Source organism: Glycomyces algeriensis, from assembly GCF_027622855.1.
Lineage (GTDB): Bacteria > Actinomycetota > Actinomycetes > Mycobacteriales > Micromonosporaceae > Glycomyces > Glycomyces algeriensis.
In genome coordinates this window covers 1-52,567 of sequence record NZ_JAPZVR010000015.1, presented here as the reverse complement: position 1 = coordinate 52,567, position 52,567 = coordinate 1, and the positions used below count along the sequence as shown (strand labels likewise).

57 protein-coding genes are annotated in these 52,567 nt (G+C 70.3%); 23 read left to right on the top strand and 34 right to left on the bottom strand.

Annotated elements, in window-relative coordinates; genetic code table 11:
- Positions 1-164: 164 nt before the first annotated feature.
- Complete coding sequence (locus O2L52_RS20770; RefSeq protein ID WP_270117931.1) at positions 165-491, bottom strand: rhodanese-like domain-containing protein; 327 nt, start codon at positions 489-491, stop codon at positions 165-167.
- A gap of 36 nt (positions 492-527) precedes the next feature.
- Here O2L52_RS20770 and O2L52_RS20765 point away from each other — a divergent pair, with 36 nt between their 5' ends.
- A complete protein-coding gene (locus O2L52_RS20765; protein WP_270117930.1) occupies positions 528-1,148 on the top strand; it encodes a TetR/AcrR family transcriptional regulator in 621 nt (206 codons plus the stop codon).
- On the opposite strand, the gene O2L52_RS20760 is transcribed toward O2L52_RS20765, so the two are convergent.
- On the bottom strand, positions 1,102-1,488 hold the full coding sequence (locus tag O2L52_RS20760) for a MerR family transcriptional regulator (RefSeq protein ID WP_270117929.1): 387 nt from the start codon (positions 1,486-1,488) through the stop codon (positions 1,102-1,104). The genes O2L52_RS20765 and O2L52_RS20760 overlap by 47 nt on opposite strands.
- 91 nt (positions 1,489-1,579) lie before the next feature.
- Between O2L52_RS20760 and O2L52_RS20755 the strand changes: the two genes are divergently transcribed.
- Entirely contained in the window at positions 1,580-2,023 is a 444-nt protein-coding gene (locus tag O2L52_RS20755) for a hypothetical protein (protein WP_270117928.1), read from the top strand.
- Here O2L52_RS20755 and O2L52_RS20750 read toward each other — a convergent pair.
- Positions 2,020-2,484, bottom strand: a complete 465-nt coding sequence (locus tag O2L52_RS20750) for an Lrp/AsnC family transcriptional regulator (RefSeq protein ID WP_270117927.1) — start codon at positions 2,482-2,484, stop codon at positions 2,020-2,022. The two genes, O2L52_RS20755 and O2L52_RS20750, sit on opposite strands and share 4 nt — an antisense overlap.
- Before the next feature lie 80 nt (positions 2,485-2,564).
- On the opposite strand from O2L52_RS20750, the gene O2L52_RS20745 reads away from it, so the two are divergent.
- Complete coding sequence (locus O2L52_RS20745) at positions 2,565-3,851, top strand: APC family permease (RefSeq protein ID WP_270117926.1); 1,287 nt, start codon at positions 2,565-2,567, stop codon at positions 3,849-3,851.
- Between the two features lie 16 nt (positions 3,852-3,867).
- On the opposite strand, the gene O2L52_RS20740 is transcribed toward O2L52_RS20745, so the two are convergent.
- The 3 genes from O2L52_RS20740 to O2L52_RS20730 all read right to left on the bottom strand — a co-directional run bounded on the left by O2L52_RS20740 (position 3,868) and on the right by O2L52_RS20730 (position 6,035).
- The gene (locus tag O2L52_RS20740) at positions 3,868-4,665 is read right to left on the bottom strand and encodes an NAD(P)H-binding protein (RefSeq protein WP_270117925.1); all 798 of its coding nucleotides are present in this window, start codon (positions 4,663-4,665) and stop codon (positions 3,868-3,870) included.
- Positions 4,662-5,309: a TetR/AcrR family transcriptional regulator gene (locus O2L52_RS20735; RefSeq protein ID WP_270117924.1), complete on the bottom strand. Its 648-nt coding sequence runs from the start codon at positions 5,307-5,309 to the stop codon at positions 4,662-4,664. The genes O2L52_RS20740 and O2L52_RS20735 overlap by 4 nt, the downstream gene beginning before the upstream one ends.
- A gap of 63 nt (positions 5,310-5,372) precedes the next feature.
- Positions 5,373-6,035, bottom strand: coding sequence for a class I SAM-dependent DNA methyltransferase (locus O2L52_RS20730; RefSeq protein ID WP_270117922.1), 663 nt, complete (start codon positions 6,033-6,035; stop codon positions 5,373-5,375).
- A gap of 73 nt (positions 6,036-6,108) precedes the next feature.
- On the opposite strand from O2L52_RS20730, the gene O2L52_RS20725 reads away from it, so the two are divergent.
- The gene (locus O2L52_RS20725; RefSeq protein WP_270117921.1) at positions 6,109-6,906 is read left to right on the top strand and encodes a class I SAM-dependent methyltransferase; all 798 of its coding nucleotides are present in this window, start codon (positions 6,109-6,111) and stop codon (positions 6,904-6,906) included.
- A gap of 3 nt (positions 6,907-6,909) precedes the next feature.
- On the opposite strand, the gene O2L52_RS20720 is transcribed toward O2L52_RS20725, so the two are convergent.
- From O2L52_RS20720 to O2L52_RS20705, 4 genes are all read right to left on the bottom strand, one after another.
- Complete coding sequence (locus tag O2L52_RS20720) at positions 6,910-7,455, bottom strand: hypothetical protein (RefSeq protein WP_270117919.1); 546 nt, start codon at positions 7,453-7,455, stop codon at positions 6,910-6,912.
- Between the two features lie 113 nt (positions 7,456-7,568).
- Positions 7,569-8,015 carry an SRPBCC family protein gene (locus O2L52_RS20715; protein WP_270117917.1) on the bottom strand — a complete coding sequence of 149 codons (447 nt, stop codon included), beginning with the start codon at positions 8,013-8,015 and terminating at the stop codon, positions 7,569-7,571.
- A 13-nt stretch (positions 8,016-8,028) separates the two neighbouring features.
- Positions 8,029-8,379 carry an ArsR/SmtB family transcription factor gene (locus O2L52_RS20710; RefSeq protein ID WP_270117915.1) on the bottom strand — a complete coding sequence of 117 codons (351 nt, stop codon included), beginning with the start codon at positions 8,377-8,379 and terminating at the stop codon, positions 8,029-8,031.
- Entirely contained in the window at positions 8,376-8,831 is a 456-nt protein-coding gene (locus O2L52_RS20705; protein WP_270117913.1) for an SRPBCC domain-containing protein, read from the bottom strand. Before O2L52_RS20705 ends, O2L52_RS20710 begins: the two co-directional genes overlap by 4 nt.
- Before the next feature lie 224 nt (positions 8,832-9,055).
- Here O2L52_RS20705 and O2L52_RS20700 point away from each other — a divergent pair, with 224 nt between their 5' ends.
- Positions 9,056-10,000 (top strand): aldo/keto reductase, encoded by a 945-nt coding sequence (locus O2L52_RS20700; RefSeq protein WP_270117911.1) that lies wholly within the window; start codon positions 9,056-9,058, stop codon positions 9,998-10,000.
- Positions 10,001-10,047: 47 nt separating this feature from the next.
- Here the strand turns inward: O2L52_RS20700 and O2L52_RS20695 are convergent, their stop codons facing one another.
- Entirely contained in the window at positions 10,048-10,179 is a 132-nt protein-coding gene (locus tag O2L52_RS20695; RefSeq protein ID WP_270117909.1) for a hypothetical protein, read from the bottom strand.
- A gap of 81 nt (positions 10,180-10,260) precedes the next feature.
- Here O2L52_RS20695 and O2L52_RS20690 point away from each other — a divergent pair, with 81 nt between their 5' ends.
- Complete coding sequence (locus tag O2L52_RS20690; protein ID WP_270117908.1) at positions 10,261-12,816, top strand: ATP-binding protein; 2,556 nt, start codon at positions 10,261-10,263, stop codon at positions 12,814-12,816.
- Here the strand turns inward: O2L52_RS20690 and O2L52_RS20685 are convergent.
- Positions 12,797-13,918 (bottom strand): hypothetical protein, encoded by a 1,122-nt coding sequence (locus O2L52_RS20685; protein ID WP_270117907.1) that lies wholly within the window; start codon positions 13,916-13,918, stop codon positions 12,797-12,799. The genes O2L52_RS20690 and O2L52_RS20685 overlap by 20 nt on opposite strands.
- Positions 13,919-14,112: 194 nt before the next feature.
- Here O2L52_RS20685 and O2L52_RS20680 point away from each other — a divergent pair, with 194 nt between their 5' ends.
- Positions 14,113-14,616: an RDD family protein gene (locus O2L52_RS20680; protein WP_270117906.1), complete on the top strand. Its 504-nt coding sequence runs from the start codon at positions 14,113-14,115 to the stop codon at positions 14,614-14,616.
- A gap of 6 nt (positions 14,617-14,622) precedes the next feature.
- Here the strand turns inward: O2L52_RS20680 and O2L52_RS20675 are convergent, their stop codons facing one another.
- From O2L52_RS20675 to O2L52_RS20660, 4 genes are all read right to left on the bottom strand, one after another.
- Positions 14,623-15,216, bottom strand: a complete 594-nt coding sequence (locus O2L52_RS20675; RefSeq protein ID WP_270117905.1) for a 3'-5' exonuclease — start codon at positions 15,214-15,216, stop codon at positions 14,623-14,625.
- Between the two features lie 391 nt (positions 15,217-15,607).
- A complete protein-coding gene (locus tag O2L52_RS20670; RefSeq protein ID WP_270117904.1) occupies positions 15,608-18,556 on the bottom strand; it encodes an RICIN domain-containing protein in 2,949 nt (982 codons plus the stop codon).
- Positions 18,557-18,885: 329 nt separating this feature from the next.
- The gene (locus O2L52_RS20665; protein WP_270117902.1) at positions 18,886-20,004 is read right to left on the bottom strand and encodes a PP2C family protein-serine/threonine phosphatase; all 1,119 of its coding nucleotides are present in this window, start codon (positions 20,002-20,004) and stop codon (positions 18,886-18,888) included.
- Between the two features lie 61 nt (positions 20,005-20,065).
- Complete coding sequence (locus O2L52_RS20660) at positions 20,066-20,458, bottom strand: winged helix-turn-helix transcriptional regulator (RefSeq protein ID WP_270117900.1); 393 nt, start codon at positions 20,456-20,458, stop codon at positions 20,066-20,068.
- 97 nt (positions 20,459-20,555) lie between these two features.
- Between O2L52_RS20660 and O2L52_RS20655 the strand changes: the two genes are divergently transcribed.
- Positions 20,556-21,422: an SDR family oxidoreductase gene (locus tag O2L52_RS20655; RefSeq protein ID WP_270117899.1), complete on the top strand. Its 867-nt coding sequence runs from the start codon at positions 20,556-20,558 to the stop codon at positions 21,420-21,422.
- 48 nt (positions 21,423-21,470) lie between these two features.
- Here the strand turns inward: O2L52_RS20655 and O2L52_RS20650 are convergent, their stop codons facing one another.
- Both O2L52_RS20650 and O2L52_RS20645 read right to left on the bottom strand, forming a co-directional pair.
- The gene (locus O2L52_RS20650; RefSeq protein ID WP_270117898.1) at positions 21,471-23,417 is read right to left on the bottom strand and encodes a potassium transporter Kup; all 1,947 of its coding nucleotides are present in this window, start codon (positions 23,415-23,417) and stop codon (positions 21,471-21,473) included.
- Between the two features lie 146 nt (positions 23,418-23,563).
- Positions 23,564-24,382 (bottom strand): NmrA family NAD(P)-binding protein, encoded by an 819-nt coding sequence (locus O2L52_RS20645; RefSeq protein ID WP_270117896.1) that lies wholly within the window; start codon positions 24,380-24,382, stop codon positions 23,564-23,566.
- Positions 24,383-24,638: 256 nt separating this feature from the next.
- On the opposite strand from O2L52_RS20645, the gene O2L52_RS20640 reads away from it, so the two are divergent.
- Genes O2L52_RS20640 through O2L52_RS20625 form a run of 4 tightly spaced genes read left to right on the top strand, consistent with a single transcriptional unit; the run spans position 24,639 to position 27,731 of the window.
- The gene (locus O2L52_RS20640) at positions 24,639-25,451 is read left to right on the top strand and encodes an ABC transporter ATP-binding protein (protein ID WP_270117894.1); all 813 of its coding nucleotides are present in this window, start codon (positions 24,639-24,641) and stop codon (positions 25,449-25,451) included.
- A complete protein-coding gene (locus O2L52_RS20635; protein ID WP_270117893.1) occupies positions 25,448-26,116 on the top strand; it encodes an ABC transporter permease in 669 nt (222 codons plus the stop codon). The genes O2L52_RS20640 and O2L52_RS20635 overlap by 4 nt, the downstream gene beginning before the upstream one ends.
- The gene (locus O2L52_RS20630; RefSeq protein WP_270117892.1) at positions 26,113-26,832 is read left to right on the top strand and encodes an ABC transporter permease; all 720 of its coding nucleotides are present in this window, start codon (positions 26,113-26,115) and stop codon (positions 26,830-26,832) included. Before O2L52_RS20635 ends, O2L52_RS20630 begins: the two co-directional genes overlap by 4 nt.
- Positions 26,829-27,731, top strand: coding sequence for an ABC transporter substrate-binding protein (locus O2L52_RS20625; RefSeq protein WP_270117891.1), 903 nt, complete (start codon positions 26,829-26,831; stop codon positions 27,729-27,731). Before O2L52_RS20630 ends, O2L52_RS20625 begins: the two co-directional genes overlap by 4 nt.
- Before the next feature lie 212 nt (positions 27,732-27,943).
- Here the strand turns inward: O2L52_RS20625 and O2L52_RS20620 are convergent, their stop codons facing one another.
- Positions 27,944-28,783 carry an alpha/beta fold hydrolase gene (locus tag O2L52_RS20620; RefSeq protein ID WP_270117889.1) on the bottom strand — a complete coding sequence of 280 codons (840 nt, stop codon included), beginning with the start codon at positions 28,781-28,783 and terminating at the stop codon, positions 27,944-27,946.
- A 119-nt stretch (positions 28,784-28,902) separates the two neighbouring features.
- Positions 28,903-29,649: an SAM-dependent methyltransferase gene (locus O2L52_RS20615; protein WP_270117888.1), complete on the bottom strand. Its 747-nt coding sequence runs from the start codon at positions 29,647-29,649 to the stop codon at positions 28,903-28,905.
- Positions 29,650-29,915: 266 nt separating this feature from the next.
- On the opposite strand from O2L52_RS20615, the gene O2L52_RS20610 reads away from it, so the two are divergent.
- The gene (locus O2L52_RS20610; RefSeq protein WP_270117886.1) at positions 29,916-30,209 is read left to right on the top strand and encodes a hypothetical protein; all 294 of its coding nucleotides are present in this window, start codon (positions 29,916-29,918) and stop codon (positions 30,207-30,209) included.
- A 70-nt stretch (positions 30,210-30,279) separates the two neighbouring features.
- Here the strand turns inward: O2L52_RS20610 and O2L52_RS20605 are convergent, their stop codons facing one another.
- Positions 30,280-31,485, bottom strand: coding sequence for a sulfotransferase family protein (locus tag O2L52_RS20605; protein ID WP_270117885.1), 1,206 nt, complete (start codon positions 31,483-31,485; stop codon positions 30,280-30,282).
- A gap of 107 nt (positions 31,486-31,592) precedes the next feature.
- Positions 31,593-32,372, bottom strand: a complete 780-nt coding sequence (locus tag O2L52_RS20600; protein WP_270117884.1) for an SDR family NAD(P)-dependent oxidoreductase — start codon at positions 32,370-32,372, stop codon at positions 31,593-31,595.
- A gap of 97 nt (positions 32,373-32,469) precedes the next feature.
- On the opposite strand from O2L52_RS20600, the gene O2L52_RS20595 reads away from it, so the two are divergent.
- Positions 32,470-33,039 carry a permease-like cell division protein FtsX gene (locus O2L52_RS20595; protein ID WP_270117883.1) on the top strand — a complete coding sequence of 190 codons (570 nt, stop codon included), beginning with the start codon at positions 32,470-32,472 and terminating at the stop codon, positions 33,037-33,039.
- Positions 33,040-33,153: 114 nt separating this feature from the next.
- Here the strand turns inward: O2L52_RS20595 and O2L52_RS20590 are convergent, their stop codons facing one another.
- Entirely contained in the window at positions 33,154-33,459 is a 306-nt protein-coding gene (locus O2L52_RS20590) for a hypothetical protein (protein ID WP_270117882.1), read from the bottom strand.
- 360 nt (positions 33,460-33,819) lie between these two features.
- Between O2L52_RS20590 and O2L52_RS20585 the strand changes: the two genes are divergently transcribed.
- On the top strand, positions 33,820-34,683 hold the full coding sequence (locus O2L52_RS20585) for a Scr1 family TA system antitoxin-like transcriptional regulator (protein WP_270117881.1): 864 nt from the start codon (positions 33,820-33,822) through the stop codon (positions 34,681-34,683).
- A complete protein-coding gene (locus O2L52_RS20580) occupies positions 34,565-34,894 on the top strand; it encodes a DUF397 domain-containing protein (RefSeq protein ID WP_309299876.1) in 330 nt (109 codons plus the stop codon). Before O2L52_RS20585 ends, O2L52_RS20580 begins: the two co-directional genes overlap by 119 nt.
- Before the next feature lie 91 nt (positions 34,895-34,985).
- Here O2L52_RS20580 and O2L52_RS20575 read toward each other — a convergent pair whose 3' ends face one another.
- Positions 34,986-35,630: a TetR/AcrR family transcriptional regulator gene (locus O2L52_RS20575; RefSeq protein ID WP_270117879.1), complete on the bottom strand. Its 645-nt coding sequence runs from the start codon at positions 35,628-35,630 to the stop codon at positions 34,986-34,988.
- Positions 35,631-35,728: 98 nt separating this feature from the next.
- Between O2L52_RS20575 and O2L52_RS20570 the strand changes: the two genes are divergently transcribed.
- The 3 genes from O2L52_RS20570 to O2L52_RS20560 are packed head-to-tail and all read left to right on the top strand — an operon-like array spanning position 35,729 to position 38,903.
- Positions 35,729-37,201, top strand: a complete 1,473-nt coding sequence (locus O2L52_RS20570) for a serine hydrolase domain-containing protein (RefSeq protein WP_270117878.1) — start codon at positions 35,729-35,731, stop codon at positions 37,199-37,201.
- Between the two features lie 57 nt (positions 37,202-37,258).
- Positions 37,259-38,239: an EamA family transporter gene (locus tag O2L52_RS20565; RefSeq protein ID WP_270117877.1), complete on the top strand. Its 981-nt coding sequence runs from the start codon at positions 37,259-37,261 to the stop codon at positions 38,237-38,239.
- On the top strand, positions 38,232-38,903 hold the full coding sequence (locus O2L52_RS20560; RefSeq protein ID WP_270117876.1) for an alpha/beta fold hydrolase: 672 nt from the start codon (positions 38,232-38,234) through the stop codon (positions 38,901-38,903). Before O2L52_RS20565 ends, O2L52_RS20560 begins: the two co-directional genes overlap by 8 nt.
- Positions 38,904-38,965: 62 nt before the next feature.
- On the opposite strand, the gene O2L52_RS20555 is transcribed toward O2L52_RS20560, so the two are convergent.
- From O2L52_RS20555 to O2L52_RS20535, 5 genes are all read right to left on the bottom strand, one after another.
- Entirely contained in the window at positions 38,966-39,802 is an 837-nt protein-coding gene (locus O2L52_RS20555; RefSeq protein ID WP_270117875.1) for a CPBP family intramembrane glutamic endopeptidase, read from the bottom strand.
- A 227-nt stretch (positions 39,803-40,029) separates the two neighbouring features.
- Positions 40,030-40,965 carry a sigma-70 family RNA polymerase sigma factor gene (locus tag O2L52_RS20550; RefSeq protein ID WP_270117874.1) on the bottom strand — a complete coding sequence of 312 codons (936 nt, stop codon included), beginning with the start codon at positions 40,963-40,965 and terminating at the stop codon, positions 40,030-40,032.
- Positions 40,966-40,975: 10 nt separating this feature from the next.
- On the bottom strand, positions 40,976-42,154 hold the full coding sequence (locus O2L52_RS20545; RefSeq protein ID WP_270117873.1) for an NAD(P)/FAD-dependent oxidoreductase: 1,179 nt from the start codon (positions 42,152-42,154) through the stop codon (positions 40,976-40,978).
- Positions 42,155-42,448: 294 nt separating this feature from the next.
- Positions 42,449-43,267: an SDR family oxidoreductase gene (locus O2L52_RS20540; protein ID WP_270117872.1), complete on the bottom strand. Its 819-nt coding sequence runs from the start codon at positions 43,265-43,267 to the stop codon at positions 42,449-42,451.
- Between the two features lie 28 nt (positions 43,268-43,295).
- Entirely contained in the window at positions 43,296-44,111 is an 816-nt protein-coding gene (locus O2L52_RS20535) for an SDR family oxidoreductase (protein WP_270117871.1), read from the bottom strand.
- A gap of 89 nt (positions 44,112-44,200) precedes the next feature.
- Between O2L52_RS20535 and O2L52_RS20530 the strand changes: the two genes are divergently transcribed.
- Complete coding sequence (locus O2L52_RS20530; RefSeq protein ID WP_270117870.1) at positions 44,201-44,596, top strand: winged helix-turn-helix transcriptional regulator; 396 nt, start codon at positions 44,201-44,203, stop codon at positions 44,594-44,596.
- 23 nt (positions 44,597-44,619) lie between these two features.
- On the opposite strand, the gene O2L52_RS20525 is transcribed toward O2L52_RS20530, so the two are convergent.
- On the bottom strand, positions 44,620-45,351 hold the full coding sequence (locus O2L52_RS20525) for a carbon-nitrogen hydrolase family protein (RefSeq protein WP_270117869.1): 732 nt from the start codon (positions 45,349-45,351) through the stop codon (positions 44,620-44,622).
- A gap of 97 nt (positions 45,352-45,448) precedes the next feature.
- On the opposite strand from O2L52_RS20525, the gene O2L52_RS20520 reads away from it, so the two are divergent.
- Positions 45,449-45,934, top strand: a complete 486-nt coding sequence (locus O2L52_RS20520) for a cupin domain-containing protein (RefSeq protein WP_270117868.1) — start codon at positions 45,449-45,451, stop codon at positions 45,932-45,934.
- Between the two features lie 43 nt (positions 45,935-45,977).
- Here O2L52_RS20520 and O2L52_RS20515 read toward each other — a convergent pair whose 3' ends face one another.
- From O2L52_RS20515 to O2L52_RS20500, 4 genes are read right to left on the bottom strand one after another with little or no spacing between them, the layout of a single operon-like run.
- Complete coding sequence (locus tag O2L52_RS20515) at positions 45,978-46,628, bottom strand: response regulator (RefSeq protein WP_270117867.1); 651 nt, start codon at positions 46,626-46,628, stop codon at positions 45,978-45,980.
- Positions 46,618-47,883, bottom strand: a complete 1,266-nt coding sequence (locus O2L52_RS20510) for a sensor histidine kinase (protein WP_270117866.1) — start codon at positions 47,881-47,883, stop codon at positions 46,618-46,620. Before O2L52_RS20510 ends, O2L52_RS20515 begins: the two co-directional genes overlap by 11 nt.
- Positions 47,884-47,888: 5 nt before the next feature.
- Complete coding sequence (locus O2L52_RS20505; protein ID WP_270117865.1) at positions 47,889-48,623, bottom strand: ABC transporter permease; 735 nt, start codon at positions 48,621-48,623, stop codon at positions 47,889-47,891.
- Positions 48,624-48,643: 20 nt separating this feature from the next.
- Positions 48,644-49,552 carry an ABC transporter ATP-binding protein gene (locus O2L52_RS20500; RefSeq protein WP_270117864.1) on the bottom strand — a complete coding sequence of 303 codons (909 nt, stop codon included), beginning with the start codon at positions 49,550-49,552 and terminating at the stop codon, positions 48,644-48,646.
- Between the two features lie 440 nt (positions 49,553-49,992).
- On the opposite strand from O2L52_RS20500, the gene O2L52_RS20495 reads away from it, so the two are divergent.
- Together O2L52_RS20495 and O2L52_RS20490 are read left to right on the top strand one after the other, a co-directional pair.
- Entirely contained in the window at positions 49,993-50,739 is a 747-nt protein-coding gene (locus O2L52_RS20495; RefSeq protein ID WP_270117863.1) for an SDR family NAD(P)-dependent oxidoreductase, read from the top strand.
- A complete protein-coding gene (locus tag O2L52_RS20490) occupies positions 50,739-52,298 on the top strand; it encodes a metallophosphoesterase (protein WP_270117862.1) in 1,560 nt (519 codons plus the stop codon). Before O2L52_RS20495 ends, O2L52_RS20490 begins: the two co-directional genes overlap by 1 nt.
- Positions 52,299-52,567 lie beyond the last annotated feature (269 nt).

The window sequence follows — 52,567 nt, the reverse complement described above, 5'->3', positions numbered from 1 at the left end:
CCCCCCCCCTGCCCCCCGTGCGTGGGTGGGGGGGGCCCTTCCCAACCACCCCGCCCCGCCCCCCCCCCCTCCGCGGTCTCGGCGAAGCTTGCGAGCCGTCAATTGGCATTGCGAGCGAACGAATGGACTCGGATACCGCCGCTCCCTGATTCACAGGACAGGCCCTAGGCGGATTCGACGGGCAGGCCCGCCGCAGTCCAGTCCTCGATGCCCTCTTTGTACTTGCGCACGTCGGTGTAGCCGAGGCCGCGGAGCCGCTCGGCGACCTGGCCGCTGTTGGGGCAGGCCTCGTTCGAGCAGTAGGTGACGATCGCGGCGTCGCGGTCGGGCAGCAGCTTCGGGGCCTGGGCGTCGACGTCGGCGAGCACGAGCGGGAGGGCCCCGGGCAGGTGCTGCTTCGCGTGGTACTCGCCGCCGAGGGCGTCGAGCACGGTCACGGTGCCGCCGGCGATCGCGGCCTGGAGTTCCTCGCGGGTGATGAGCGCGGTCATGGTGTCGCCTTCCGGTAAGTGGACTATAGTCCATATGTGTTCGACGATCTTAACGGACCGCAGTCCGTTTCTGCAACCCCTCTTGAGCTGCTGCGCACACCGCCGCCGAAGGAACGCGCCGACGCGGCCCGCAACCGCGCCGCGATCCTGGACGCGGCGGCCCGGCTCTTCGCCGCGCACGGGGTCGAGGCCGTCTCGATGGACCAGGTCGCGGCCGCCGCCGGGGTCGGCAAGGGCACGCTGTTCCGCCGCTTCGGCGACAAGGCCGGACTCGCAGCCGCCCTCCTCGACGCACGCGAACGCGTCCTTCAAGAAGCGGTCCTCAGCGGTCCGCCGCCGCTGGGACCCGGTGCGCCCGAACCGGACCGCCTCATCGCCTTCGCGGACGCGTACCTGGACTACGCGTTCGAGTACCTGCCGCTCGTGCGCATGTCGGAGACCGCGAGCCCGGGCGCGCGCTACCGGATCGGCGCCTACCGCTTCTGGCACCGCCACATCGCGATCCTGCTGCCGCGCAGCGAGGACCCCGAGCACGCGGCGCACGCCCTCCTCGCGATGCTCGACGCCGAGCTGCTGACCGCGCTGCTGCCCGACCTGGGGGAGGAGCGGATCAGATCGGGCGTCCGCCGAATGTGGACCGCAGCGGATCGGGACTGAGCGGGCACCCGGCGCCCGCCCGCTCGGCCAGCTCCTCCCGCAGGGACGCCAGCTCGGCCATCTTCGCGTCGACGACCGCGAGCTTCTCCGCGAACAGCGCCGATAGCGCGGCGGCCGAATCCGGTGCCTCCCTGAGCTCCGCGCCGTGCGCGGCGATCTCCGCGAGCGAGAACCCCAGCCGCTGCGCCGTGCGCACGTACGCGAGCCACGGGACCGCGTCGGCCCCGAACTCGCGGTAGCCGTTGGGGGAGCGGTGTGATTCGACCAACCCCGTCTTCTCATAGAACCGGATGGCGTCCCTGCTCAGGCCCGACCGCTCCGACAGCTCCCCGATGCGCACGCCGCCTCCCGCTCTGCTTCGACTTGACCCTGGAGTGCACTCCACCGTTTACGGTAGGCCGTCCCCGCCACCCGAACGAACGGAGCCTCCCATGACCGCACTCACCCTCACCGCCGCAACCGCGCCCGCCGCAACCGGACCCGCTAAATACCTGCGGCTCGTCCGCGCCAGCGCGATCTACGACCTCATCGTGACCGCCGCGTTCGCCACGCCGTGGACGTTCATGCTCCTGCACAACGCACTCGACGCCCTGAGCGGTGCACTCGGCCTGCGCGGCTTCCCCGAACTCGACCTCATGCAGGTCTTCTACGCCAACCTGATGGGCTCGGTCGTCGTGGTCTGGTCGCTGCTGCGGGTCGTGCGACCCCAAGTGCTGCACGGCCTCTTCGACGGGATCGCCCGCGTCCTGTTCTCCTCCGCGATGGTCTACGCCCTCGCGAACGGCGGCCCGCAGCTGCTGTGGGGCTTCCTGGTCCTGGAAGCCGCCTGGGGCGTCGCACAGCTCGGCCTCTGGAACCGGGCGCGCCGGGCCTAGTCCTCCGGCGGCAGCGGCTCGAGGACCCGGTTGTGGTGGCGCTGGAACACCATCGACGTCTGGAACCGGGCCACCTCGGGCCGCGTGCCGAGCCGGTCGACCAGGAACGCATGCAGCCGTTCGACATCGGGCACCGCCACATGGATCACGATGTCGCTGCCGCCGGAGACCACGAACAGCGTCACCACCTCCGGCCACGACCCCACCGTCTCCCGGAACGACTCGTAGGAGGACCGCTGGTGCTGGCGCAACTGCACCGACACCAGCGCCTCCGCACGCCGTCCGAGCGCGGCGAGGTCCACATCGGCCCCGTAGCCGCGGATCACGCCGCGCTTCGTCAGCGCCCGCACCCGCTCCAGCGCGGTCGACGGCGCGACCCCGAGCCGGCGGGCCAGTTCCCGGTTCGACAGCCGCGCATCCGACTGGAGCAACCGCACGATCGATGCGTCAAGTTCGTCCATCAGCGGATTATCGCCCCGATACCGGCCGAACGTTCGGCGAGCCCCCGCAACGGCCGAACGCGCGCCTAGCGTTGCTCCCCATGAACGACCGCACACCCGCGCACGGCACCCTCGGGACCGCGCGCGGCACCGCCCTCTACCTCGGCGCGATCCTCGGGCCCGGCGTGCTCGCCCTCCCCGGCCTGGCCGCGCACGCCGCCGGGCCCGCCGCACTCCTCGCCTGGGCCGCGCTCCTCGTCCTCTCGATTCCCGTGGCCGCCACCTTCGCCGAACTGGCCGCGCGCAGGCCGGACGCGGGCGGTGTCGCGACCTTCACCCGCGCGGCCTTCGGCGACCGCGCGGCCGCCGTCTGCGGCTGGTGGTTCTTCAGCGTCATCCCCGTGGGCGCCAGCTCGGCCGCGCTCGTCGGCGCGGCCTACATCGCCGACGCCGCCGGCCTCGGCCGCACCGCCGTCACCGCCATCGCCGCCCTGCTCCTGGCGATCGCATTCGCCGCCAACCACATCGGCCTGCGCCTCTCCGGCGGCGCCCAGCTCGTCCTCATGGGACTCCTCATCGCGCTCCTCGCGGCCGCGTGCGCCGCCGCCCTGCCGCACTTCGACCCGGCGAACCTGCGCCCGTTCGCGCCGCACGGCATCGCGGGCGTCTTCTCGGCCGCCGCGGTCCTGTTCTACGCCTTCTCGGGATGGGAGGCCGCGAGCCACCTCTCCGGCGAGTTCACCGACCCGAAGCGGCAGCTGCGCCGCGTCACCGCGCTCGCGCTGGCCGTCGTCGCCGCGGTCTACCTGGCCCTCGCGGTCGCCACCGCGGGCGTGCTGGGCGGGAGCGCCGCGAGTTCGGCGGTGCCGCTCACGGACCTGCTCGCGTACGGCTTCGGTCCGGCGGCGGCGCCGCTCACCGCGGTGTGCGCGGCCCTGCTCAGCTTGGGCGCCATGAACACCTTCATCGCCGGGGCGTCCCGGCTCGGGGCGGCGCTCGCGCGCGACGGCGCGATGCCCGCGCCGCTCGCGAAGGGCCACGAGCCGGGCCGCACGCCGCATCGCAGCCTCGCGGTGCTGGCGGTGCTCTCGGGGACCGCGTTCATCGGCGCGACCTGGTTCAGGCTCGGCCTCGACGTGCAGATGCGCGCGACTTCGGCGGTGCTCGCGGGCGTCACGGTCCTGGCGTGCGCGGCGGCGGTGCGGCTGCTCACGGGCCGGGCCCGGGTCAGGGCGCTGCTCGCGACGGCGTGCACGGCCGCGATCGGCACCGCGCTCTCGTGGTACCTGCTGCTGCCCTTGGGGATCGCGGTGCTCGCCCTCGCCTATCTACGCGTGAAGCGAAGGAGCCCCCTGCCGCACCCGGTTGCGGTGCGGCAGGAGGCGTAGCTGGTTTCCTTGCGGGTCAGCGGAAGTCGTCGGCGTGGTCGGCGACCCATTCGGCGTAGGTGCGGGCTGGGCGGCCGGTGACGGCCTCGGCGGTGGGGCCCCAGACCTCGCTCGAGCCGGCGGCGAGCATGTCGAGCAGGGACTCGGGCATGAACTTCGCGGCCACTTCGCGCGGCAGCGCTTCGACACTGATCGGGCGGCCGACGGCTTCGGCGATGAGCTCGACCTGGCGGCGCTGCGTCAGGTGCCCGGGGCCGTCGACGACGTGGATGCGGCCTTCGTGGCCGTCGCCGGTGAGCGCGGCGAAGGCGACCTCGGCGATGTCGCGCTCGTGGATCGGGTTGACGGGCGCGTCCGGATAGGGCAGGCGCACCACGTCCTCGTTGCGGATGGAATCGGCCCACCAGAGGGAGTTGCTGGCGAACATGGCGGGGCGGACGAAGGTCCACGGGATGCCGGAGGCCTCCAGCGGGCGCTCGGCCGCGACGTGCATGGCGCCGATCGCGTTCTCGGGGTCGGCCGAGGCCGCGGAGGACAGGAGCACGATGTGCTTGACCCCGGCCTCCTGCGCGGCGGCGAGGAACGCGTCGATGCCCTCGTGGGCGGCGTACATGAAGACCTTCTCGACGCCTTCCAGTGCGGGCGCGAGAGTCTCGGGGGCGGTGAAGTCGACCCGCACGGGCTCGACCCCCTTGGGGAGGTCGGTCGCGCCGGGGACGCGGCTGGCGGCGCGCACGGGCACGGAGGCCTCGAGCAGCAGGTCGATCACATTGCGGGCGATGGCGCCTCGGGCGCCGGTCACGAGCACGGTCATGATGCGGTGTTCCTTTCAGGGTGGTGTTCGGTTTCCGCGGCGAGCCTCGCGAGGATGCGAGACAGGGTGTCGCCGTAGCGGGTCTCGAATTCGGGGTCGTCGATGTCGATGCCGAAGAGGCGTTTCGCGGTGCGGCGGAACAGGACCGGCGCCAGGGTCATGCCCATCATCGCGATCTGCACCGCGGCCGGGTCGAGCTCGGGGTCGATCTCGCCGCGCGCCTGGCGTTCGCGCATCTGCTCCAGATCGCGGTCGGCGTCCTCTTGGGACTCCTCCTCGGGGAGGTCGTCGGCGAGGGCCTGCCACATGGCGAGGCGGCCGATCCGCGGGTCTTCGAGGTTGTCGTGCAGGTACCAGCGCATGACGTCCTCGGCGGGCACGGCCGGGCCAGCCTGGTCGCGCTCGTCCTCGAGCCATTCGCGCTGCATCGCGCGGTAGAGGCCCTCTTTGCCGCCGAAGTAGTAGCTGATGAGCTGCTTGTTCACGCCTGCGCGGGCCGCGATCCCCCCGACGCGGGCCCCGTCGTAGCCGTTGGCGGCGAACTCGGAGAGCGCCGCGTCGAGCAGCTTCCGCTTGGTGCGCTCGGCGTCCCGCACCCGCTCCGCGGACTCGGGGGAGCGTCGGACGGGCCTCTTCGGTTCCATGCCGAAGACGCTACCAGTTAATCAACCAAATGGATAATTGAATTATCTGTGAGGATGATTACCTCAGGCCGTCGTGCCTCCCGGCTTGCGTACGAGCAGGTAGCCGCAGTGGAAGCCGCGGATCTCGTCCTCCTCCGCGGCCACGACCTGCCGGACCACCTCCTGGAACCCGGCCTCGGCGAGCAGGTCCGCGACGCGGCCGACCGAGAGCCGGTACGCCGTCGTCACCGAGTGGTCGAACGCCCACGCGAGCTGCGAGGTGTCGGTGTGCGCCTGGAAGATCAGCAGCAGGTGCCCGCCGGGGGTCAGCAGCCGGAGCCATTCCTTGAAGACGCCGGGCAGCGCCTCGGGCGGCGTGTGGATGATCGAGGAGCGCGAGAGCATGCCGCCGAGCGTCCCGTCGGGCAGGTCGACCGCGGTCATCTCGCCGGTCGCGAACTCCAGGTCCGGGTACGCCTCGCGGGCGAGCGCGATCATCTCGGGGGAGAGGTCGACCCCGCGCGCCTCCAGGCCGAGGCCGGCCAGGTGGTCGGTCACATAGCCCGGCCCGCAGCCGATGTCGAGCACCCGCGGGTTCCCCGAGGCCAGCACGAGCTCGGTGAACGCCGCGATCATCGACCTGTCGAAGGTCCGCTCGCGCATCGAGTCCCGGAACCGCTCGAAGTACTCGCCGGCGAAGTGGTCGTACCGTTCGCGCGTGGTGCGCTCATACCCGCTGTCTCCCATGCCGGGACCCTACCGGGGGCGGTCTGCCGCGCTCGGGCCCGGCGCCTGCGCGCGGGCGGTACGCTCGACCACTATGTCGGAGAACGCCGAACGCCTCGCCCGGCTCGCCCGCGCCTGGGACGAGGCCGCCGCCGGGTACGAGGAGTACTTCGTCCCGCGCTTCGCGCCCTGGGTCGATCTCGCGGTCGCCGCCGCCGTCGACGCGGACCTCCCGGACGGCCCGGTCCTCGTGCCCTGCTGCGGTACCTTCCCCGAACTCGACCGGCTCGTCGAGCGCTGCCCGGCCCGCGAGATCGTCGGCATCGACCTCTCCCCGGGCATGGTCGACCTCGCCCGCGAGCGCGCGAACGAACGCCCGCATGTGAAGGCGATCGTGGGCGACGCCCAGACGCTCGACCCCCACTGGGCGGGGCGGTGCGCGGCGGTCGTCTCCGTCTTCGGCCTCCAGCAGATCCCCGACCCGCTGGCGGCCGTCCGCTCCTGGCTCGACGCCCTCCGCCCGGGCGGGCGCCTCTCGATAGTCTTCTGGCCCGACACCACCGAGGACGAGGGCCCCTTCGCGCTCGTCGCCGAGGTGGTGCGCGCGAGCCTCCCCGCCTTCGACGACTCGCGCTGGGAGGACGAGATCGCCGCGGCGGTCACGGACCACGGCGCCACCCTGGAACGGGACGAGCTCTCGGCGTTCCCGATGTCCCACGCGAGCGCCGCCGCCTACTTCGACGCGAGTACCCGCTCCGGTCCCCTTCGCGCCCTGGCGATCTCGCGCGGCGACGCGTTCATGGACCGCCTGCGCACGGCCTACCTCGCCGCGGCCCCGGAAGGCGAATGGCACCACCGCCCGCACGCCCGCCTGATCACGGCCCGCCGCTAGCGGTCAGTCGGGGAGGCGGCCGTTGAAGGCGGTCTGGAAGTAGCGGTGCTGGTCCAGGTGCGCGACGTACCTGGGGTCGGCGGCCTCGATGGTGAAGCGGGCCTTCTCGCCGCCGGGTTCGCTCTCGATGGCGAAGGACGCGATGATGGCGGCGGCGCGGCGGAGGAACTCGTCGCGTTCGGGTTTGAGGACGAGGTAGTGGTACCCGTTCGAGCTGCCGGTGGAGCCGTCGAGGCGGCCGGCGTAGTGGTCGGCGGCCTTCACCCTGGGTTGCAGGGGCGCTTTGGTTGCCGCGTCGAGGAGGTGGCCCTCCTCGTCGGTCCAGACCTGCTTGCCGAGGAAGAGTTCGAAGCACTCCTCGAACTCCTTGGCGGTGTCGAGGTGGAGCGCCATCGTGCCGAAGCCCTGGAACCAGGCGTCCATGAGCAGCTGCAGACCGAACTCGGTCCCGCGGGGGAACCGGGTGCCGGGTCCGAGGCGGCTGGTGAGCTGACCGTCGACCCTGGTTCCCTCACGGCCCCAGGTCAACACCTCGAAGATGGTCGTCATGGCGCGAATCATATCCAGTGGGGGCAAACCCGTCATCCACCGCTACTGCACGGTTACTCACGGGTAATAGCGGACGGGGAGGGCCCGAAGGCCCTCCCCGTCCGTCTCGCCGCTCAGCCCCAGTTGTCGATGTGCGGGTCGTGCGGCCACGGCGCGCCCGTGCCGGTCTCCAGGAGCTGCTTGAGGCTCACCAGGAACGAGCCCCACTTGGTGCTGCAGTGGTGCATGAACTCGACCGGCTCGGCCCACCCCTCGTGCTTGAACAGGACGACCGTGTAGTCGTCCTCCTGGCGCAGGTCCCAGTGAATCTTCGTGCCGATCCACTCGGGCGCGCTGCCGCCGACGACCTCCCAGAGGACGCGCGCGCCCGGCTCGAGCTCGGCGACCTCCATCTCGAAATCGCCGTTCTCGAACTTGAACGCGATGCGCCCGCCCACGTCCGTGGTGCCGGTCGTGTTCTCGGTCCACCACCTGGAGAGTCCCTCCAGTGTGGTCAGTGCGTCGTAGGTCTCGCCCACCTCCACGCCTTTGGCGGCGATGCGGTGCAGGATGTCCACCATGGTCTTTGCCCTTCTATCCTTCGTTCTGCGTCTCTTGCTGCTTCTCGATGGTCTCGGCGAGGCGCTTGATGCGCTGGAGCCGGGAATCCCACGAGGACCCGACCTCTTCGAGCTGGGCGACGGCGCGCGCCAGCTGGGTCTCGTCCACGCGGAAGTGCTTCTCGCGCCCGCTGGTCGCGGCGTGCACGAGGCCGACGCGGTCCAGGACGGCGAGGTGCTTCGCGACGGCCTGGCGGGTGACCGGCAGGTGCTCGCTCAGGCTGGTGGCCGTGCCGCTGCCGGTGCCGAGCAGCAGGTCGAGCATCCGGCGGCGGGTCGGGTCGCCGATCGCCGACCAGAGGTCGTCGTCGACCGCGGTGCTCATCGCCCGGCCCCGACCTTCTCGGCGTACGGCGCCAGGCGCGGGATGAAGTGGTCCCAGCCCGTGCTGTGGTCGGCGTGCTCGGCCGCGACCTTGGCCTCGGCCCAGCCGCGCTCGCGGAAGCCGGTCTCGGTCATCTTCAGGAGCGTGCCGGTGCCGGCGGGCTCGAGCTCGAAGACGACCAGGTAGGAGTTGCCGAGCGCGGCCTTCTCGCCGACCGGGTGGGTCCACCGGAACGAGAAGTGCCGCGGCGGCATGGCGTCCACGACGGTGAACTGCTCCCAGCCGATCCCTTCGCCGCCCTTGTCGAACCCGATGCGGCCGTCCCCGGTGGGGGAGAGTTCCGCTTCGTCGGGCCACCAGGCCTTGAGGTGCTCGGGACTGCTCACGACGTCGAAGACGACCTCTGGCGAGGCCTCGATGCGGATCTCCCGCTCGATCGATCCGAGTTCCATGACTGCCACCTTTCGCAACGTTTGGTTGCACATCACGTTACTCCGATCGACGGGGACGTGCAACCTTTAGTTGCTAAAAAGATCGGCAAGTGCGACCCGGTTTTCGGACGATCGTTCACAAATCGGCGCTGCGCCCGTGAGGCGCGTGGCAGGATTGCCGTCGGAGCAAAACGGCAGCAGGACGCCACGCGTCCCGGGAATCACAGACAGCACGGAGGTTCGACATGGCCAAGCTCGGCAGGACCGACATCGAGATCCACCCCCTCGTCCTGGGCACCAACACCTTCGGGTGGAACACCGAGGAGGCCGAGGCGCACGCCGTCCTCGACGCGTTCACCGCCGCCGGCGGCAACCTCGTCGACACCGCCGACTCCTACTCGGCCTGGGCCCCGGGCAACTCCGGCGGCGAATCCGAGACCGTCATCGGCACCTGGCTCGCCAAGAACCGCGACAAGAACCTCCTCGTCGCCACCAAGGTCTCCCAGCACCCCCAGTTCAAGGGCCTGGCCGGACCGAACGTCAGGGCCGCCGCCGAAGCCTCCCTCAAACGCCTCGGCGTCGAGGCCATCGACGTCTACTACGCCCACTTCGACGACCCCGACACGCCGCTCGAAGAGACCGTCACCGCCTTCAACGACCTCGTCGCCGCCGGCAAGGTCCGCCACATCGCCGTCTCCAACTACAGCCCCGAGCGGCTCCGCGAATGGCTCGACATCACCGAGCGCATCGGCGCGGCCCGCCCGGTCGCCCTGCAGCCCAAGTACAGCCTCGTCAGCCGCAGCACCTTCGAGCCGGGCCTGCGCGACATCGCCGTCGCCGAAGGCCTCAGCGGCCTCCCGTACCACGCGCTCGCCTCCGGCTTCCTCACCGGCAAGTACCGCACCGAGGCCGACCTCGAGCAGAGCGTCCGCGGCGGCTCGGCCGCCAAGCACCTCAACCCGTCCGGCCTCGCGATCATCGAGAAGCTCGACCGCATCGCCCAGGCCCGCGGCGTCGCCATCGCCTCGGTCGCGCTGGCGTGGACGCGCACCCGGGCCGGCATCACCGCGCCGATCGCGGGCGCCCGCACCGTCGACCAGCTCGGCCCGCTCCTCGCATCGGCCGAACTGGAGCTGACGCGGGACGAGTCGGACGAGCTCACTTCGCTCTCGGACGTCATCGGCGCGTAAGCGAACCGCGAAAGGGGCGGCCGGGTGAGGCCGGCCGCCCCTTCCGCCTATTGCGGCGTGTCGGCCCCTTCGACGTCGAACTCGAACATCTCGCCCGAGATCCCGGTCACGGTCAACTTGACCTCGTACTCGTCGCCGTTCGCGGGGTCGTGGAGCGTGCAGTAGATCTCCCGGTCCACGAAGACGTGGTGCGACCGGAGGCGCGCCCGCGCCCGGATCGGTGCACCGCACCGCGCGGTGTTCGGACCTATCATGGCGATATGCCCGATCGAGCGTCCGACGACCTCAGCAGTCTCCGGCTGCTCCGGCAGCGGGCGATGATGACCCAGGAGGAGCTGGCCCTCAAGTCCGGCGTCGGCACCCGCACCATCCGCGACATCGAATCGGGAAAGGTACGGCCGCAACCGAAGACCGTGCGCCTGCTCGCCGAGGCGCTGGGTCTGGCGGGGAACGGGCAGTCCCTGCTGGCCCGCGCGAGGGACCCGCTCGCACTGGTGCCCCGCGAACTGCCGCGGGCGCTCGCCTCGTTCGCCGGCCGCGGCGGCCACCTCGACGCGATCACCGCCGCGGTCGACGACGGCGCCGCCGTCGTCACCGTGCACGGCATGGCCGGCGTCGGGAAGACCTCCCTGGCGATCCGGGCCGCCCACACCCTCGCCCCCCGCTACCCCGACGGGCAGCTGTTCATCGACCTCCACGGGTTCAGCCAGGCCGGGCCCCGCCCGGGCCTGCGGTCGGTCCTGACGCGCGTGCTGCGCGGCCTCGACGTCGCCGAGCGGGCCCTGCCCGACGACACCGACGAGCTCACCGCCCGCTACCGCAGCGTCCTCGCCGACCGCCGCGTGCTCCTCGTCTTCGACAACGCCGTGAACGCCGAGCAGGTCGAGGCCCTGCTCCCGGGTACCTCGGTGAGCCTCGTCCTGGCCACGAGCCGCCGCGACCTCTCCCCGGTGGCGGGCGCGCACTCGGTGCCACTGGAACCGCCGCCGATGGGCGAGGCCGTGGCGATGATCGGCGCCGCCCTCGCCGACCGGATCACCCCCGACGAGGCCGTCGCGATCGCCGAACGCTGCGGACGCCTGCCCCTGGCGATGGGCCTGGCCGCGGCCCGCCTGCACAGCCGTCCACTGTGGCGGGCAGGGGACCTCCTGGACCGCCTCGCCGACGAGGACCGGCTCCTCGACGAGCTCGACATGGGCCACCGCGGCGTCGCCGCGGCCCTGCGCGCCTCCTACCTCGAACTCGACCCCGGCCTCCGCCGCCTCCTCCGGCGACTCGGCCTCGTCCCCGGCGACGACGTGGACGCCCACGCCGCCGCCGCACTGTGCGGCGACGACCCCGAGCGCACCGCCGCCATGCTCGAGTCCCTGGTCGACGTCCACCTCGCCGAGACCCGGTCGCCCGGCCGCTACCGCCTGCACGACCTGGTGCGGCTCTTCGCGACCCGGCTCGCCGCACTAGAAGAGACGCAGGCCGACCTCGACGAGGCCCTCCGCCGGATGCTCGGCGTCCACCTCCACTTCGCCTACCACGCGGCCGCCCGCCTCCACCCGAACAAGCGCCGCTTCGCCGAAGCCGCCGCCGCCCACGACGCCGGCCTCCCCGGCTTCGCGGACCAGCCCGCCGCGCTCTCCTGGTTCCAGACCGAACGCGGCAACCTCGAGGCCGCCGTGGTCGCCGCGGCCCGCGCCGACCGGCTGGAGGAGGCCTGGCACCTCGCGACGGCCTTCAACGCGTTCTTCGTCCACGACCCCGACACCGCCTTCGGCGGGCGCATGCGCGACAGCCCGCACACCGCCGTCAACCGGATCGCGCTCGACATCGCCCGCCGCACCGGCGACGCCCGCAAAGAGGCCTTCACCCTCGGCGACGCGGGACGCCAACTCGTGGCGGCCGGCCGCCACCGCGAGGCGATCGGCCACCTCCACCGGTCCGTCGCCCTCAAACGCGACCTCGGCGAGTTCGGCGACGCCGCACTGACACTGGCCAACATCGGCATCCTGTACCGGCGGTCCGGCCGCTTCGCCGAGTCGGTCGAGGTGCACGAGGCGGCGCTGGCGCAGGCGGAGGCGGTCGGCGACGATGCGGCGGCGGCGCTCATCAGCACGAACATGGTCGTTCCGCTGCTGCGGCTCGGGCGCTTCGCGGAGACCGAGCGCCGCCTCGCGGCGGCGGAGCGGCGGCTGGACGCGGGCGACGAGCACAACCGGATCCGCATCGAGGTCTTCCGCGGCGTGCTCGAACGCGAGCTCGGCGACCCGGCGAAGGCCGCGGACATGCACTCCGCCTGCCTCCAGGCCTACCGCGGCGAAGGCGCCACGGCCGACGGGACCGCGACCCTCATCGAACTGGGCGCGGACCTGCTGCGCGCGGGCCGGGCGGGCGAGGCCGCGACCCGGTTCGGACGGGCCGTCGAGCACGCGGAGCGGCTCGCGGACCCGTCGCTGGAGCGGACCGCCCGCAACGACCTCGGCCGCGCGCTCACCGCCTCGGGCCGGATCGCCGCGGCGGTCGGCGAGCACGAGCGGGCCGCCGCGCTCGCCGCCTCCTATCAGGACACCTATGAGCTCGCGCGGGCCCATCACGGCCTCGCCGATGCCGGCGCGCTCGGCGGCGACCCTGCGGAGGAGCTGCGCCACTTGCGTTCCGCCGCTGAGGGATACGAGGAGTGCGGCGTGCCGGAGGCCGCTGTGGTCGCCGAGCGGCTGGACGGTCTCGGGCGGCTCGGGTCGATCGGCTTACCGCACGGCAGCGCCCGCCCGGCGCAGTGCCGAGCGGGCGCTTGTAAGACGGCGACTAGGCGCAGGTCCAGGTGACCGCCTGGTGCATCTCCCTGCCGCCTTCGTAGCCGGAGACGGCCCAGCCCGCGATGAGGGTGCCGTCGGCGCTGATGGCCTCAGCGTTGTCGTAGTTGAGGTTGTCGGCCGCGTCGATCAGGCCCGGAAGCTCGTAGACGGTGGCACCGGTCTGGTAGGCCGCGGTCGGGGCGTTCCAGACGTGGCCGACGACCGTCCCGTCAGGACCGATCGCCACGGTCTCCTCGGACTGCCCGAGCCCGGTCATCTCGACGGTGCCCTTGGCAAGGTTCCAGCGGATCCCGGGCGCGTCGACGCCGGGGGCGTGGAGGGTGCCCGAGACCCAGTCGCCGTTGATCTCCATGGGATGGGCGTCGGCGTCGGCGAGGCTCACACCTGCGGGCATGGGCAGCATCCTGCCGACGCCACTCGAGGACCAGATGTACGGCTTGGTGTCGCCGCTGTGGTCGCCTTCAAGGGTGATGGTCCCGATGATCCTGCCGTCGTTGGCGATCGCGGTGGCCGCGCCCCACTGGGCGTTCTCCGGCAGTGCCAGCCGGACCGGGTTGGTCGTGCCGGCCCGCCACACGGTCGGATGCGTCACGCCGGTGTCCTTGTTGTAGACCTGGCCGACGATGTCGCCGCTCTCATTGATCCCGTACGCGAATCCCTGGCCGCCGAGCAGCCGGGTGAGGGTGCCGTCGCGCCAGACGTAGGGCAGCGGCACGTCGTTGACGAACGCGAACCCGGCGCCGACGCCCTTGGAGTTGACGTCTGCGATCTCCTGCCACTCGCCGGGCATCGGCACCTCGGTGACCTCGCCGCCGGCGTACAGGAGCGGGTAGTGGCGAAGGCCGGTCTCAGGATCGCTGTAGTCGAACGGCTCGGCCTGGTACGCGATGACCGAGCCGTCGCGGCTCATGCCGGTGACCTTCGCGGACTGGAACAGACCCTCGGGGATCGGGAGGGTTTCCAGCGTGCAGGCCTGGGCCGCTGCAACATCGGTCTCGGCCGCCGAGGCGAACTGGGTCGTGAACACGGTGGTCGCCGCGACCGCCGCGACGGCGGTGGCCGCCGCCAATGCCCTGCGGGAGTTGAACGTTCGTCGCGCCGTGAATGCCATGGTTTCGATGTCCTCAAGATTGAGCGGTTCGCCGTCAGGGCCACTATGCATGCGGCCCGGGCGGTTTTCGAGGCGGAAGACCGGCGGGATAGCGGCGGGATCGCCGCCCCCGAATCTCCGGAGACGGCAGCGGCCCAGGTCACGACGCACGACCAGGGCGGAGACCGGCGCATCGGAGCGCTAGTCTGCGTGCCATGGCTTCGAAGATCCAGACGTTCGGCAATGGCACTCCGTACGTACCCGCCGGCGGATGGGCGCTGATGTTCACCTGGCTGATCGACTTCGTGGTGTTCGTGCTCGGCTTCGCGTTCGCCTTCGTCGCCTTCGTGGTGGTCGACCAGTCCCGGCCGGAGGCGGAGCAGATCAGCGACGGGGGAGCCGTGATCATCGCGCTCGTCCTGCTGTTCGCCACGCCGCTCGTCTACGGCCTCTGGTACCGCGACGGCCGCGCGCTCGGCGCCGTGTGCACCGGGACCCGGCTGGTGCGGACGCGCGACGGCGGCCGGATCGGCGCGAAAGGCCCGTGGGCCATGCTGGTGCGCACCATCCTGCTGCCGCTCCTGATCGCCGGTGTGGTGCTCGGCGGCGGTCTCGGCCCGGGCGGCGAGCTGCCGCGGACCAGCATCGACGTGGCGCGCACCCGCCGCCTCCAAGAGCAGGGGTACCCGCTCACGCCGCGGGACGCCTCGCAGGTCTGACCGGGTTCACCTGCGTCGGCAGGTGTCGTACCCGCCGTCGTAGATCCGGCCCCACGAGACCCGGGCCGAGTTCATGAGCCCGTCGATCGAGTCGACGCCGTGCGCGCGCTGCTGGGCGACGAGGATGCCCGCGGCGGCGAGCGTGTCCGACGCCGCCTCGTGGTGGCGGGCGAGGTTCACGCCCGCGGCGGCGGCCACGTCGGGCAGCCGGTACGAGGGCATCGGCCAGGTCTGTTTCGCGATGACCATGGTGCAGGCGTAGCGCATCGCGGGCCAGGGAATGCCGGCGGCGGTGTTCGCGGCCCGGATGACCGAGGTGTCGAAGGAGGCGTTGTGCGCCACCAGCGGGTCGTCGCCGACGAACTCGTCCAGGCGCGACCACACCTGCCGCCAGCCGGGCGCACTGACCACATCGGACGCCTGGATGCCGTGGATCTGGGTATTGCGGTACTCAAACCGGCCGTGGCCGGCCGGGGGCCGGATGAGGGTCGCGAACCGGTCGACGACCTCCTCGCCCTTGACCCGCGCCACCGCCACCGAGCAGGCGCTGGCCCTGCTGCCGTTGGCGGTCTCGAAGTCGATCGCCACCCAAGAGTCCATCTGCCGCCCTTCCGCAAAGAGCCCGAAGGTTAGCAGCATCGCCAGTTCCGGGTGGCGCTCGCTCGGCGTGTGAGCGAGCCGGTTCCGGGCGGCGCCCGCGCAGCGTTGAGCGTGGCGGTATCGGGTGGCGCCCGCCCGGCGTGTAAGTGCGGCGGTTCCGGGTGGCGCTCGCTCGGCGCCGCGAAGTGGCGAGGAGAACTCGTATTGAGTGGAATGTCTGACCCGTGTGGGAGAGTCGTCTCATTTCTTCGGTTGGTCGGAGGTGGATGCGGGTGGGAAGGGGCATGCCCTATCGCCGCGCGGCGGCGCGCCGCCGCGCAAGCCGAAGGCCCTTGCCGCCGAACGGCGGCAAGGGCCTCATGCACTCGCTTCTGCGGATCCGACCGCCGTCCTAAACGGCCGGGGCCTTCGCGTACACCTCGATCTCGCTGAGGATGATCCAGCCGACCGTGCCGCCGGACCCGGCGGTCATGGCGACGCGGACCGCCGAAGCCTCGGCGTTCACCTCGACGTCGATGATCGGCGCTTCACCGGTCGGCACGTCCACGACGCCGCCCGCGTTCTGCCACACGCCCTCCGCGTCCAGGTACTGCACCTGGAGCGTGTCCGCGTAGCTGTTGCGCCCGCCGTCGCTCCAGAAGTGCGAGACCACGCGGGTCACGTCGCGCGCCTCCGGCAGCGTGACCGTGATGGTCTCCTCGGTATTGAACGGGCCCGACTTCCAGTTCGACCAGGCCTTGTCCGTCAGGTTCCCGTTGCGCAGGGCCTCAGTCGAATAGCCCGGCTCCGTGTACGTCGCCGAGGTCGTCACACCGTCGTTCACGGCCACATTGACCTCGATCGGGTCGGTCACCTCGACCTCGATGAGGGCCGGCAGCTCCGTCCCGTCGAGGAGCGTCGCGGTGCCCGCCAGCGTCACGGTGCCGTAGTCGTCGAACGCCCCCTCGGGCGCCGCCTCCCACACCACCGGCACCGCGGCCTCGGTACCCCTGTCGCCCAAGGCGATCACCGTTACCGGCAGGTCAGGGGTGAAGCCCGGGTACGTCTTCGCCGCGGCCGTGGCCGTCTCGCTGAACGTGTCGACGCTGACGACCGCCTTGGCGCGGAACGTGTTCCCGAGCGGGTCCGTCGCCGTGCCCTTCACGGTCACCGTACCGGTCTTGTCCCATTTGGACTCGTTCGGCATCCTCCACGTCACGGGCAGCGCCCCGCGCTCGCCGTCCCGGTACACGCCGGGCACCGTTGCGGGCAGCTCAGGCACGAAGCCCGGCACCGTGTACGCCTCGATCGAGGCCGCGTCGAGCACGGTCTCATCGGTCACCGCCCAGCGCTGGTTGCTCGCTGCGGTCGGCGTGTACGTCTGGACCGGCGAACCGTCGGCGGTCGCCTCGCCCCACACGTCGAGCACCAGGCCCGTCGCCTTGTTCACCGGCACGTACGTGCCGTCGCCCGTCGTCGACAGGTACCACTGCGCGGCCTCGGACGGATCGTCCTCGGCCTCCTCGAGCACCGCCAGGCCCTCATCGGACACCGCCAAGCGGGTCCCGTTGGCGGCGTTCGTGATCGAGTGCAGCTCGCGGTTGGAGTAGCCGTCGGTCAGCCGCTCGACCTCCCACAGCTGCGCGGCGCTGGACGCGTCGTCGGTCTTGAGCACGATGCCCGTGCCGTCCTCGGACGGCGCGAGCGACTTGCCGCTCTGCACGCCGTCGAACCGGTATACGTGGTCGTCCTGCACCATGGCCGCGTCGTCATCGACGCCCGAGACGCCCTCGACGATGAACGTGGTCACGGACTTGCCCGGGACGGTGAGGGTCGCGGCGTCGCCGCGCACCCGCACCGGCTCGCCCTCGACGAGTGCGCCGTCGGCGCTGGTGACCACCGGGGTCACCGTGGCGCCGCGCTTGACCGAGTCGAATTTGGACAGGTCGAGCGTGACGTTGACGGCGCCTTCGGCGTTGTTCGTGTAGACGACGCTCGCGCCGCTGCCGTCGGCCTTGACCGCCGCTGTGGTCGAGGTGTCGTCGGTGCCGATGATGAAGTCGCCCGGCTCGATGTAGTGCGTGAAGTTCCGGATCGTGTGGTACTTCGTGTTGGTCTCGATCCCGCAGGTCTCGAGGGTGTCCTCGGCCGTGCAGTCGAACGGCAGCTGGATCGAGCCCCAGCTGTGGCCCAGGTTCTTGTCCTCGATCGGCTGCCACAGCACCCACGCCGACGGCTCCAGCTCGCGCAGGTCGTCGGTGATGCGGGTGGCCATGCCCAGGCCGTTCTCCATGGAGGTGTAGTCCTGGCCGTCGGTCCAGGCGCCGCCGACCTCGCTCATCCACAGCGGCTTGTCGCTGCCCTTGGCGAGGTCGCGGACGCCGGTGCGCCCGCCGGTGCCGTAGGTGTGGACGTTCATCTGCTCGACGTTCGCCCGGGACTCCTCGGTGTAGGCGTTCCAGTTCGTCGTGAACTTGCCCGGGTTGGTCTCGTCCATCGCCGAGATCACGGTGTCCAGTTCGGACTCCGAGAGCTGCGCCGCGAGCGCGTTGATGACCAGCTGCTGCAGCTCGGGCCCGGCGTGCGCGCCCTCCTGGCCGCCGCCGGTCGGCTGCACGCCGTCCGCGCCGAGCTGGGTGCCCCAGTAGTTCGTGTTGGGCTCGTTGAGCGGGTCCACGGTGTCGAACTCGATGCCGTGCTCGGCCTCGAGGTGCGCCATGACCTCGGTCAGGTACGTCGCGAACTCGTCGACCGATTCGGTGCGGATCTGGTCGGTGTTCGCGTCGAACCCGCCGGAGGCGTAACCGGAGACGGTCTGGAAGTACGGCGGGGAGTTGGAGAACGCCTCCCAGTGGGTGACGTCCGCCTTGATCTGGTCGATCCACCAGCGCTGGTTGGCGTCCGCGTCCCAGTTCCAGTGCTCGGGGTTCTCGGGGTCCCACCAGTCCTTGTCCTCGTGGGTGGTGCCGTCGGGGGCGGCCCAGTAACCGGGGACGGCGGAGGCGCCGCCGCGCAGGTACTCGTTGTCGATGTTCGGGGCGTTGCCGCCGCCGATGTTGTACCGCGCGATGTTGAGGTTGAGGCCCTCGGCGCCGAAGACCATGTCCACCAACTGGTTACGGATCTCGTCGGGGTAGCCGCCGGTGGCGTTGGCGAACCAGACGAGGCTCGTGCCCCAGCCTTCGAACTCCTGGCCGCGGTAGGAGGGGTCGAGGGTGACGCGCACGTCGGTCGCCTCGGTCTCCTGGGCGCTGGCGCCCGCGTTGATGAGCGGCAGGGCGGACGCGGTGATCACGGCGGCGAGGCCTACCGCACCGGCCGCGGCCAGTGGGCGCCTGCGCCTCGGTCGGGGAGATGACATCGTTGTCTCCTTCAAAGGGGGTGCAATCGAGTGACTTGAATATTGCACAAAATCCAACGCTTGTGAACACCCTTTGTCTAACGGATTGAAAAACCCTGACCTGGAATCGCTCCACCGCCGGGAAAATGTCGTACCCATACGTCAGGGTTGATACCGGGGGCCCATCGAAGTCCGATTTGCGCAGACCCTCCGCTCACGTTCAGCGCCCGCCCGGCCACGTCCCGCAAGCCTCCACCCCGGCCGCCTCCCGCAGGCGATCCGCCGCCCGCCCGGCGTCGTCGCACCGCTTCCGATCCGCCGCCGTTCCCGCCGGCGTCGCCTCGCCGCCGTCAGACCGCCTCGGCCTCGGCCGCCTCCGCGGCCTGGTCCCGCCCGATCCTCATGACCGCCAGGATGCTCACATCGTCGTCCATCCGGGTCGCGAACCGCGAGACGTCGTCCCACACGAACTCGACCAGCCGCCGCGGCGACGGCACCATCAGGCCTTTCAGGTGGCTCGCGAGCGGGTAGTAGTCCCCGTCCGCGTCGCGCGCCTCGACCAGCCCGTCCGAGAACGCCAGCAGCGTCTCGTCCTCGCCGAACGGCACCGCCATCGCCGAGCCCGGCCGGATCGGCGCGGCGAGCCGCAATCCCAGCACCGGCGACGGCTTCAGGTCGATCTCCTCGACCCGCTCGCCCCGCAGGATCAGCGGCGGCGGATGCCCGCACGACAGCAGCCGCACGTCGCCGCTGTCTTCCGCGAACTCCGCCAGCAGCACTGAGGCGAACACCTCCGGCACGTACCCGTGCGCCGCGTCGTCCAGCAGCCGCCGCTCCAGCCGCCACGCCACCCCGCCGAGCTCCTCCTCGTCGAGGATCGCTTCGTGGAACACCGAGAGCAGCATCGAGGCCGTTCCGACCGCTTCGAGGCCGTGGCCCTGCACGTCGCCGAGGATCAGCCGGGTCCCGAAGGGGCTGGGCCGCACGTCGAAGAAGTCGCCGCCGATGATCGCGCCCTGCTGGGACGAGTGGTAGAGCCCGGTGCACGCCAGGTCGCCGACCCGCCGCGAGAGGTCCGGCAGGATCGCGTGCTGCGCGGCGTCGGAGACGCTGAGCATGGTCACCAGCCCCGCCTCGTAGCGCTGGCGGATCCAGGAGATGCCGATGGCCGTGGCGAACACGATCGCGACCACGACGATGTCGTCGCCGTCGAAGCGCCGCGAGAACGGCACCGGCGCGGCGACCACGCCCAGGGCGAGCGCGGCGATGGCCGCGGTCCACACCGGACCGAGGACGAACGCCGCGAGCACGGGGACGATGGCCATCGCGATGCCCGCGTGGAGCGGGTCGGGCCGGAAGAGCTGGAACGCCGAGGCGGCGAGCAGGGCTCCGAGGGGCAGCAGCCGGACCCACAGCGGTATCGCCGTGCCCGGCTGCAGTCGGATCGAACCTGAGACCCGCAACCCCATCGCCCGAGTTTAGGACGGCCGGGGTCCACCACCTGCGATTTCGAACAGGTCGAGTGAAGAATTAGGACGCGCGGCGCGCGTCGAAAGCGGCGTGGGAGTCGAGGACCTTGGGCATCTCCTCGTACAGGTGCACCACGAGGTCGCGCAGCCGCTGCTCGAGTCCGGCGCCGGTCTCGGTGAGCCGGTACTCGACGCGCGAGGGGTAGCCGTCCTCGGGGGCGAGGCGGTCGACGATGCCGTCGCGCTCGAAGTGCTTGAGGCTCTGCGCGAGGGCCTTCTCATTGATGCCCTCGACGGCCCGCCGGATCTGGCTGAAGCGCATCGGGCCGTCGTGCAGCGCCAGCAGGATGAGCGTGCCCCAGCGACCGGTGATGTGGTCGAGGATGACTCGCGACTCGCAGCCGGCGGCCTGCACTTCGAAGCAGGGCGCGAATTCGGTGGGCTGGGTGCTCATGAAGCGATGTTACCTCCGCAACAGTACTTTCCAAATGATTGTGCTTTCCTTTCGTAAGTGCAATGGTAGACGCATCAGCCAGTCGAAGGAGCAGCAAATGATCGTCGTCACCGGTGCCACCGGCCAACTGGGCCAGCTCGTCGTCGAAGGCCTCGTCAACGAGGTCCCCGTAGAGCAGATCGCGGTCGTCGTGCGCGACGCCGCCAAGGCCGCCCGCTTCGGCGAGCTCGGCGTCGAGGTCCGCGTGGCCGACTACGACGACCCGGCCACCCTCGCCGACGCCTTCCACGAGGGCGAGAAGGTCCTGCTCATCTCCGGCAGCGAGGTCGGCCAGCGTGTGCCGCAGCACAAGGCGGTCATCGACGCGGCCAAGCACGCGAACGTCGCGCTCCTGGGCTACACCAGCATCCTCGGCGGCCCGGCCGCCGACTTCGAGCTCGCCCGCGAGCACCAGGTCACCGAGCGGTACCTGATCGACTCGGGCCTGCCCTACGTGCTGCTGCGCAACGGCTGGTACCACGAGAACTACACCGCCGCCCTGGGCCAGGTCATCGCCAACGGCGGGGTCCTGACCAGCACGGCCGCCGGTTCGAAGATCGCGAGCGCGACCCGCGCCGACTTCGCGGCGGCCGCGGTCGCGGTGCTCACCACCGAGGGCCACGAGAACCGCGAGTACGAGCTCAGCGGCGACGACGCGTGGACCCACGACGAGTACGCGGCGGAGATCTCGCGCCAGCTCGGCCAGGAGGTCCCGGTGAACCGGGTCCCGGGCGAGCAGCACCGGGAGATCCTGGTCGGCGCGGGCGTTCCCGACCCGTTCGCGGCGATCCTCGTCGGTGTGGAGGACGCGATCTCGCGCGGCCTGCTGGCCGTGCAGACCGGTGACCTGGCGAAGCTCATCGGGCGTCCGACGACCCCGATCGCGCACTCGATCACCGAGGGCCTCCAGGCCGCTCGGGCATAAAGCATCGGACAACGGCCCGCAGGGGGACCTGCGGGCCGTTTCGCGTGCTCAGACCTCGATCTGGGAGCCGATGATGACGGTGCGGTCGCGCGGCAGTTTGAAGTGGTCGGCGGCGTCGGCGGTGATGTGGGCGGTGGCGATGAACAGGCGCTTGCGCCAAGAGGCCATGGTCGGTTCGGGGCCGCCGCGCAGCTGGATGGTGGAGAGGAAGTACGTGGTGTCGCGCAGTTTGAGGCCGCGGCCGGCGGTCTGCTCCTTGGCGAGGCGGAGCGCGGCGGGCACGTCCTGGGGCTCCATGTAGCCGAAGCGGGCGGTGACGTGGACGATGCCCTCGTCGGCGGCGCCGAGGCAGCGCACGATCACGCGTTCGGCGTCGGGGACGCGCGGCACGGGCTCGGTCTCGACCGACATGACCACGATCTTGGCGTGGCGCACGTGGTTGCGTTCCATGTTGGCGCGCATGGCGAGCGGCGCGGTGATGGTGCCGCGGTTGAGGAACACGGCGGTGCCGGGGACTTGCGCGACCTTGGGTTCGCCCTGCTGGAGGCGGGAGAGGAACTCGTCGAGGGGGCCTTCACGGCGGAGGCGTTCGGCGGTGACGATCTCGCGGCCGCGCTGCCAGGTGACCATGACGGTGAACGCGGTGATGCCGATGACGAGCGGCAGCCACGCGCCGTGGACGAGCTTGGTGGTGTTGGCGGCGAGGAACAGCAGGTCGAAGGCGAGGAGCAGGCCGCCGCCGGTGAGGACGAGCCAGCGGGGCGCGTTCCAGAGTCTGCGGGCGACATAGCAGTACAGGACGGTGACGATGGTGATGGTGCCGATGACGGCCATGCCGTACGCGTACGCGAGGGACGCGGAGCTGCGGAACGCGAACACCAGGGTGAGCACGGAGACCATGAGCATCCAGTTGATCCAGGGCACGTAGATCTGGCCGATCTCGTGCTCGGAGGTGTGGCTGATGCGCAGGCGCGGCAGGTATCCGAGTTTCGAGGCCTGGGAGGCGACGGAGTACGCGCCGGTGATGACGGCCTGCGAGGCGATCACGGTGGCGGCGGTGGCGAGCACGGTGAGCGGGATGCGGCCCCATTCGGGGGCGAGGAGGAAGAACGGGCCGCTCACGTTGGCGGGGCTCTGGAGGATCATCGCGCCCTGGCCCATGTAGTTGAGCAGGAGTGCGGGGAAGACCAGGAGGATCCAGCCGGTGGTGATGTTGCGGCGCCCGAAGTGGCCCATGTCGGCGTAGAGGGCTTCGGCGCCGGTGAAGGTGAGGACGACGGCGGCGAGGGCGAAGAACGCGATGTGGAAGTGGCCGAACAGGAACGCGACGGCGTAGGTGGGGGAGAGGGCGCGGAGGATCTCGGGGTGGGTGCTGATCCCGCCGATGCCGAGCACGGCGAGGGTGAGGAACCAGGCGATCATCACGGGCCCGAAGAGCCGGCCGATGGTGGCGGTGCCTTTGCGCTGGAAGCCGAAGAGCAGGACGATGATGACGGCGGTGATGGGGATGACCCAGACGTCGAAGCGCGGGTCGATGACCTTGAGGCCTTCCACGGCCGAGAGCACGGAGATCGCGGGGGTGATCATGCTGTCGCCGAGGAAGAGCGCCGCGCCGAAGATGCCGAAGGCGGCGAGCAGGAGCGTGGTCCTGCGGCTGCGGCCGGTGCGGTGGCGGCGCAGCAGGGTGATGAGGGCCATGATGCCGCCTTCGCCGTCGTTGTCGGCGCGCATGGCGAGCGATACGTAGAAGATCGTCACGACGATCATCAGCGACCAGAAGATGACGGAGACGAGGCCGTACACGTTGTTGTCGTCGATCGGGACGGGGTGGGGGTCGGCGGGGTTGAAGAGGGTCTGGAGGGCGTAGATCGGGCTGGTGCCGATGTCGCCGAAGACGACGCCGAGGGCGCCCACGACGAGGGCGAGCCGCAGTGTGCCGCGGACGGTGGGCGCGGGCCCCGGGTCGGGCGCTGCTGCCTCGGACTGGGCGGTCACGACGGTCACTCCTTATCCAGGACCGGACACCCCGTGTCCCGGTCCGACCGGTGGACGATACCGCGCGAAACGGGTTCCCGGCCACCGACCGGAGTAATCCGGAACACGGTGTGACCTGCGGATCGGCCCCGGGACGGGGCCGGCCGCTACTGGAAGGCGCCGGCGTGGTCGCGGGCCCATGCGGCGAAGGTCCGCGCGGGCCGGCCGGTGACCTCGGCGACGGTGGGGAAGACCTGGCTGGCGAACTCGGGCGGGTCGGCCCGCCAGTCGAGCACGTAGTCGATGGCCTCCTCTTCGATCCCCATGGCGCGCATGCGCTGCTTCGCGCCTTCGCGGTCCTCGGCCTCGTACCGCACGTCCCGGCCGATCGCCTCGGCGATGCGCGCGACCTGCTGGGGCGCGGTCAGCACTTCGGGCCCGGTGAGCACGTAGGCCTTCCCGGCGTGGCCGTCCTCGGTGAGCGCGAGGGCGGCGACGTCGGCGATGTCGCGCACGTCGACGGGGGAGTGCCCGACCTCGCCGTACGCCTCGCGCACGACGCCTTCGGTGCGGACGGCCTCGGCCCAGCCGAGCGCGTTCGACATGAACTCACCGGGCCGCAGGTGCGTGTACGCGAGCGCGGAGTCCTCCACGGCGGCCTCGACGGGCCCGGCGTAGCCGTTCCAGAGCAGGGTCACCCGCCGCACTCCGGCCTTGACGGCGGCGGCCACCAGGTCGCGGCTGTCGGGGACCGTCGTGTTCCCGGTTCCGAACGTGGTGAGGAGGTGCAGCGCGGTGGCGCCTTCAAGAGCGGCCTCCAGGCTCGCGAAGTCGGTGAAGTCCCCGGCCCGCACGTCAACGCCCGCAGGGAGATCCGCCTGCGACGGGTCGCGGGTGAGGGCGCGTACGGGATGACCTGCGGCGTGCAGGTTCTGGACGAGGTGTCGGCCGACGTTCCCGGTGGCGCCGGTGATGAGGATGGTCATGGCAGTGGCCTTTCGGTTCAGCGGGACCGGGATCCGGTCCCTGAGGCGGCCCGGCCAACGGTAGGGGCGCCGGGGCGCTCCGCCATCGGACCAGCGGCCCGGGCGGGGTCCGCCGCAGGTCCTAGGACCGCGCCCGTCCGGCCCCCGACAGGACACTCAGGACTGTCAAAGTTCGATTGCGAGTACGAATGTGCGCGCCGCCCGGTTGTATAGACTGTGCGTGACCGCTTTGCCCATATCATCCAGGGAAGCCGCTGTGATCGAGTTCGAAACGGTGTCGAAGACCTATCCGGGCCATCCTGCGGCCGTCGCCGATTTCTCCCTGGTGGTCCCCTCCCACTCCACCGTGGTGCTGGTCGGCTCCTCCGGATCCGGCAAGTCCACCCTGCTGCGCACCGTGAACCGCATGGTCGAGCCCACCTCCGGCCGCGTCCTCATCGACGGCGAGGACGTGCGCGAGCGCGACCCCGTCGCCCTGCGCCGCTCCATCGGCTACGTGCTCCAGCACGGCGGCCTCCTCCCGCACCGCAGCGTCATCGACAACATCGCCACCGTGCCCGTCCTCAACGGCGTCCCCAAACGCCAGGCCCGCACGGCCGCAACCGAACTGCTCGAACGCGTCGGCCTCGACCCCAAGGTCGGCCGCCGCTACCCCGGCCAGCTCTCCGGCGGCCAGCAGCAGCGCGTCGGCGTCGCCCGCGCCCTCGCCGCCGACCCGAACATCCTGCTCATGGACGAGCCCTTCGGCGCCGTCGACCCGATCATGCGCCGCGAGCTCCAAGAGGAGCTCCTTCGCCTCCAATCGGAGCTCCACAAGACCATCGTGTTCGTCACCCACGACATCGACGAGGCCTTCCTCCTCGGCGACGAGGTCGTCGTCCTCCGCGAAGGCGGCGTCATCGCCCAGCGCGGCACCCCCGCCGAGATCCTCGGCGCCCCCGCCGACGACTTCGTGCGCGACTTCGTGGGCGCCGACCGCGCCGAACGCGAACTCCACACCACCGAAGTGGACGGCCGCACCATCGCCGTCGACGCCGCCGGACGGCCCGTGGGGGTGCTCGCGTCTTGACCTGGCTCACCCTGAACTGGCCGCAGGTCCTCGAACTCACCCGCGACCACCTGCTCCTCAGCGCCCCCGCGATCCTGCTCAGCGTCCTCATCGCCGTCCCCATCGGACGCCTCGCGCAGCAGCGCCCCCGCCTCGGCGGCCCCCTCCTCGGCGCCGCAAGCCTCCTCTACGCCATCCCCGCCCTGCCCCTGCTCATCATCATCCCCGTGATCTTCGGCATCCCCCTGCGCTCACCCGCCACCATGATCATCGCCCTCACCGTCTACGGCGTCGCCCTCCTCGTGCGCACCGCCGCCGACGCCTTCGGCTCCGTCGACCCCCGCGTCCGCGAAGCCGCAGTCGCCGTAGGCCACTCGCCCCGCAGCGTGTTCTGGCGCGTCGACCTCCCCCTCGCCCTCCCGGTGCTCCTCGCGGGCATCCGCGTCGTCGCCGTCTCCACGGTCAGCCTCGTCACCATCGGCGCACTCATCGGCGTGCCCAGCCTCGGCACCCTCCTCACCGACGGCTTCCAGCGCGGCATCCCCGCCGAAGTCGCCACCGGCGTCATCGCCACCATGGCCCTGGCCCTCCTCTTCGACGGCCTCCTGATCGCCATCGGCCGCCTCCTCACCCCGTGGGCCGCCACCAGCCACGAACGCCTCCTCCCGCAGGAGAAAGCCGTATGAACCTGTTCCTCGACGCGCTCGCCTGGCTCACCGACCCGGCGAACTGGACCGGCCCGGGCGGCATCCCCACCCGCGTCCTCCAGCACCTCGTCATCACCTTCGCCGCGGTCGCCGCCGCCGCGGTCGTCGCCCTCCCCACCGGGGTCCTCATCGGACACACCCGCAAAGGCGCGGGCGTCGTCGGCGCCATCGCCGGGGCCGCCCGCGCCATCCCCACCCTCGGCCTCCTCACCCTCCTCGGCCTCGCCCTCGGCATCGGCCTCGAAGCGCCCCTCCTGGCGCTCATCGTGCTCGCCGTCCCGTCCGTCCTCGCCGGCGCCTACGCGGGCGTCCAGAACGTCAGCACCGACACCACCGGCGCCGCCAAGGCCATCGGCATGAGCCCCCGGCAAGTCGTCTTCCAAGTCGAGATCCCCTTGGCCGCACCGGTGATCATCGGCGGCCTGCGCGCGGCCACCCTCCAGGTCGTCGCCACCGCCACCCTCGCCGCCTACACCGCGGACTTCGGCCTCGGCCGCTACCTCTTCGCCGGCCTCAAATCCCGCGACTACGCCGAGATGCTCGCCGGAGCGCTCCTCGTCGCCGTGCTGGCCCTCGTGCTCGAACTCCTCTTCGCCGCCGCGCAGCGCCGGGCGGCCGGGCGCATCGCCGCGACCGCCCGGCCCGACGACGCGGTGGCCCCGCCCGACAGTCCCCAAGAGAAGGAACTCGTATGAACACCCGCACCAAGGCCTTGGGCGCGGTCGCGCTCGCGGCCGTCCTGACCGCCACGGCCTGCTCGTCCGGGGACCCGCTCTCGAGCGGTGATTCGGACGGCGACACCATCGTGATCGGCTCGCAGGACTACTACTCGAGCGAGATCATCGCCGAGATCTACGCCCAGTCCCTCGAGGACGCCGGGTTCACTGTGGACAAACAGCTCCGCATCGGCCAGCGCGAGGCCTACCTACCGGAGATCGAGGGCGGCTCGATCGACCTGTTCCCCGAGTACACGGGCCCGCTGCTGCAGTACTGGGAGCCCGACACCGAGGCGCGGCTGAGCGATGACGTGTACGCGGCGCTGCAGGGGGCCACCCCTGACGGCCTGCGGGTGCTCGACCAGTCGCCGGCCACGGACCAGGACTCGTACACCGTCACGCGGGCCTTCGCCGACGAGTGGAGCCTGACCACGATCGACGACCTCGCGAACGTGACCGTCCCGATGACGATGGGCGGCAACTCCGAGGGCGAGACCCGGCCGAACGGCCCGCAGGGCCTGCTCGACACGTACGGCGTCGAGGTCGGCTTCACGCCCATTGAGGACGGCGGCGGCCCGCTCACGGTGCAGGCGCTGAACGACGGCGACATCCAGCTCGCCATCATCTACACCGCCGACCCGTCGGTCGAGGCGAACGACCTGGTGTCGCTGCAGGACACCAAGGGCCTGTTCCTGGCCTCGCACGTGGTGCCGCTCGCGAGCGACAACGTGAACGACGAGGCCGCCGCCGTCATCAACGCCGTGAGCGCGGCGATGACGCCGGAGGACCTGCTGGCCTTGAACTCGCGCAGCGTGAACGAGGAGCTGCCGGCCGAGACCATCGCGAAGGACTGGCTCGCCGAGACCGATCTCGGTTAGCCGCAACGACATCGCCGCCCCCGCCGAATCGGCGGGGGCGGTTTCTTAGCGTTCAGGCCGTGAGCAGGCGGCGTCGCGCTCGGCCTCGGCGGAAGGTGCTCGGCGTTCAGGCCGGGTGCGCGGCGGCGCTTCGCGGTCCGGCCGTGCGTGGGCGGCGTCTCGTGCGCGGGTCGGACGCGGGTGGCCCGCCTCGCGCGGTCGGCATTGCCTGTTCAGGCCGGGTGGGCGGCGGCGAACCGGCGCACTGCCTCGGCGAGCGCCTGCGGCCGGTCGACCGGGATGAGGGTCCCGCAGTCGTCGAGTTCCAGGTACTCGGCACCGGGGATGAGCTGTGCGAGAAGACGGCCGTGCTCGGGCGGCATCATCCGGTCCTGCCGGCCCCACACGACGAGCGCGGGGTTGGGGAAGTCCGCGAGTTTGCTCGAGGCTTCGAGCATCTCGGTCTTCCGGGTGCCGTTGAGGTACTTGACGAGGTCGGCGCGCACGGCGCCGTCGGTGCGCAGCGGCTTGAGCCAGCCGTCGGTGAGTTCGTGCGGCACGCCCTTCGCCGTCATGACGGCGAAGCCGGTCCCGGGGATGCGCCGCAGCGGGCGCGGCGTGAGCGCCAGCGCGAGGAGGCGGATGCCGCCGGGGAGCTTCGCGGCGGCGGCCATCATCGTGCCGCCGCCTTTGGGCGGGTAGTTGTCGAACGCCTCGCACCCGGCGATGACCATGCGGCCCACACGCTTCGGGCGTTCGGCGGCGAGCTGCTGGAGGCGCCCGGCGTCGTTCTCGACGAAGACCGTGTCCTCCGGAAGGCCGAGCGCGTCGGCGAACTCGCCGATGAGGTGCGCGGTGCTGAGCGGCGTGAGGTCCGCGTCGGGCTTCAGCGGGATCGCGTGGCTGCCGTAGGGGAGGGTCGGGACGATGACGCGGTGGTCGGCGGCGAGATCGGCCGCGACTTCGCGCCAGACCGTGGCGTTCTGCACGAGTCCGTGCAGGAGCAGGACCGCCGGGCCCGACCCGGTGTCCTCATAGGAGATCGTGCCGAGGGAGAGATCGATGTGGGGCATGTGGGGCCCTTCCGCTCGATGGGTGTCCCGCCCTACGCTAGCGGGCGCGAAAGGGCCCGGCACCGCGGTGGATCGCTTGCCTCGAAAGGCGAACGACCGCGGTGCCGGGCCCGCCGCTGCTACCGCTTCATGAGGGCGAAGACGCCCCATCCGAGGTAATCGCGTTGGTAGCGAACATGGTTCGCCCGCCCTGTCCGCAGGACGTTCCGCATCTCGTCGGCGAGTTCGTGGCCCGGGTTCTCGTCGAGCCACGTGCGGATGTTCAGCCACTGCGCTGCCGCGTACCGGTCCCAGCTGTCCTGGTCGGCCAGGACCATCTCGACGACGTCGTAGTCGAGCGAGTCGAAATGCTCGACCAGGCCCGGCAGGTCGAAGAAGCTGGCCTTGGTCTCGGCGTAGCAGCCGTGGAGCGTGGCCTCGTCCGGCGGGTCCTGGCGCCAGTAGCACTCGCCGATGAGCATCAGCCCGCCCGGACGGAGGCTCTGCTCCAGGAGCGCGACCGTGCCGGCGGTGCCGCCGCCGATCCAGGTGGCGCCGATGCACGCGGCGATGTCGACCGGTTCGCTCGCGACGTGCGCGGCGGCGTCGCCGTGCACGAACTCGCAGCGGTCGGCCACACCGAGTTCGACGGCGCGGGCCTGCGCCCGTGCGACGAACGCGGTGCTGATGTCGACGCCGGTGCCGCTGATGCCGTGGTCGTGGGCCCAGGTGCAGAGCATCTCGCCCGAGCCGCTGGCGAGGTCGAGCATCCGAGCGCCGGGGGTGAGGCGCAGTGCCTCGCCGAGTTGGGCCAGCTTGCGGCTATCGACCGGGTTGTGGATGCGGTGCGTGCTCTCGGCGATGACGAAGGTGAGTGGGAGATCCACTGTGGTCCTTTGCTTTCGAAGAAGTCATGACGGTGTCGGAAAGCGGCCGGCCGAAGCCCGCCGCACGCGCCTGGACCTTCAAAAAATCATCTCCAAAACTCGTTCGCCTGCGAATGCCGCAGCAGTCTACGACGCGAGCTCGCATCGTGTCGAGAGGGAATCGCCCCCCGCTGGGAGTGGGCTGTGACATCCCGTGCCGGAGGATTTAGGTTTTTCGGTGCAAACCCCTATAGTTGGACAGGTCAACGCGAACAAGGGGGTACACCATGGGTTTTGCGGACAAGTTCAATGAACTGAAGGACATGTTCTCCGGAGCCGTAGACGGCGCCAAGGAGAAGGCCGAGGAGATGATCGGCGGCGTCACTGACGCACCGGTCGACCAGCTCGGCGAACAGGTCGGCGGCACCGCCGAAGACCTGCAGGGCCAGGCCCAGGAAGGCGTCGAAGGCGCGCAGGGCCAGTTCCAGGAGGGCGTCGAAGGCGCCCAAGGCCAAGTGCAGGACCACGTCGACGGCGCGCAAGGCTCCGTTGAGGACTTCCGGAACCAGACCGGCCTCTAGCGCTGTGTCTTGACCGAACCGCGAGGGGCGGGCGGATCCACACCGGACCCGCCCGCCCCTCACGCCGTGCTCAGCGAGTGTTCAGCGTCCCGCACAGACGCGTGTAGTCGCCGAACGCGTCCTCCACGCCCTGGATCGACAGCCCGTACCGCGACAGCGAGTACTCGTGGCGACGGTCGCTCTGCGGGCGCGCCAGCACGCTCTCCAGGTTCCCCGCGTCCTTGTCCGTCCACTCGGCGCCGATCGACTTGTACAGCTTCGGGACCTCGTTCACCGGGTCCGAGCTCAGCCGGTGGTACGGCACGTCCACAATGGCTTCAATAGGCAGCTTCAGGCGCGCCGCCCGGCCCTTCTCCACCGACTCCACCAGCAGGCTCAGCGCCACCCGCCCGATCGCCTCGAAGTCGATGCGCCGCTGGTACATCGACCACGACGTCTCCATCAGCGAACACACCGAGCCCATCACCGTGGTCGGGTCCCGATGCGTCCATACGAACGTCGCGTCCGGAAACACCTTCCTGATCACGTCCATCTCGTTCAAATGCGCCGGGTACTTCAGCATCCACCGCTTCGGCTCCCGCTGGAACTGCAGCACCTGCAGCGCCCGCTTCAGATAGAGGTAGTCGGCAGTGCAGTCGCGCTCGTCCAGCCACTTCCGGTACTGCGGCAGCGCCCCGCGCAGGAACAGGTGGAACCGGCCCTGCGGCAGGATCAGCATCGACTCCTCGGGCGAGCGCACCCGCATCGGGTGGATGACCTCCCACGACGGCGCGAACTTCACCATCATCCGCGTCCCGGCCTCAAGGCTCCGGATGCTCCGCTCGGCCTCAGCGCGGTACGCGGGGACGTCGGTGCGCATCATCTCCCACATCAGCGGGCCCCGATGCGCGTCGGAAACGGCGAGGATCTTGTGCGCCAACGTGGTCGCCGTGCGCGGCAGCCCCACCACGAACACCGGGTCCACGATCTTCTCGTCCGCGATCTCGGGGTGCTCCACGAGGCGCTGGCGGATGCGCAGGCGGTTCTCCAAGCGCGCCTTGGCGTCCTCGACGCCCGACTGCCAGCCGAGCGGCGTCATCAGCGGCTCCTCGGCGAGGCACTGCAGGTGGAAGCCCATCTCGGCGACGAACTCCTCATCGCCGGCGGTCGACCACCCGGTCGACTTCTCGACGGCGGCGACGGTGCGCTGCCAGGTCTCTAGGGGCCGCTTGCGGCCCTTGAACGAAGGGCGCAGCATCGCGTTCACGACAGCGGCGGTGACGGTGGTCCGGCTCATTTGGGGGGTTCCTCTCGAAGCACAAGGCTCGCAAGGTGACAGCTGGTCCGCACAGACTACTCGTAGTAGTGCATGGTGTACACGGACGCTGCTCCCGCCGACCGGAACTAGTGGACGGACAGGCCGCCGTCCACGAACACCGACTGACCGGTGACGTACGCGGAGGCGCCGCTCGCCAGGAACACGGCCGCACCCGCGAAGTCCTCGGCGAGGCCGTTTCGCCCGGTCATCGTGCGGGCTGCAAGTGCCGCCACCTGCTCCGGATCGGAGGCGAGCCGCTCGTTCAGCGGCGTCAGCACGAAGCCCGGCACGAGCGTGTTGACGGTGACGCCGTGCGGCGACCACGCCTCGGCCTGCGATCGGGCAAGGGACTCCAAGGCGCCCTTGGAGACTCCGTAGGCACCGCTCTGCACGAAGGCGCGGTGCGCCTGCTGGGAGGTGACGTGGATGATCCGCCCGAACCCGCGCGCGGCCATGCCCGGTCCGAAGCGCTGGCCGAGCAGGAACGGCGCTTCGAGGTTCACGGTCATGGTCGCGTCCCAGACCGCTTCGTCGATCTCGCCCATCGGCGGGCGGAGGTTGATCCCGGCGGAGTTGACGAGGATGTCGGGTTCGCCGAAGACCTCGGCCGCAGCGTCGCCGGCGGCGCGGATGCCCTCGCGGCTGCCGAGATCGGCGCTCACCCAGGCCGCTTCGCAGTTTTGGTCGGCCAGCTCATTGACGGTGGCGGCCAATGCTTCCCGCCCACGGGCCACGATCACGACCCTCGCGCCAGCGCGGGCCAGTGCTGTCGCGATGGCCTTGCCGATGCCTGAGCTGCCGCCGGTGACCAGGGCGACGCGGCCTTCCAACGAGAACATTGCGGTGAGGTACTCCTGTGCGCTCATGCCCCGAACCCTAGGGTGTGCGGCGGCCCGTTCAGCGGAGGGCGGTGCAGGGCTTCGCTGTACCCCGGGAGATGCAACTGCTCCGTATTCTCTAGACATGTCTACGAGTTCCGGTACTGCGAGAATGCCCCTTGGCCGAAAGCTCTTGATTGTGGCCCTTTGCGTGGGTGTCGCGGTTGCCGGGACGCTCGTGTACTTTCTGGTTCGCGGTGAAGAGGCTGCGACCTATGAGTTTCCCGGCGAGCACCATGTGATCATCTATCTTGATCGCGACATCGAAGACGACGTCCTGGAGCAGATTGAGTCTGAGCTCCAAGAACACCCGCTGGCCGAGCAGGTCCAGTTCGAGTCCCAGGCAGAAGCCTATGAGAGATTCAAGGACACCTTCGAAAGCCAGCCCGACCTTGTGGACAGGGTCGACGCCGAAACGCTGCCATCCGCCTTCCGCGTCAAACTGACCGACGGCGACCGGTCTGAAGAATTCATTCAAGAATTCGAGGAGGCAGAGGGTGTGTACCAGATCACCGACCTCATGGAGCTCTATCGGCGCTACGAGCCGGCCTGCATTGCTTTCGAGGAAAAGGGAGTCAGTCCTGCCGAGGGCGACACTGAGTCTATTCTCGTTGAGATAGAGCAGGCATGTGAGCAGTTTCGCGTAGGCTTCTGAGGATTACTCGGAACTCGCCCGCACCCTGCAGGCGCAGTCACTGCGGTCACCGTGCCCCGGGCAGAGGTGAGGCCGGTCGGACTCCACCTTGTCCGACCGGCCTCGGAGGCAAGTCTAGAAGTCGAAGCGGCTCGGATTGGCGACCAACTCGCGCGCGTTCTTGAGAATCCAGCGGCACCACTGGTCGCCCTGCCATGCGCCGCGCCAGACCACGGGCTCGCCGGGGTCCTCGCCGAGGCGGCAGACCTCATGCGGCCCAACGCCGTCGTCGCAGTCGACGCGGTACTGCGCGGGTGTGCCGGGCGGGGTCGGAAGGAAGATGACGAAGAACTCGACCGGGTACCGCCGGAACTTGCCCAGGTAGTGCTCGCCCTCGGATCGGTCGTTGTCGGGCTTCGGTTTCGCCGCTTGCTCTTGCATCGCGACCTCCAATGGAGAGAGTGTCAGATAGCCGACAGTGGTGATGCCGAGGAGCCCACGAAGAGTCAAGCATTGCCGTTACGAGGCAGCGACTCCCCGGCATTCCCACCGCACGCGAGCCGGGAGGCAACTCGCGATGTAGCCACCTTAGGCGATGTTTTGCCTGGTCAATGCTCATGTCTCCCATCATGTTCCGGCGTTCCGAAACGGAGTTCCATGATGGGTACACCGTTTCGGTGCGCCGCAATGAAGCCTCCATTACGGCGCACCGATATTGGGTCGAGTCGTGATGAATTCGATTGGGGTGGTTCGTGCGATCATCGCTACAAACCGTTATTCGCGCAGCGCAGGGAGCACTGGATGGCAGGCACGGTCTTGTACCAGAAGTTTGCTCGGGCCTACTTGACCGCCGAGGTCAACACCATTTCGCAAGACGCGGGGTGGTCGCCGAACCAGTTCGCAAGGGTGATGAGCAAGAGCTCCACCACGGTCCGTGCCTGGCTCGACGGGAGCCGCATCCCTGACAAGGGCAACCTGTCGCTCCTGTGCGACCAGGCCGAGGTTGAAGTGGACCGCAAGAGGTTCATCCTGCATGTCAGCGACCAGCTTCTCAAGAACTCGGAGCTGATCTCGGATCTGGATGAGCGCAATCTCTACATCGTCGAGAGCGGCGAACGGACGTACCCGGTCCATGTCAAATGGAATCCACTCCTGCTTTCAGCCGTGTTGCAGAAAGAGCCGTACCACATGAAGGTGCTGGCGGGGCCTATGGAAGACCCAGCGAACAAGGTCAAGAACTGGAAGCGAAAGGAACGGCGGGCCAGAAGGTTCTTCGGCCGGTTCGCGAGCAGTAACCACCTGAGCGTGGAGTTCTACACCCCGGCCAGCGCTTTTGCTGATCTCGAGATGCTTGACCCAGAGGAGAGGTCGGAGCAGATCGAGCACCTCAAGTGGGTGGACTCGCTTCCCGGAGCTGAGGTGAGGGTTGTCCGGCCGCCGCACTTCGCAAATTATGCGTTTGAGGCGTTCGAATCCGACGAGCATACCTACGCGGGACCCAACTTCGTATACGTCGACAACCTCGACCAAAGCCGCCACGTGGTCGATGAGAAGAAGCTCGCCTTGTATGATCAAGCCCGCAGATTCCTGCGATCGAACTCGCAAGGTATTGGAAGGTTCCTCGATGGTGGAGTACACCGGCTGGCGGAAGAGCACCCGGAGTAGTGACTCCGGCCAGACCAACTGCGTTGAGTGCCGTCAGACCTGGCGGAAGAGCACCCGCAGCGACAGCGATGCGGATCCGAACTGCGTTGAGGCTCGGAACACGGACGCTGGCTTCCAGGTTCGGGACTCGAAGCTCGGCCATGACTCCCCGGTCTTCGACCTGAGCGCCTCGGACTTCACCGGCTTGCTGCGCGTTGCCGACCGCTCCTGACCAGTCGGGCCTCCGCGAAGCCTAAACACGTCGCCCTCGACTCCCGTCCCGGAGCCGGGGGCGTTTCCGTTGCCCGAACCCGAACCGGGTCTCACCGCTCGTGGTGGCGGCAGTCTCCCGGGAAGTACGATCCGAGCCGCTCTTCAAGGATCGCGTTGGTGGCCTTGACAAGTGCCCGACCGCTCCTGCCGTCAGCGGGTTCCCGGTAGAGCTCATCTGAGAGCCCGGCGATGAGCGCCGACAGTTCGAGCGCTGCTCGCTCCGCGTCGGTTTCCGGTTGGACTTCCCCGCATTCCTTGCCGTTCTCGACCGCGCGCGCGATCTGCCCCCGCACCACGGCTGCGGTCTCCCGGGCCACTTCAGCCACGGTCGGTACATCGAGCGCTCGGGCGTGGAAGGCCTTCGCCACCCGGTACTCCCCGCGCCGGATCTCATCGAGCGGCCACAGCTCGGGCATGCAGCGCATGAGGATCGCCCGGATCGGCAGCTGTTCGGACTCGCCTTCGGCGACCATGCGGGCCACTCGTGCCAGCTGGTGGTCGGTCATCCGCTTGTAGGCGAACAGCAGCAGCTCGTCCTTCGAGGCGAAGTAGTGCTGCACCGTGCCCACCGAGAACCCCGCCTCCCGTGCGACGGCGGCCATCGTGGCGGCGTCGAGCCCGGCGTGGGCGATGAGTTTGTGAGTCGCGGCCGCCATCTGGTCGCGGCGAAGGTCATGGTCAGCGGTCCTGGGCACGGGTTAACCATACCGGTGTATGGTTTTGAGGAAGCCATATGTTCGTATGGTTATTCGGCTCCGCCCGCGACACCCCGCGGCCACCCGCAAGGAAACCCATGCACACCACCGTCTTCGCCGCCCTGGCGCTCGCGCTCACGGCCGGCCCCGTCCCAACCCCGCAAGCCCCCGCGACCGACCTCGCCGACATCGACGCCTACATCGAGACGCGCCTGGAAGAGACGAACGTCCCCGGCGCGGCCTGGGCGGTCGTCACCGCCGACGGCATCGAGCACCAGGCGGCCTGGGGCGAAGACGGCAGCGGTGCGCCCATGACCGAGTCGACGCCCTTCCTGTGGGGCTCGGTCGCCAAACCCGTCACCGCGACCGCGGTCATGACTCTCGTCGAAGACGGCCGCATCGACCTCGACGAACCCGTGCGGACCTACCTGCCGGACTTCACCCTCGCCGATGCAGACCACGCCGAGCGGATCACCGTGTGGCACCTCCTCGAGCAGACCAGCGGCATCCCCGAAGGCACCGGCGTGACCGACCGCTTCGACCCCACCGCCGACCCCTACGGGCAAGCGCTCGCGGACCTGGCCGACGCCGAACCGATCGCCGAACCCGGCGCCGAGTTCGAGTACGCCAGCGCCAACTACCTCGTGCTGGGCGCGCTCGTCCAAGCCGTGTCCAGCATGCCCTACGAGGAGTACCTGCACGAGGCGGTCCTGGACCCGCTCGGGATGGACACGGCCGTCGCCGACGGCGACGCCGCCGCGACCGTGCCGGACGGCCACACGTTCGTGTTCGGGCAGCCGGTGGCCATCGGCGCGCCGTTCGATCCGACCGGACCCAGCTACGGGTACCTCGGCGGCAGCGCCGCCGACCTCGCTGCGTTCGCCGCCGCCAGCCTGCCCGGCGGCGCAGGGATACTCACACCGGATTCCTTGGCACTCATGCAGACTCCGGCCGCGGCAATGAACGAGCGCATCGACTACGGCCTCGGTTGGAAGATCGACAACCGGAACGCCGACCTGGGCACCTCGACCGTCTGGCACACCGGCGGTGCGCCCGGGTATTCCGCGGCCGTCGTCCTCCTGCCCGAACTCGACCGCGCCGTGGTCATCGCCCAGAACGCCTACGGACACTTCCAGGACGGCGCCCTGGTCGGCACCGCGCTGAGCGCGGCGCGCATCGCGGCCGGCGGTGAGGGGTACGAACTCGAGACCGACTGGACCTATCCGGTCGCCCTCGCAGGAATTGCCGCGCTGCTGCTTGTCGGTGTCGTCCTCATCGTCCGGACTTTCGGGCGGCTCCGCAGTGGTGCCGAGTCGGCGAACCGCAGTTGGCGTGTGGGGGCGGCGATGAGCGGTTGGGTGGTCGCAGGGACTGTCGTGGCCTACGGGGCCGCGTTCGCCGTCCCGGCGTTGGCTCCGAGCCGGACGCTGTTCCAGCTCATGGCACCGGATCTCGCGTGGGGCCTGTACGCGGTGGCCGTCGTCGCGCTGGTGCTCGCGGTGGTGCGGGTTTGGCTTGGGGCCGTTCGCCTGCGGGGTCGCCGCACCGCCGACCCTGTCGGCGAGGGGTGATCGCGGGCGCGGGGGTTTTCGTTTTGCATTCGGTCCGGCGACGCCTACCGTGTCAGCATGACCGCAGCAACGGAAGTCGAGTCGGGTTCGGGTGGAAAAGCGCGGCGCGCGATGCCGTCGGGACCGGTCCTCGTAGGGTTCGCGCTCGCCATCGTCTACGTCGTCTGGGGCTCGACTTACCTCGCCATCCGGATCATGGTCGAGGACATGCCGCCCATGATCTCGGCCGGTGGCCGTTTCCTCTGCGCCGCAATCATTCTCGGCCCCATCCTCATGGCTCGCGGCGGGTTCTCGAGGCTCCGGCTCAACCGGGCCGAAGTGCTCTCCTGCGCCCTGATCGGTCTGCTGCTGCCCGTGCTGGGCCAGGGTTTGGTGACGATCGCCGAGAGCGGCGGCGCTCCTTCGGGCCTGGTCGCGCTCCTCATCGCGGCCGTGCCGCTGTGGGTGCTGCTCTACCGGGTGGTGTCCGGCGAGCGGCCGAAGAAGGCCACGGGCCTGGGTGTGCTCGTCGGTTTCATCGGGCTGGCCGTGCTGCTCATCGGGAACGGGGTGGGCGGCGACTTCCCGTTCTGGGCCGTCGCGCTGGTGGTGTTCTCGTCCGCGTCGTGGGCGTTCGGGTCGTGGCTGCAGCCGCGGTTGACGATGCCGAAGGACGCGTTCGTCGCGGCCGTCTACGAGATGGCGATCGCCGGGGTGATCCTGCTGGGCGTCGGCCTGGCGTGGGGCGAGCGGTTCGCGCCGGCCGAGTATTCGGCGAGGTCGTGGGCGGCTTGGGCTTACCTTGTAGTGTTCGGCTCAGTGGTCGCGTTCTCCGCTTACGTGTGGCTGCTGCAGGCGGCGAGCATCTCGCTCGTGGCGACCTACGCGTATGTGAACCCGCTGGTGGCGGTCCTACTCGGGTGGCTGGTGCTGTCCGAGGACGTGACGGCGCCGATCATCGCGGGCGGCGCGATCGTGATCGCCGCGGTGGTGCTCGTGGTGAGTACCGAACGGCCCCAGAAGAAGCAATCGATCGCGAAGGAGCCCGACCATGGCTGACAACGAGACCGCCACCTTCGTGCTGATCCACGGCGGCGGCAGCACCGGCTGGGACTGGCACCTCGTCGCGCCGGTGCTGCGCGGCCTCGGGCACGAGGTCGTCGCGGTCGACCTGCCCCTCGAGGACCCCGCGAACGGCGTCTCCGAATACGCGGACGCGGTGATCGAAGCGTGCGGTGACCGGACGAACCTCGTGGTGGTCGCGCATTCGTGGGGCGGGCTCGTCGCCCCGATCGTGAGCTCCCGCATCGCGACCGAGCTGCTGGTCTTCGTGACCGCCATGGTGCCGTTGCCGGGTGAAGCGCCGAACGACTGGTGGAGCGCGAGCGGGTTCAGCGACCTGGAGGCGTCAGACCCCGAGGTCGACGCGTTCTACAACGGCGTGCCCGCCGAACTGGTCGAGGAGTGCAACCGGCGCGGCCGCGAGCAGACGGGGGAGCGCGACGGCGAGCCGACGCCGCTGAAAGCCTGGCCTGACGTGCCGACCCGGTTCCTGCTCTGCCGCGACGACCGGTTCTTCCCGCCCGCGTTCATGCGCGGGATGGTGCGCGAGCGCCTCGGCATCGAGCCCGACGAGATCGACGGCGGCCACATGATCGCCCTCGCCAACCCGCGCGAGCTGGCCGAGCGCCTGCACAGGTACTGGACCGAACTGCCGCGCTGATCCGCGTCGAACGCAGTGAAGGGCCCCTCGCGATTGCGAGGGGCCCTTCGGGTTCTAGGGGATTACATGAGGCCGAGGACGTAGGCGGTGGTGCCTAGGACGGTCATCGCGAGGGCCGAGCCGGGGTGCATCCAGATGGAGGCGCGGATGTCGTGCTTTCCCCAGACGAACCAGACGCCGGGGAGGAGGAACAGGATCTTCGAGGGGACCGTCCAGATCGCCCAGAAGTGGTAGATCGCGAACAGGCCGGTGTTGAACAGCGGCGCCCAGCGGCCGAGCTGCGGGAGGCGGGGCAGGAGGAAGCCGCGGAAGTAGTACTCCTCGATCAGGGGCAGAAGGAAACCGGTGAAGGGCCCGCAGATCAGGAGCGTGGTGATGACGACGTCGAGTTCGTACGCGTCGAGGTAGGTGGTGCCGGATCCGCCGGAGCCCTCGAAGGTGACCCAGGAGAAGAAGTTGTCGTACATGAAGGCGTCGAGCGGTGCGAGCGAGAGCGACACGACCGCCATGTAGAGCAGGAAGCCGATGCCGATCAGAGTGATCTTGCCGCGTGAGAACGGCTTGTCGCGGTAGCGGACCACGCCGCCGCGCATCGTGTAGCGGCCGGTCTGCTTCTTGCCCAGCCAGAAGAGGCCGAACCAGAGCGGGAAGAGGACGATCGTGAGGCCGATCGCCCAGCCCGCGAAGATCGGGGCGCCGACGGCCCGGCTGATGGGGGCGCCGATGAAGGCGTAGGCGGCGACGATGAGGGCGCCGGGGACGAGGTGGAGTGCGATGGACAGCGGGATGGAGTGGCGGTCGGCGAGGAGCTTCGCGACGAAGCCCTTGGTCTCGGTGGCGGTGGTGGTCTCGGACTTGGCGGCTTCCGCGGGGGCGGTGGGCGTGTGCTTGTTGCTCATGTCGTAGAGCTTCGCCGTCCGGACTGTCGCCGCCCTGTCGTGACGCTGTCTCGCGAAAAAGGACGGCGACAGGTGCGAGATCGGCGGTGCCGCAACGGCCATCCACTAACCCCCACCCTCCCGAGAGGGGAAGGAAGTCTTGCGGCGAGGTTCGCAGGCGGGTCCGACAGGAATCGGGGCCGAAAGGGCTTGCCCGCCCGGGGTTCACCCGATCGGGTCGGGCCGGTTCACCAGCGCTCGATGAGCGGCTCCTCGTGCTCGATCCGGGCCCACTGCCGTGTGGCGCGGGCGAGACTGGCCTGGTGGGCGATGCCGTGGAGGGCGGCGACCTTGTCGCCGCGCGGGTCGAAGACCACGATGCCCGCTACTCGCTCGTCGATCACGGCGATCATGGCGGGGGTGCCGTTGACGATGCCGGCGTGGATCGACGGGGTGCCTCCCGCGCGCCGGCGCTTCGCCGGGGTCGGCTTGAAGGCGGCGCGGAACGTGGCGGCGATGCGCGCGGGGATCGTCTCGATCCAGGGTTTGCCGAGGACTCCGGCGCCGTCGGACACGGCCGTGGCGTCGTCGGTCAGCAAGGCCACCAGGCGCTCCGTGCGCCCGGACGCGGCAGCGTCCACAAAGGCCTCGACGATGCGGCGGGCGGCCTCGCGGTCGACCCGGCCGGCGTTGCGTCCGGCGGCGACGTGCCGCCGGGCGCGGAGAGTGTGCTGCTGGCTCGCCGACACCGAGATGTCGAGGATCTCGGCGATCTCGTTGTGGCTGTAAGCGAACGCCTCGCGCAGCACGTACACGGCGCGTTCCACGGGCGGCAGGCGCTCCAAGAGCATGAGCATTGCGATGGACACCGATTCGCGCTGCTCGGCGGTCTCGGCCGGGCCCAGCATCGGGTCGCCCTCGATGAGCGGTTCGGGCAGCCACGCGCCGACCGCCCGCTCGCGCCGCACCCGCGCCGACCGCAGCCGGTCGAGCGCGAGGTTGGTGACCACTTTGGTCAGCCACGCCTCGGGCACCTCGATGCGGTCGCGGTCGGCGGCCTGCCAGCGCAGGAACGCGTCCTGCACGACGTCCTCGGCGTCGGCGGCCGAACCGAGCAGGCGGTACGCCAGCGAGGCCAGCCGCGTCCGGCCGGCCTCGAAGCGTGCGACGGTGGCGGTGTCCATGAGCGCCACTCTAGGCGGCGACCGCCGTGCGGGTGCGCACTGCCGTGCGGTGGGTGCGGGAGGGCATGGCGAACGTCGGGTTCGCGACGCCCCAGGTCGCGGTCTTGAGGATGGACTCCTTGAGGCGGGCGGCGGTGCGGCCGGTCACCGCGTACCGTGACCGCACGTCGCCGTCGACGACCTGCAGGATGCCGTCCCGGCGGCCGAGGCTGATGTGGTTGCCCACGTACGGGAGCCCCTTGTGCTTGACCGTGCGGCCGGTGAGGTCGCCGATGATCGCGGCGGTGGCCTGCTGGCTCGTGAACCCGGCCGAGGCGCACGACATCGGGAGCGGCTGCCCGTTCTCGCCGATGATGAACGCGGCGTCGCCCGCGGCGTACACATCGGGGTGGGAGACCGAGCGCATCTGCCGGTCCACGGTGATCTGGCCGTTGGCCTCGACGGCGAGGCCGCTGGCGGCGGCGATCGGGTGGACGGCGAAGCCCGCCGCCCAGACGGTCGCGTCGGCGTCGTGGCGCGAGCCGCCCGCCGCGACCACGCCATCCGCGTCGACGCGTTCGATCCTGGTGTGCTCGTGGACCTCGATACCGAGCCGGTCGAACACCCGCATCAGGTGCTGCCTCGACTTCGGGGCCAACCACCCGCCCAGTTCACCGCTCGTGGTGAGGCTGACGTGCAGCTCCGGGTGGGACTCGGCGATCTCGGTGGCGCCCTCGATCGCGGTCAGGTTGCCGCCGACGAAGAGCACCTTCCCGCCCTCGCCCATGGCGTCGAGCCGGTCGCGCAGGCGCAGGGCCGCGGGCCGGGAGGTGATGTGGTGGGCGTGCTCGGCGACGCCCGGGACGCCGTGGTCGGCGGCGGTGCTGCCGAGCGAGTAGACGAGCGTGTCGTACTCGACCAGTTCGAGGCCGTGCTCGCCGTCGACGGCGACGGTCTTCTGGTCGGCGTCGACGGCGGTCACGCGCGCCCGCTTGAAGCGGACGCCCTGGTCCCCGAAGATCTTCGCGAGCGGCCGGTGCTTGAGCTGCTGCCCGGCCGCGACCTGGTGGAGGCGGAAGCGCTCGACGAAGTCGGGCTCGGCGTTGACGGCCGTGACCTCGACGTCGTCGTGGTGAAGGTGGCGCGCGAGGTAGCCGGCGGCGAAGGTGCCGGCGTACCCCGCGCCGAGAACGACGATGCGGTGCTGCATGGTCTCGCTCCTGTCTGTGTCGCTGATGCCCTTTGAACGGGACAGCGGCGCGATCCATGACAGGCGCGGACGGTGGTCTGCGTCACTGCCCCCGCGGTCGCCTCCGCGGGCCGTGCGTCTGCACCGCGAGCGAGTCCCGATCCGCCCAGGACTTGCTCATGACGGCTTCGGTTCCCTCGCAGTGGCGCCCCAGCGGCGGGCGGGACCGGCGTTCTCGTGCCGGTCCCTGCCGCACGGGCGATGGCACCTCGGTGACGAACAGGCGCCCACGCGGACGTGACCGTCCGGCGCCGGCTAGCGGAACGCGGCGGCGTTGCGCTGCGCCCACTCCGCGAAGGAGGCCGCGGGGCGGCCGAGGACGCGCTCCACGTCCGGTGTGGGGGTCTGCTCGGCGGGGGAGGGCTCGCCGAGCGCGCCGAGCGTGGCTTCCACGACTCTCTCGGGCATGAATCCGAGCATGCGGGTCCGGGCTTCCTCGCGGGTCAGCTCGGTGAACGCGACCGGCTCGCCGACCGCGTCCGCGATTGCCGCGGCCTGCTGCCTGGGTGTGATCGCGGCGGGCCCGGTCAGCGTGTAGACCTCGCTGGCGTGGCCGGGTTCGCGCAGGGCGAGTGCGGCGACGGCGGCGATGTCGGCGGGGTCGACGGCCGGGATGGCGGTGCCGCCGAACGGCGCTTCCACCACTCGTCGTTCACGGACCGAAGCGGCCCAGGCGAAGGCGTTGGTGGCGAAGTTGCCCGGGCGCAGCATCGTCCACTCCAGACCTGAATCCCGCACGGCCTCCTCCAGGTTCGCGCGGTGGCGCCCGGTGCCGACGCCGTGCGAGGAGAGCAGGACGACCCGGCGGACCCCGCTCGACCGCGCGACCTCCATGACGGCGCCCATGTCGCCGTTCACGATGAACTCTCCGGCGGTCAGCAGGAAGAGCGCGTCCGACCCTTCGAGGGCGGCCTTCAGTGTGGTGGGCTCGGACAGATCAGCTCGGTAATGTGTCACATACTTCCCGGTTTCGGCCTCGCCTCGCGAGACGGTGTTGACCTGCTCGCCTGCGGCGAGGAGGAGTTCGACGAGCGGGCGGCCGACGTTGCCGGTGGCTCCGGTGACGGTGATCATGGCTTGGTTCTCCTTGTATTGGTGGTGCTCAGCGGAACGCGGCGGCGTTGCGCTGCGCCCAGTCCTCGTACGAGGCGGCCGGGTGGCCGAGGACGCGCTCCACATCCGCGCTGATCTCCAGTTCGGCGGTGTTCGGGCTGCCGATGATGTCGAGGGTGTCCGCCACGACGTGGTCCGGCCAGAACTGGATCAGCTGCTCGTAGGCCTCGTCCCGGGTCTGCTCGACGAACCGGACCGGCTCGCCGATCGCGGCTGCGATCGCCTCGGCCTGGCCGCGGGGCGTGATGAGCGCCGGGCCGGTGAGCGTGTACGCCTTGCCTGCGTGCCCGTCCTCGGTGAGTGCGGCCGCGGCGACGTGCGCGATGTCGCGCGGGTCGATCACCGGCAGGCCGACATCGCCGAACGGCGCGATGACCGTGCGCTCCTTGCGCACGGGCTCGGACCACAGCATCGAGTTGGAGGCGAAGCCGCCCGGACGCAGCACCGTCCACTCCAGACCCGAGTCCCGCGCGGCGTGCTCCATCGCCTGGAGCGCTTCGGTGGGGCGGGTGGCGGCGCGCTGCGAGGAGATGAGCACGACGCTCTGGATCCCGGCGTCGGCGGCCGCTTCGAGGATGGGCTCGATGCGGAGCTCAGGGTCGAGGGTGAGGAGGAAGAGCTTCTCGCCGCCTTCGAACGCGGGCTTCAATGTCGCGGTGTCGGCGAGGTCCGCCTTGCGGTGGACGACGCCGGCCGGGAACTCGGCGTCGTTGCGCGAGACGGCGACGACCTTCTCGCCGGCGGCGGTGAGGGCCTCGACGAGCGGGCGGCCAATGTTTCCGGTGGCTCCGGTGACAACGATCATGGTGGGTCCCTTTCGGTTTCAGGTGTGGAACCCAAGGTAGGGGCAGGACTTACTTTCGGGAAGGGCCTACCTCGAGGTAAGCTCCTGTCATGCCGGGAGGAAATCAGATCATCGCATGGGCCCCGCCGGACGGTCGTGAGGTCTTTCACACCAACTGCCCCGCAAGGCAGGTGCTGGACCACATCACGAACCGCTGGGGGATCTGGGTCCTCCTCGGGCTGCGGCACCGGGAACTGCGCTTCTTCGAGCTGCGCGACCGCATCGAGGGGATCAGCGAGAAGATGCTCTCCCAGACCCTCCGCGCGCTGGTCGCCGACAACCTGGTCTGGCGCCGCGTCGAGCCCACCGTGCCGCCGCAGGTCACCTACGGCCTCACCGAGTTCGGTGCGGGCACCGCGGACCACCTGGGCAACATGTTCGACTGGATCCGCGGCAACGCCGCGTCCATGATGGAGGAATGCCCGAAGGATGAAGCGGCGGTGTAGCGGCGGGGTTCAGCAGCGGCGCCTTAGAAGCTGAGCTCGGCCTTGACGATCCGGCCCGGCCGCTCGTCGGCGCGGGCCGCGACCGTGCCGTCCGGCGCCCAGACCGCCGAGTTCCCGGCGACCTCCGGGTAGTCGCTGCCAGGCCCGGCGAAGCACGCCTGCACCACCCACATGCCGTAGCCGCGGGCGAGCTGCGGCATCCGCTTGTCGCGCTTGATCAATCCCTTCGGGGTGAAGAGCGATCCTGCGACGTACGCGTCGATGCCGCCGCGCCCCGAGCGCTTCGCGTACTCGGCGGTGGCCGGCGCGTGCTCGAACATCATGGTGTCGCGGCAGACCGCCAGGCCCAGCCGCCAGCCGTCCAGTTCCATGACGGCCGGATCGGTCGCGGCCCGGAAGCGGCGGCCCTCCTCCTCGTCGGGGTGCATCTTCCGGTACGCCACGGCGACACCGTCGCCGTCGATACGAAGGGCCGCAATGAACTCCGCGTCGCCCTCCTTGATCGGCGCGCCCGCCAGGGCCACCGCGCCGGTCTCGGCGCACGCGGCCATAACCTGCTCGAGGGCCGGGTCGTCAAGGGCCACAGCGGGAGCCGCGAGCGCGTACGAGGTGAGGGACAGCTCCGGGAACACCACGAGCCGCGCACCAGCGGCGCGGATCGCTTCGGCGTGCGCCCGCGCGTTGAACGCGAGGTCGCCGGGCCGCAGCTCCGGCTGCGCGGCGGCGACGGACAGGGGCTGGGGGCGTTCGCTCATGCTCCGAGGGTATCCGGCCCTCCCCAAGGCGCGGGGTCCTCACGGCAGTAGGCTCCAGGGACCGTTACGCGCCCGCGACCAGAGAGGGACCCCTCGCATGTCATACCCCGAACCGAAGTACTTCGGCGACACCGGCGAGATCAGCGCCGTCGCCCGCCGCAACGAGACGCCCGCCGACATCCTCTTCCAGAACGGCTCCGGCGAATACCTCGCGAAGGGCGCGGCCACCGGCGGCGAGTTCGGCCTCTACCGCTGGAACATGGGCCCCAAGAAGGGCGGCCCCTCGGCGCACTTCCACAAGACCATTTCGGAGTCGTTCTACATCCTCGAGGGCACCGTCACGATCTACAACGGCAACGAGTGGGCGCCGATGAAGAAGGGCGACTTCGTGTACGTGCCGCAGGGCGGGCTCCACGGCTTCCGCAACGACACGGACGAACCTGCGTCGATGCTGCTGCTCTTCACCCCGGGCGCGGACCGCGAACCGTACTTCGAGGGCGTCGCGGCGGTCGGCGAGATGACCGAGGAGGAGCGCGCCGCGTTCTTCCTCGAGCACGACAACTACTGGGTCGAGGAGGCCTGACGAAGGTCCCGGTCCTAGCGGCCAGGCCTGACGAGGTCCGGCCTTAGCGGCCCTTCGGCTGCAGCAGGCCGCGCTCGTACCCGGCCGCGACGGCCGCGGCCCGGTCGTTGACCTCCAGCTTCGCGTACACGTGCATGAGGTGGGTCTTCACCGTCGCCTCGCTGATGAACAGGTCAGCTGCCGCCTCCCTGTTGTTGCGGCCCTTCGCGATCAGCGCCAGCACCTCCAGCTCCCGCTCGCTCAGCGGGCCGGTGCTCGGCGCGGGCCGGCGCACCTGGGCCATCAGGAGCGACGCCACTGAAGGCGCGAGCACCGTGCCGCCCTCGTGCGCGGTCCTGATGGCGCGCTGCAGTTCCGCGGGCGAGGCGTCCTTCAGCAGGTAGCCGGCCGCGCCCGCCTCGATCGCGGGCAGCACGTCCGAATCGGTGTCGTACGTGGTCAGCACCAGCACCTTCGACGCCGCGCCGCGGGCCGCCAGCTCACGGATCGCCGTCACGCCGTCCGTGCCGGGCATCCGCAGGTCCATGAGCACCACGTCAGGGCGCAGGGCGAGCGCCCGGTCGACGGCCTCCCGGCCGTCCGCGGCCTCGCCCACGACCTCGATGTCCTCGGCGCGGTCGAACATGCCGCGCAGCCCGTCGCGCACCACCGGGTGGTCGTCGACGATGAGCACCCGCACCGGTTCAGGCGGCATCGGCCACCGCCTGCGGCACGGCCGGGACGATCGCCGAGACCACGGTCCCCGACCCCGGCTCGGACTCGACCGAGAAACTGCCCGCCAGGCGGCCCACGCGCTGCCGCATCGCCGCGATCCCGTACCCGTTCCCCTTCGCGGCCTTGGCCTTCGACGGCTCGAAGCCGACCCCGTCGTCGCGCACGTCCAACGCCAACTGATCCTCCATATAGGAAAGGGTGATGCCGACCCGGGCGGCCCGGCTGTGCTTGGCCGCGTTCTGCAGCGCCTCCTGCGTGACCCGCAGGAGCGTCACCTCCACCTCCGGGTGCATCGGCTTCGCGTCCCCGGTCAGCACCAGCTCCACCGGCACGTCGTGCGCCTGCGACCACTTCGCCGAGACCTCCGCGAGCGCCTCGGGCAGCTGCGCGGTGTCGAGCGTCGGCGGGCCGATCGCCTGCACAGTGCGGCGCGCCTCGGCGAGGCTCTCGCGGGCGAGGTCCGCGGCGCTGTCGAGGTGGCGGCGGCGCTGGGACTCGTCGTCGGTGCCGTCGGCGGCGTGGAGCTGCGCGATGATCCCCGCCAGGCCCTGCGCGACCGTGTCGTGGATGTCCCGGGCCATGCGCTGGCGCTCGTCCAGGATGCCCGCTTCCCTTGCCTGCGTGAGCAGTTGCATGTGGAGGCCGGCGTTCTCCTGCAGCGCCGCCTCGCGGGAGAGGAGCGCCTCCTCGCGCTGCGTCCGCAACTGCACCAGCTTCTCGTTGAGGAGGAACCCGGAGCTGATCGCGAGCGTCTGCACGACGACCACCACGACGAAGACCACGACGCCTTCGGGGTCGGGGTCCGCGTAGTCGACGATGCTGGAGTTCACCACGATCGAGCTCGCGCCGATGCCGGCGACGAGCGCCGGCATCGACTTGAGGTACCCGGCGTGGAAGAACCCGGTGACCACGAAGATGAAGAACAGCATGTCGCGGTGCATGAGCGCCGCGCCGATGGCGAGCATCCCGAACAGGTGCACCGCGAGCCGCGTCCCGGAGCCCTCGGTCTTCGACGGCATCCGCGTGTAGACGAGGTACACCCACAGGGCCGCGGCGAGGGCGAGGCCGAGGGTCTGGAGCCGGAACTCCAAGGGCCGCTCGGTGATGAGGAGGCTCAGGGCCGCGCTGAGGGCGAGCGTCGCGTACGGCAGCCAGTCGAGGAGCCGGTGGTACGCGCCTTCGATCCGGGAGTGCCGTTCCGACAGTTCCTCTGGGGTCCGCGGCACCGGCTCCATGACTGCTACTCCCACTTGAAGACTCGGGCGGCGACCGCCCCGGCGGCGATCGCGGTGGCGGCCATGGCCACCAGGGGGATCGCGGCGGGGGCCGTGCCGGTCCAGGCGTCCAGCAGCGACTGCACGCCCGGGGGCACGAAGGCACCGATGTTCGCGACCGCGTCCGGGAGCATGAACCGGGGGAGGTACACGCCGCCGAAGAACATCGCCGCCATGAACAGGATGGTCGACAGGCCGGTCGCGGCCCTGGCGGTCGGCGCCACGGCCGCGACGAGCATACCGAGCGCGAAGACCGCGGTGATACCGAGGAGGAACGCGATCAGGAAGCCCAACGGGTGCTGGGGGAGCGGCACCCCGTAGACGATCCTCCCGGACGCGATGACGAGCAGTGCCGAGGCGAGCGAGGCCACGATGTTCACGACCAGCTGCGCGAGCAGCAGCTGCGCGGGGGCGACCGGGGTGGCCCGCATGCGCCGCAGCACGCCTTGCTCGCGGTAGGTCGCCAGCACCACGGGGAGGTTGGTCAGGCCGATGACGCCGACGGCCATGACGATCGTCGAGGGCGCGAAGTAGTCGATGAACCGCTGGCCGCCGATGTCCTCGGAGCGCTCGCGCAGCGCGGGCACCGCCCCGAGTCCGATGAGGACGACGGTGGGTAGGAGCAGGCCGACGATGAAGGTCATCGGGTCGCGCAGGAACAGGCGGGCTTCGATCTGGATGAGTTTGCCGAGTGAGCGCATCAGAGTCTCCTTGCGGGGGTTCAGTTCTGGAGGGACTTGCCGGTGAGGGCCACGAACGCGTCGTCGAGGCTGACCTGCTCGACGCGCAGCTCGGCGGCCACGATGTGGTTGCGCGCCAGGACGGACGCGACGGCCTGGAGGAGGTTCTCGCCCCCGGACACGACCATGTGCGAACCGCTGCGCTCGACCCGTGTGACCTCCGGGAGGTCGAGGAGGAGCGCGTCGGGGAAGTCGGCGGAGGGGCGGAACCGGACCCGCTGCTCCTCGCTGACGCGGGCGGTGAGGCCGGCCGGGGTGTCGAGCGCGACGAGCTTCCCGGAGTCGACGACCGCGATGCGGTCGCAGAGCCGCTCGGCCTCGTCCATGAAGTGCGTGACCAGGATGATCGTGACGCCGGAGTCGCGGACCTGCTCGATGAGGTCCCACGTGTCGCGCCGCGCCTGCGGGTCGAGGCCGGTGGTGAGCTCGTCGAGGACCGCCACGCGGGGGCTGCCGACGAGCGCGAGGGCGATCGACAGGCGCTGCTGCTGGCCGCCGGAGAGCTTCCCGAAGGGGGTCTTGCGCTTGCCGCCGAGGCCGAGCTGCTCGATGAGCCGGTCGGTGTCGGACCGCTTGCGGTAGAACGAGCCGTACAGGTCGAGGGCCTCGCCGACGCGGATGCGGTCGGGCAGGCGGCTCTCCTGGAGCTGGATGCCGAGGACCTGCTTGAGTTCGGCGCCGTCGCGTTCGGGGTCGAGCCCCATGACCTTGACGCTCCCGCCGTCGCGGGACCGCAGGCCCTCGATGCACTCGACGGTGGTGGTCTTGCCCGCGCCGTTGGGGCCGAGGATGCCGAAGATCTCGCCCTCGCCCACTTCGAACGAGATCCCGTCCACGGCACGGAAACTGCCGTAGTCCTTGACCAGGTCCTGCACTTCGATGATCGCCATTTGCGGCCTCCCTGCTTCGTGTACGACAACACTCGCAAGAACGGCGCTTCGCGGCATCGACCGCGCGACTGAGGGACCGGTTGATCCGCGGAGTCAACCGATCGGTTGACCGCGCGACCCGTTGGGGGAGTAAGCGGCGGGCCCCGCGCACCCGCGCACCCGCGCACCCGCGCACCCGCGCACCCGCGCACCCGCGCACCCGCGCACCCGCGCACCCGCGCACCCGCGCACCCGCGCACCCGCGCACCCGCGCACCCGCGCACCCGCGCACCCGCGCACCCGCGCACCCGACCCTATAGGATATATCCTATAGGATTTTGCGAAACCCCGGCCCTGCACCGACCTCGCCCAGCGACCCGGCAACGACCCGCCGCCACACCCGCACCTGCCCCGCGAGCTAGCATCGCAGCTGCGACACGGATACCCAAGGAGGCAGGCCCATGGCACGCACAGTGGTAATCAGCGGCGGCGGCACCGGCATCGGCTACGCGATCGCCGAACGACTCGCCGCCGACGGCGACAACGTCGTCCTCACCGGACGCCGCGAACCGGTCCTCGCCCAAGCCGCAACCAAACTCGGCGACCGCGCCTCCTTCATCACCGCCGACCTCACCGAAGTCGAAGGCGCCCAACGCATCGCCGAGCACATCGCTGAAAACCACGGCACCGTCGACGTCATCGTCGCCAACGCCGGCGGCAACATCGGCCTCCAATCCTCCGAACACCAACCCGAAGGCCTCGCCGGCGTCTCCTGGCTCTGGACGGAGAACCTCCGCCTCAACGTCATGACCGCCGTCCACCTCGTCGAAGGACTCAAACCCCTCCTCGCCGACAACGGCCGCATCCTCCTCTTCAGCTCCGTCGCCGCCTACCGCGGCAGCGGCTCAGGCAGCTACGCCGCCTCCAAAGCCGCCCTCCACCCGTACGCGATCGACCTCTCCGCCGAACTCGGCCCCAGAGGCATCACCGCGAACGTGATCGCCCCCGGATACATCCAGGACACCGAGTTCTTCGGCGCGGGCATCAGCCCCCAGCGCCGCGCCTGGAACATCGACCTGACCCACACCAAGCAACCCGGCACCCCCGCCGACATCGCCACCCTCGCCCACTGGCTCGCCGCACCCGAAGCCGGCAACGTCACCGCCCAGATCATCCAGTCCAACGGCGGCGCCGTAGTCGGCCGCTGATGGCACTCGCCTGGTTCATCGTCCGGCTCCTCGCCGTCACCGCCGGATTCGCCGCACTCCACTACTACCTCTGGTGGCGGCTCTGCCGCGACACCACCGAACCCGGATCACGCTGGCGCCCGACCGGCGCGGTCATCATCGGCGTCCTCGCGCTCTTCGGACTCCTCGCCCGATTCCTCACACCGTCCGACGCGCCCCTGGCCGTCCAAGCCGCCGCAGGCTACCCCGGCCTCATCTGGTTCGGACTCTTCCTCTACCTGTTCGGACTCCTCGTCGTCGGAGAAGCACTGCGCTTCATCCTCATCCGCCGAGCCCGCCGCCACATGACCGAGGCAGAGATCGCCGCCGACCGCGCAGACGGCTTCTGGCACCACCTCCGATCGATCCTCATCCGACTCCGACTGTGGCCGCGACCCGCCACCCCGACGACTGCCAACACATCCGCATCACCATCAGAAAGCCCGGATCCCGCACGCGCGGCAACCGACACCACGACTGCCAACCCGGTCGAAGACCCGAAGTCGGCACCACCGGCATCCGACGTCCGACCGCAGTCCCCGCCCGCAGACGCGGGGCCGACACACCGCCCGGCCGAAGCAATACTCGAGCACGCCGCGTCTGAGCAGACTCCGAAACCCGATGCCAGTAGTACGTCACACGCCACCCCCGAAGCCGGCGCCGCTCCGACCGCCCATCCAAGTAACACATCACATGGCACCGGCCAGTCACGACGACGCCTCATGTCGCAGGCGATCGGACTGAGCGCGTCGGCGCTGGCGGTCGCGACGGTCGGCCACGGCCTGTACGAGGGCTACCGGACGCCGCCGCTCAAGCCGGTGACCGTGAACTTGGCGCGGCTCCCGCGGCAGTTCGACGGCTACCGGATCGCCGTCGTCGGCGACACGCACTTCTCGGCGATCCGCGGCCGCGGCTACTGCGAACGCGTGGTCGACCAGATCAACCGCGCGCAGGCCGACCTCATCGCGTTCGTCGGCGACCTCGCCAGCAACGAGGCCGACCAGGTCCGCGACGCCACGGACCCGCTCGCGGGTCTCCAGGCGCGCGACGGGACGTTCTTCGTGGCCGGCAACGCCGAGCATTACGTGGGCGCCGACGAGTGGTACGACCGCGTCGAGGAGCTCGGCATGATCGGACTGCCGAACACACGCGTGGAACTGCCCGGCTTCGACCTCGCGGGTGTCAACGACCTCATCGTCGAGCAACGCCACATCGACACCGAGACCGGCCCGGACTTCGAAGCGGCCCTTGGCGACCGAGACCCGTCGCGCCCGGTGATCCTGCTCGCCCACCAGCCCAACGCGGTCGACCGGATCGCCGACTACGGCGTCGACCTCCAGCTCTCGGGCCACACCCACGGCGGGCAGATGTGGCCCGTCCACTACGCGTCGCTGATCCGCAGTGGACAGCTCACCGGCCTTGAGCTACATGGCGACACGCAGGTGTACGTCACGAACGGCGCAGGCACCAACGGTCCCCCGATCCGGGTGGGCGCCGACGCCGACATCACCGTGATGACCCTCCGAGCCGGATCAAGCTGACCCCGGCCCAGCGCGCCTCACCGCCAAACCTAGGGTGACGTTGCCGAGCCGAGCCGAGCCGAGCCGAGCCGAGCCGAGCCGAGCCGAGCCGAGCCGAGCCGAGCCGAGCCGAGCCGAGCCCCGAGCCCCGAGCCCCGAGCCCAGCCCAGCCCAGCCCAGCCCAGCCCAGCCCAGCCCAGCCCAGCCCAGCCCAGCCCAGCCCAGCCCAGCCCAGCCCAGCCCAGCCCAGCCCAGCCCAGCCCAGCCCAGCCCAGCCCAGCCCAGCCCAG

Bases quoted from the DNA above. Each gene is read 5' to 3' on its own strand.
- O2L52_RS20515 (WP_270117867.1), bottom strand. From the start codon at position 46,628: ATGCCGCCTGAACCGGTGCGGGTGCTCATCGTCGACGACCACCCGGTG.
- O2L52_RS20625 (WP_270117891.1), top strand. From the start codon at position 26,829: ATGAACACCCGCACCAAGGCCTTGGGCGCGGTCGCGCTCGCGGCCGTC.
- O2L52_RS20595 (WP_270117883.1), top strand. From the start codon at position 32,470: ATGTCTACGAGTTCCGGTACTGCGAGAATGCCCCTTGGCCGAAAGCTC.
- O2L52_RS20535 (WP_270117871.1), bottom strand. From the start codon at position 44,111: ATGATCGTTGTCACCGGAGCCACCGGAAACATTGGCCGCCCGCTCGTC.
- O2L52_RS20565 (WP_270117877.1), top strand. From the start codon at position 37,259: ATGACCGCAGCAACGGAAGTCGAGTCGGGTTCGGGTGGAAAAGCGCGG.
- O2L52_RS20555 (WP_270117875.1), bottom strand. From the start codon at position 39,802: ATGAGCAACAAGCACACGCCCACCGCCCCCGCGGAAGCCGCCAAGTCC.
- O2L52_RS20520 (WP_270117868.1), top strand. From the start codon at position 45,449: ATGTCATACCCCGAACCGAAGTACTTCGGCGACACCGGCGAGATCAGC.
- O2L52_RS20490 (WP_270117862.1), top strand. From the start codon at position 50,739: ATGGCACTCGCCTGGTTCATCGTCCGGCTCCTCGCCGTCACCGCCGGA.
- O2L52_RS20540 (WP_270117872.1), bottom strand. From the start codon at position 43,267: ATGATCACCGTCACCGGAGCCACCGGCAACGTCGGCCGCCCGCTCGTC.
- O2L52_RS20715 (WP_270117917.1), bottom strand. From the start codon at position 8,015: ATGGTGGACATCCTGCACCGCATCGCCGCCAAAGGCGTGGAGGTGGGC.
- O2L52_RS20560 (WP_270117876.1), top strand. From the start codon at position 38,232: ATGGCTGACAACGAGACCGCCACCTTCGTGCTGATCCACGGCGGCGGC.
- O2L52_RS20585 (WP_270117881.1), top strand. From the start codon at position 33,820: ATGGCAGGCACGGTCTTGTACCAGAAGTTTGCTCGGGCCTACTTGACC.
- O2L52_RS20620 (WP_270117889.1), bottom strand. From the start codon at position 28,783: ATGCCCCACATCGATCTCTCCCTCGGCACGATCTCCTATGAGGACACC.
- O2L52_RS20675 (WP_270117905.1), bottom strand. From the start codon at position 15,216: ATGGACTCTTGGGTGGCGATCGACTTCGAGACCGCCAACGGCAGCAGG.
- O2L52_RS20705 (WP_270117913.1), bottom strand. From the start codon at position 8,831: ATGGAACTCGGATCGATCGAGCGGGAGATCCGCATCGAGGCCTCGCCA.
- O2L52_RS20550 (WP_270117874.1), bottom strand. From the start codon at position 40,965: ATGGACACCGCCACCGTCGCACGCTTCGAGGCCGGCCGGACGCGGCTG.
- O2L52_RS20645 (WP_270117896.1), bottom strand. From the start codon at position 24,382: ATGACCATCCTCATCACCGGCGCCACCGGGAACGTCGGCCGACACCTC.
- O2L52_RS20710 (WP_270117915.1), bottom strand. From the start codon at position 8,379: ATGAGCACCGCGGTCGACGACGACCTCTGGTCGGCGATCGGCGACCCG.
- O2L52_RS20730 (WP_270117922.1), bottom strand. From the start codon at position 6,035: ATGGGAGACAGCGGGTATGAGCGCACCACGCGCGAACGGTACGACCAC.
- O2L52_RS20530 (WP_270117870.1), top strand. From the start codon at position 44,201: ATGCCGGGAGGAAATCAGATCATCGCATGGGCCCCGCCGGACGGTCGT.
- O2L52_RS20745 (WP_270117926.1), top strand. From the start codon at position 2,565: ATGAACGACCGCACACCCGCGCACGGCACCCTCGGGACCGCGCGCGGC.
- O2L52_RS20725 (WP_270117921.1), top strand. From the start codon at position 6,109: ATGTCGGAGAACGCCGAACGCCTCGCCCGGCTCGCCCGCGCCTGGGAC.
- O2L52_RS20680 (WP_270117906.1), top strand. From the start codon at position 14,113: ATGGCTTCGAAGATCCAGACGTTCGGCAATGGCACTCCGTACGTACCC.
- O2L52_RS20580 (WP_309299876.1), top strand. From the start codon at position 34,565: ATGAGAAGAAGCTCGCCTTGTATGATCAAGCCCGCAGATTCCTGCGAT.
- O2L52_RS20690 (WP_270117908.1), top strand. From the start codon at position 10,261: ATGCCCGATCGAGCGTCCGACGACCTCAGCAGTCTCCGGCTGCTCCGG.
- O2L52_RS20655 (WP_270117899.1), top strand. From the start codon at position 20,556: ATGATCGTCGTCACCGGTGCCACCGGCCAACTGGGCCAGCTCGTCGTC.
- O2L52_RS20545 (WP_270117873.1), bottom strand. From the start codon at position 42,154: ATGCAGCACCGCATCGTCGTTCTCGGCGCGGGGTACGCCGGCACCTTC.
- O2L52_RS20670 (WP_270117904.1), bottom strand. From the start codon at position 18,556: ATGTCATCTCCCCGACCGAGGCGCAGGCGCCCACTGGCCGCGGCCGGT.
- O2L52_RS20505 (WP_270117865.1), bottom strand. From the start codon at position 48,623: ATGCGCTCACTCGGCAAACTCATCCAGATCGAAGCCCGCCTGTTCCTG.
- O2L52_RS20590 (WP_270117882.1), bottom strand. From the start codon at position 33,459: ATGCAAGAGCAAGCGGCGAAACCGAAGCCCGACAACGACCGATCCGAG.
- O2L52_RS20740 (WP_270117925.1), bottom strand. From the start codon at position 4,665: ATGACCGTGCTCGTGACCGGCGCCCGAGGCGCCATCGCCCGCAATGTG.
- O2L52_RS20610 (WP_270117886.1), top strand. From the start codon at position 29,916: ATGGGTTTTGCGGACAAGTTCAATGAACTGAAGGACATGTTCTCCGGA.
- O2L52_RS20665 (WP_270117902.1), bottom strand. From the start codon at position 20,004: ATGGGGTTGCGGGTCTCAGGTTCGATCCGACTGCAGCCGGGCACGGCG.
- O2L52_RS20660 (WP_270117900.1), bottom strand. From the start codon at position 20,458: ATGAGCACCCAGCCCACCGAATTCGCGCCCTGCTTCGAAGTGCAGGCC.
- O2L52_RS20570 (WP_270117878.1), top strand. From the start codon at position 35,729: ATGCACACCACCGTCTTCGCCGCCCTGGCGCTCGCGCTCACGGCCGGC.
- O2L52_RS20700 (WP_270117911.1), top strand. From the start codon at position 9,056: ATGGCCAAGCTCGGCAGGACCGACATCGAGATCCACCCCCTCGTCCTG.
- O2L52_RS20720 (WP_270117919.1), bottom strand. From the start codon at position 7,455: ATGACGACCATCTTCGAGGTGTTGACCTGGGGCCGTGAGGGAACCAGG.
- O2L52_RS20755 (WP_270117928.1), top strand. From the start codon at position 1,580: ATGACCGCACTCACCCTCACCGCCGCAACCGCGCCCGCCGCAACCGGA.
- O2L52_RS20750 (WP_270117927.1), bottom strand. From the start codon at position 2,484: ATGGACGAACTTGACGCATCGATCGTGCGGTTGCTCCAGTCGGATGCG.
- O2L52_RS20735 (WP_270117924.1), bottom strand. From the start codon at position 5,309: ATGGAACCGAAGAGGCCCGTCCGACGCTCCCCCGAGTCCGCGGAGCGG.
- O2L52_RS20510 (WP_270117866.1), bottom strand. From the start codon at position 47,883: ATGGAGCCGGTGCCGCGGACCCCAGAGGAACTGTCGGAACGGCACTCC.
- O2L52_RS20630 (WP_270117892.1), top strand. From the start codon at position 26,113: ATGAACCTGTTCCTCGACGCGCTCGCCTGGCTCACCGACCCGGCGAAC.
- O2L52_RS20600 (WP_270117884.1), bottom strand. From the start codon at position 32,372: ATGAGCGCACAGGAGTACCTCACCGCAATGTTCTCGTTGGAAGGCCGC.
- O2L52_RS20605 (WP_270117885.1), bottom strand. From the start codon at position 31,485: ATGAGCCGGACCACCGTCACCGCCGCTGTCGTGAACGCGATGCTGCGC.
- O2L52_RS20685 (WP_270117907.1), bottom strand. From the start codon at position 13,918: ATGGCATTCACGGCGCGACGAACGTTCAACTCCCGCAGGGCATTGGCG.
- O2L52_RS20770 (WP_270117931.1), bottom strand. From the start codon at position 491: ATGACCGCGCTCATCACCCGCGAGGAACTCCAGGCCGCGATCGCCGGC.
- O2L52_RS20525 (WP_270117869.1), bottom strand. From the start codon at position 45,351: ATGAGCGAACGCCCCCAGCCCCTGTCCGTCGCCGCCGCGCAGCCGGAG.
- O2L52_RS20495 (WP_270117863.1), top strand. From the start codon at position 49,993: ATGGCACGCACAGTGGTAATCAGCGGCGGCGGCACCGGCATCGGCTAC.
- O2L52_RS20500 (WP_270117864.1), bottom strand. From the start codon at position 49,552: ATGGCGATCATCGAAGTGCAGGACCTGGTCAAGGACTACGGCAGTTTC.